This is a genomic window from Cupriavidus alkaliphilus, assembly GCF_014191175.1.
Lineage (GTDB): Bacteria > Pseudomonadota > Gammaproteobacteria > Burkholderiales > Burkholderiaceae > Cupriavidus > Cupriavidus alkaliphilus.
Genome location: NZ_JACHWE010000001.1, coordinates 673,357 through 729,452, shown reverse-complemented (window position 1 = coordinate 729,452; position 56,096 = coordinate 673,357). Strand labels below are relative to the sequence as shown.

Sequence of the window (56,096 nt, the reverse complement as noted above, 5' to 3'; positions counted from 1 at the left end):
ACCTGGCGCTGCGCCGGCTGTGCGCGCGCCATCCGCGCGCCGAGCTGCTGCGCCAGGGGCTGGCCTGGCTGGGTGCCGACCACCTGCTCGCGGTGGAGCAGGACGACGGCCCGCCCGGCCTGATGGCCGAGATCGAAACGGCGCAGGGCATCCGCACCCTGCGCTAGCCATCCCCATAACAAGTCCAAGGAGCCCCCCGATGTCCGCCACCCGCAAGCGTTTCGACGAAGAACCGTATCTCGACCACTGCACCGCCACCGTAGTGGCCGCCAGCGCCGAAGGGATCGAACTCGACGAGACCGTGTGTTATGCGCGCAGCGGCGGGCAGGCGGGCGACACCGCCACGCTGGCGCTGGCCGACGGGCGCACCGTGGCCATCGTCGACACGGTCTACGCCGACGACCGCCGCCGCATCCTGCACGTGCCGGCGGCCGGGGCGCCGCTGCCGCGCGTCGGCGAGCGCGTCACCGTGGCGATCGACTGGGAGCGCCGCCACCGGCTGATGCGCCTGCACACCTGCCTGCACCTGCTGGGCTCGCTGATCCCGGTGCCGGTGACCGGCTGCGGCATCTCGCCGGATGCCGCGCGCATCGACTTCGACCTGCCCGAATCCACGCTCGACAAGGCCGACCTGACCGAGCGCCTGAACGCGCTGATCCGCGCCAACACCGCGGTGCGCACCACCCTGATCACGCCGCAGGAACTGGCCGCGCAACCCGACCTGGTGCGCACCATTGGCGCCGCGCCGCCGGCGGGCACGGCCAGCATCCGCATCATCGAGATCCCCGGCGTCGACCGCCAGCCGTGCGGCGGCACGCACGTGGCCAACACCGGCGAGATCGGCGCGGTGGTGGTGACCAGGATCGAAAAGAAAAGCCGCACCAACCGGCGCGTGGCGGTGGCGTTCGCATGACCGCTTCCGCACTGCTCACCGGCCTGAGCGCGGCACAGTTCGCGGCGCTGCTGACGCTGCTGACGGTCGGCCTGTTCACCCCGGGACCCAACACCACCATCGCCGCGGTGACCGGGGCCAACTTCGGCCTGCGCGCGACGCTGCCGCACTGCGTCGGCGTCGCCTTCGGCTTTGCCAGCATCCTGGCGCTGTGCGCGCTGGGCGTGGGCGCGCTGGTGCTGGGCCAGCCCGCGCTGGCCGCCGCGGTGCACGCGGCCGGCGTCGCCTACCTGCTGTGGCTGGCGTGGAAGATCGCGCGCAGCACGGCGCTGGCCGAAAAGCAGGTGCTGCGCCCGCTCAGCGTGTGGCAGTCGGCGGCGCTGCAGTACGCCAATATCAAGGCGTGGATGCTGGCGCTGGCGGTGGCGGCGTCATACATGGCGGACGCGTCGTCGCCGGTGCAGCGCGTGCTGCTGGTGTGCGGCGTGTTCGGCGTGCTGGGCTTCGTCAGCAACGGCGTCTATGGCGCGGTGGGCGCGTCGCTGCGGCAGTGGCTGCAGCACGGCCAGCGCGTGCGCTGGTTCAATCGCGCCATGGGCGCGGCGCTGGCGCTGACGGCGCTGTGGATTGCGCTCGGGGCCCGTCCCGGCGTGCCCGCGGCTGCCTGACCACGCCATCGACACCCCTGACAACACAGAGGCCAACCATGCCCGCCAGCCGCCCCGCTCCGCAAACCCCCTTGTCATCGACGACACCTCCGGCTGCTGCCGTGCCGACCTCCGGCGGCATGCTGCTGGGCCTGACCGGCGTGGCGATCTTCAGCCAGACGCTGCCGTTTACGCGCATGGCGGTGGCCGAACTGGATCCGATCTTCGTCGCGCTGGCGCGGGCCGTGCTGGCCGCGCTGCTGGCGCTGGCGCTGCTGGCCTGGCGCGGCGCGCTGCGCGCGGGCCGGCGCCCGCGCGGCGGGCAATGGGCGCGGCTGGCCGTGACCGCGCTGGGCGTGGTGGCCGGCTTTCCGCTGTTTTCTTCGCTGGCCATGCGCGAGGTGCCGGCCAGCCACGGCGCCATCGTGATCGGCCTGCTGCCGCTGGCGACCGCGGTGTTCGCCGCGTGGTTCGGACGCGAGCGGCCGTCGCCGGCGTTCTGGCTGTCGGCGGTGGCCGGCAGCGCGCTGGTGGTCGGCTTTGCCGTATGGCAGGGCGCCGGCGGCCTGCAGCATGCCGACTGGTTCCTGTTCGGCGCGGTGCTGCTGGGCGCGCTCGGCTATGCCGAGGGCGGCAAGCTGTCGCGCGAGCTGGGCGGGCTGGAAACCATCAGCTGGGCGCTGGTGGTATCGCTGCCGGTGCTGGTGCCGGTGGTGGCCTGGCTGACGCTGCGCGACCTGCCGGCGATTGCCGCGGCGTCGCCGCGGGCCTGGGGCGGCATGGCCTATGTTTCGGTGTTCTCGATGTTCGTGGGCTTTCTTTTCTGGTACGCCGGCCTGGCAAAAGGCGGCGTGGCCCGCGTCGGCCAGATACAATTGCTGCAGCCGTTCCTGACGCTGGCGGGCGGCGCGCTGATCCTGTCCGAGCCGCTCGACGCTGCCACCATCGCCTTCGCGGTGGCTGTGATTGCCGTCGTAGCCCTGGGCCGCCGCGCCGCCGTGCAGCAATCCGCACCTGCCCCGGAACCCTCACCGATCCTTCCCGGACGCATTCACTGACTGGAGCCTACATGTCCCAAACCTCGGTCTACGATACCCTTGCCCGCCTCGGCATCGAACTGCCGGCCGTCAGCACCCCCGCCGCCGCCTATGTGATGGCCGCGCAGACCGGCAATACCGTGTTCCTGTCCGGCCATATCGCGCGCAAGGACGGCAAGGTATGGACCGGCAAGCTGGGCCAGGACATCGACACCGACACCGGCAAGGCCGCCGCCCGCGCCGTCGCCATCGACCTGCTGGCGACGCTGCATGCGCACGTCGGCGACCTGAACCGCGTTACCCGCATCGTCAAGGTGATGAGCCTGGTCAATTCGACCACCGACTTCACCGAGCAGCACCTGGTCACCAACGGCGCCTCCGAGCTGCTGGCCGAAGTCTTCGGCGACAAGGGCAAGCACGCGCGCAGCGCGTTCGGCGTGGCGCAGGTGCCGCTGGGTTCCTGCGTCGAGATCGAGCTGATCGCCGAAGTGCAGGGCTGAAGACTGCATGCGGATCGACAACCTGCCCTTCGGCACCACCGACTGGGCGGCGATCGCGCCGACGCGCCATCCCGGCGAGCACGGCGAGGCCATCTGGCGCACGCGCCAGTTCGGCGACATCCGCGTGCGCATGGTCGAATATTCGCCCGGCTACCTGGCCGACCACTGGTGCAGCAAGGGCCATATCCTGTTCGTGCTGGAGGGCGAGCTGCATACCGAGCTGGAAGACGGCCGGCAGTTCGTGCTCGGCGCGGGCACCAGCTACCAGGTCGCCGACCAGGCGGAAGCGCACCGTTCGTCTTCGCCCAAGGGTGCCAGACTGTTTATCGTTGACTGAGCGGCCGGCCGTTGCCATGGCCGCTCTCCCCAGTATTACCGCAGACCACTAGAGACACATCATGAAATGGGCCATTTCCCGCCGGGCGCAGCAACTCACCAGCTCGGCCATCCGCGAAATCCTGAAGGTGACCGAGCGTCCGGAAGTCATTTCGTTCGCCGGCGGCCTGCCGTCGCCGGCCTCGTTCCCGGTAGCGGCGATGGAAGCCGCGACGGCCCGCGTCTTCGCCGACAACCCGCAGGCGGCCCTGCAATACGCCGCGACCGAAGGCTACCTGCCGCTGCGCGAGTTCGTCGCCAAGCGCCATGACGTGGCGGTCGAGCGCGTGCTGATCACCACCGGCTCGCAGCAGGCGCTGGACCTGATCGCCAAGGTGATGATCGACCCGGGCAGCAAGGTGATGGTGGAAACCCCCAGCTACCTCGGCGCGCTGCAGGCGTTCTCGCTGTTCGAGCCGGAATTCGTCTCGATCCCCAGCGACGACAAGGGCCTGCTGCCCGAGGCGCTGACGCCCGAGCTGACCGCCGGCGCGCGCTTCCTGTACGCCCTGCCCAACTTCCAGAACCCGACCGGGCGCCGCCTGCCGCTCGAGCGCCGCCAGGCGCTGGTGGCGCGCGCGCAGCAACTGGGCGTGCTGCTGGTCGAGGACGACCCGTACGGCGCGCTCAGCTACACCGGCGACCAGCTGCCGAGCCTGCTGTCGATGAACCCCGACGGCGTGATCTACATGGGCTCGTTCTCGAAGATCCTGGCCCCCGGCATGCGCCTGGGCTATGTGATCGCCCCACCCGAGCTGCATTTCAAGCTGTGCCAGGCCAAGCAGGCCTCGGACCTGCACACGCCCACCTTCACCCAGCGCGTGGCCTACGAGACCGTGCGCGACGGCCTGCTCGACACCCACATCCCGACCATCCGCGAGCTCTACGGCAAGCAGTGCCAGACCATGCTGGATGCGCTGAAGCGCCACATGCCCGAGGGCGTCAGCTGGAATGCGCCCGAAGGCGGCATGTTCATCTGGATGGAGCTGCCCGAGGGCCTGGACAGCATGGTGATCCTGGAAGAAGCGGTGAAGCGCAACGTCGCCTACGTGCCGGGCGCGCCGTTCTACGCCAACAACCCGAAGCGCAACGCGCTGCGCCTGGCCTTTGTCACGGTGCCGGCGGAGCGCATCGAGCAAGGCGTGGCGATCCTCGGCGAGCTGTTCCGCGAAGCCATTGCCGCGGCGCGGCAGCCGCGCGCGGCCTGACGCCACGGCAAGGGGCGCACTTCACTTGGGAGACGACATGTTGCGTATCTGGGGCCGGCTTTCCTCCATCAACGTGCAGAAGGTAGTCTGGTGCGCGCGCGAGCTGCACCTGGACCACGAGCGCGTCGATATCGGCGTGACCAAGGGCGACCTCGACACCGAGGCCTACGTGCGCCTGAACCCTAACCGCCAGATCCCCGTGATCGAGGATTTCCGCGGCACGGATGTCGGCGGCGAGCCCTTCGTGCTGTGGGAATCCAACGCGATCGTGCGCTACCTGTGCGCGCGCTACGGCGAGGGCACGCTGTGGCCCGAGGACGTGAAGGCGCGCGCCTCGGCCGACCGCTGGATGGACTGGCAGACCACCGCCTTCAGCCCGGCGATGGTGACGGCGTTCCTGAACCTGGTGCGCAAGCCCGAAGCCGAGCGCGATGCGGCCGCCATCGAGGCCTCGTGCGAGCGCACCGAGCCGCTCGCCGCGCTGCTGGACCAGGCGCTGGTCGGGCGCGAATTCATCGGCGGCGACCGCTTCACCATGGCCGACATCTCGCTGGCCTGCGCCGCGCACCGCTGGATGGGGCTGCCGCGCCGGCACCAGCCGCGCCCCGAGCTCCAGCGCTGGCTCAACGCCCTGCGCGCCCGCCCCGCCGCGGGCGGCATCCTGGAACTGCCGCTGCGCTGAGCCGCGGCAGTTTTTTCACCCGCCCTGCTACTTCGGCGCGCGCGAGCCCGACGCCGCCGTGAAGATCCCCAGCCCGATAAAGGCCGCGCCGGTCAGGTAGCGGCCCATTGCGCGCGCCCGGCCGGCGCGGCGCAGCGCCGGCATGACCGCGGCGGCGGCCATCACGTAGCAGGCGTCGGTGGTCGCGGCGATCAGCACGAAGGCAACGCCCAGCGCCAGGCTCTGCGCCAGTGCCGAACCCTCCGGGTTCATGAACTGCGGCAGGAAGGCCGCGAAGAAGATCGCGGTCTTGGGGTTGAGCAGCGCCACCACGAAGCCATCGCGCACCACCTGGCGCAGGCTGCGCGGCGACTCTTCCGGGGCGCCGCCGGCGGCGCTGGTGCCCGCGCCACGCAGCGCGCGCAGGCCCAGCCAGATCAGGTAGGCCGCGCCGGCGTACTTGACCACCGTGAACGCCAGCGCCGAGACCGAGAACAGCACCGCCAGCCCCAGCGAGGCGCCGATAGCATTGCCCAGGTTGCCCAGCGCCACCGCGCCGATCGAGGCCAGCCCGGCCTGCCGGCCCTGCGCCAGCGTGCGCGTGACGATATAGACCACGGCCGGGCCCGGCGTGATCGCCAGCGCCAGGCTGGCCACCACGAAGGCTGTCAGCAACGGCCACGGCGGAAGGAATTCAGTCATGGGGAAACCTCGCCTGAAGAGTGATGGCGCCCGCGGCGTGCCGGCGCGCTGCCCGCCAGTATGGCGCCATGGCCGCGCCCGCGCCAGCCGGCCGGAAACGTCGCCAGGGCGGGTCATGCGGCGCGCGGCTGGCTTGCATACTTTTGCAACGGGCGCCGTTTAGAGTACTCTGGCCGGGTGTGCCGCAAGGGCCCCATGTGCACCGCCATGCTCTCCGGACAAACCCTGATCCCTGAATGTGGCTCATCGCGTTCATGACGCGATGTACGGCGGGCGCCGGCAAGGCCGTTTTTAAAATCCTTGTTCTTTGCCGGCGCGGCGGATAACGCACGCCGGTGCAAAGCGCATGCGGGAGTTCCAGGGCACGCAGATCGCCCGGGCGCCCGAGCCAAACCAGAGGAGGATTTCGATCGTGTGGAGTCAAGTCTATGACCCGCTAGGCAATATGGCGCTGTCGACCATTGCCGCGGGCATTCCCGTCGCCGTGCTGCTGGCAGCGCTGGCTTTCTTTCATATGCAGGCGCACCTGGCGGCGGGCCTGGCGCTGGTGATCGGCATCGTGGTTGCCTCGACCGTGTTCGGCATGCCGGCGGCAATGGCGGGCAAGGCGGCGGGGCTGGGCATTGTGTCAGGACTGTTCCCGATCGGCTGGATCGTGCTGAACATCATCTTCCTGCACCGGCTCACCACGCTGAACGGATCGTTCAAGGTCTTGCAGAACTCGATCTCCGGCATCACCGAAGACCGCCGCCTGCAGCTGCTGCTGGTGGCGTTCAGCTTCGGCGCGTTCTTCGAGGGCGCGGCCGGCTTCGGCACGCCGGTGGCCGTGACCGGCGCCATCCTGATCGGGCTGGGCTTCTCGCCACTGGCGGCCTCGGGCCTGGCGCTGATCGCCAACACCGCGCCGGTGGCGTACGGCGCGCTGGGCGCGCCGATCATCGGGCTGGCGTCCGTGACCGGGCTGGACCTGCTCGACCTGTCGGCCATGATCGGCCGGCAGCTGCCGTTCTTCTCGGTGCTCGTGCCGTTCTGGCTGATCTGGGCCTTTGCCGGCTTCCGCGGCATGCTCGCGATCTGGCCGGCGATCCTGGTGGCGGGCGTGAGCTTCGCCATCCCGCAATACCTGGTGTCGAACTTCCACGGCCCGTGGCTGGTGGACGTGATCGCCGCGCTGGTGTCGATGGGCGCGCTGACGCTGTTCCTGAAGATCTGGCATCCGAAGGAAATCTGGACTTCGACCAAGATCCTGGGCCGCCACGACGACTCCAAGGTCGACCACCCCGAAGCGCTGGCAGCCGACGCCCGCGCCAGCGCCGCCTCGGCCGGGATCTCGGTGGCCAAGGCCTGGATGCCGTGGGTGATCCTGACGGTGTTTGTGTTCGTCTGGGGCATCCCCGAATTCAAAAAGCTGATGGATAGCCTGTGGGCCTGGAAATTCCCGGTGCCGGGCCTGGACAAGGCCATCGTCAAGGTGCCGCCGGTGGTGCCGAAGGAAGTCATCGAAGGCGCGGTGTTCAACTTCAACGTGCTGTCGATGGCCGGCACCGGCATCTTCGTCTCGGCCATCGCCGGCGGCCTGCTGATGGGCTACTCGGTGCCGCGGTTGTTCAGGGAGTACTGGGAAACCATCAAGCTGGTGCGCTACTCGCTGCTGACCATCTGCGCGATGTTCGGCGTCGGCTACCTGACCCGCTACTCGGGCCTCGATGCCACGCTGGGCCTGGCCTTTGCCCACACCGGTGTGTTCTACCCGCTGTTCGGCACCATGCTGGGCTGGCTGGGCGTGGCGCTGACCGGCTCGGACACGGCCTCGAACGTGCTGTTCGGCGGCCTGCAGAAGACCACCGCCGAGCAGCTGGGCCTGTCGCCGGTGCTGATGGCGTCGGCCAACAGCTCGGGCGGCGTGATGGGCAAGATGATCGACGCGCAGTCGATCGTGGTGGCGTCGACCGCGACCAAGTGGTACGGCCACGAGGGCGACATCCTGCGCTACGTGTTCTTCCATTCGATCGTGCTGGCGATCCTGGTGGGCCTGTTCGTGACGCTGCAGGCCTACGTGCCGCCGTTCACGCATATGGTGATCCACCACCCCTGACGCAGCTGACGCCGCTGCCCGCGGCAGCGGTATCCCCATGGCGTTCCGGAAAAGGCCCCGCCCCAGGCGGGGCTTTTCCGTTGGGCAAGGCGCGTATCATGTTGCGTCTGATCCGCCGCAAGCGCCCGGCATCCCACCAGGACGAGCGGGCGTGCCGTGGCACACAACGGGAACCCCGCCATGTTGCGTCGCCTGGAAAGACTGATCGACCCCTTCCGCCATATGCCCGACCGCGAGCCGCCGGGCCAGGTGCTGCGCTTCTACACGTGGTACCTGCGCGAGGTCTGGGGCGTGTTCGTGCTGCTGTTGCTGGTGGGCCTGGTCGGCGCGCTGATCGAGGTGGCGCTGTTCAGCTTCCTCGGCCGGCTGGTCGACATGGCGCAGACCACGCCCGGCGCCGAGTTCTTCAGCCGGCACCGCAACGAACTGGTGTGGATGGCGGTGGTGGCGGTGCTGCTGCGCCCCATCTTCTTCGGCCTGCACGACGTGCTGGTGCACCAGGTGATCAGCCCCAGCCTGTCCAACCTGATCCGCTGGCAGAACCACCGCTACGTGCTCAAGCAGAGCCTGTCGTTCTTCCAGAACGACTTTGCCGGGCGCATCGCCCAGCGCATCATGCAGACCGGCTTTTCGCTGCGCGACTCCGCGGTGCAGGCGGTGGACGCGCTGTGGCACGTGGCGATCTACGCGGTCAGTTCGCTGGTGCTGTTCGCGCAGGCCGACTGGCGCCTGATGATCCCGCTGCTGCTGTGGATCGTCTGCTACGTGGCCGCGCTGCTGTACTTCGTGCCGCGCGTAAAGCAGCGCTCGGTGGTTGCCACCGAATCGCGCTCGCGGCTGATGGGGCGCATCGTCGACGGCTATACCAATATCACCACGCTCAAGCTGTTCGCCCATACCCGGCAGGAAGAGGACTACGCGCGCGACGCCATGGCCGAGCAGACCGAGAAGACGCGGCAGGCCGGGCGCATGGTCAGCGGCATGGACGTCACCATCACCGCGATGAACGGCGCGCTGATCGCCGGCACCACCGGGCTGGCGGTATGGCTGTGGAGCACCGGCCATGTCACCACCGGCGCGATCGCGCTCACCACCGGGCTGGTGATCCGCATCAACAATATGTCGGGCTGGATCATGTGGGTGGTCAACGGCATCTTCGAGAACGTCGGGCAGGTGCAGGACGGCATGAAGACCATCGCGGTGCCGCGCCAGGTCACCGACCGCGCCAACGCGCAGCCGCTGCGCGTCACGCGCGGCGAAGTCCGCTTCGAGCAGGTGGGGTTCCACTACGGCAAGGGCTCGGGCGTGATCGAGGGCGTCAACCTGACGGTGCGGCCGGGCGAGAAGATCGGCCTGGTCGGCCCTTCGGGCGCGGGCAAGTCGACGCTGGTCAACCTGCTGCTGCGACTCTATGACGTGGAGAGCGGCCGCATCCTGATCGATGGCCAGGACATCGCCACGGTCACGCAGGAAAGCCTGCGCGCGCAGATCGGCATGGTCACGCAGGACACCTCGCTGCTGCACCGCTCGATCCGCGAGAACCTGCTGTACGGCAAACCCTCCAGCACCGAGGCCGAGCTGGCCGAAGCGCTGCACCGCGCCCGCGCCGACGAGTTCATTCCCAACCTGGTCGATGCCCACGGCAATACCGGGCTGGAGGCCCAGGTGGGCGAGCGCGGCGTGAAGCTGTCAGGCGGACAGCGACAGCGCATCGCAATCGCGCGGGTGCTGCTGAAGAACGCGCCGATCCTGATCCTGGACGAAGCGACCTCGGCGCTGGATTCGGAAGTGGAAGCGGCGATCCAGGACAGCCTGGAAACGCTGATGCAAGGCAAGACAGTGATTGCCATCGCGCACCGGCTGTCGACGATCGCGCGCATGGACCGGCTGGTGGTGCTGGACAACGGGCATATCGTGGAGAGCGGAACGCACGCGGAGTTGCTCGCGCATGGGGGGCTGTATGCGCGATTGTGGGCGCATCAGACGGGGGGATTTGTGGGGGTGGATTGATCCCGCTGTTTGTTCCCCTCTCCCGCTTGCGGGAGAGGGGAGCAAACACTGGCTCCGGCGAACTCAGTTGCCGTTGCCCGGCGGCTCCACCCGTACCGGATCGATCCTCGGATCCTTCAGCTTCGCCTCGAGCTGCTTGCCCTTGCGCGCGCGCTTGCCCACGTACGGCAGCAGCGACTGCCCGGCCAGCTTCTGCGACGACGGCTTGCCGCCGCGGCCCGCGCCGGACAGCACCAGTCCCGGCGCGCCCACGGCGACCGCCTGCAGCAGCTTCTCCCTGGGTTCCAGCTCCATCAGGATCACGCCGCGGCCGCCGGCGGACAGCACCTTGACTTCATCCAGCGCCACCAGCAGCAGGCGGCCGTTGCCGGACAGGCAGGCAGCGTGCGTGGCCTCGGCGCCGATCGGCGCCGGCGGCAGCGGGGCATCGCCGTCGTCCAGCGTCAGGAACGACTTGCCGCCCTTCTGCCGGCCGGTCATGTCGCCCACCGTGGTCTGGAAGCCGTTGCCGCTCGCGGTGGCGATCAGCACGCGCTGGCTGGCGCTGCCGGCAAAGGTGTGCGCCACCTGGCTGCCGGACTGCAGCTCGATCAGCGTGGTGATGGGCACCCCGTCGCCGCGCCCGCCCGGCAGGCTGGAGACCGGCACGGAATAGACCCGGCCGTTGGTGCCGAACACCAGCAGCACGTCGACGGTACGGCAGTCGAAGGTGTTGTACAGTGCATCGCCCGCCTTGAAGGTGAACTGCTGCGGGTCGTGGCCATGGCCCTGGCGCGTGCGCACCCAGCCCTTCTGCGACATGATCACCGTCACCGGCTCGTCGATCACGCGCACCTCGGCCGCGGCGCGGCGCTCTTCCTGGATCAGCGTGCGGCGCGGGTCCTTGTCTTCCGGGCTGTACTGCTTGGCGTCGGTCTCGATCTCCTTGATGATGCGACGGCGCATCATGGTCTCGGACTTGAGCAGCACGTCCAGGTCGGCCTGCTCTTCGCGCAGGTCCTTCAGTTCCTTTTCGATCCGGATCGCTTCCAGGCGCGCCAGCTGGCGCAGCCGGATTTCCAGGATATCCTCGGCCTGGCGGTCGCTCAGGCCGAAGGCCTCGATCAGTGCGGGCTTGGGCTCGTCGCTCTCGCGGATGATGCGGATCACCTCGTCGATATTGAGCAGCACCAGCATCCGGCCTTCGAGGATGTGGATGCGGTCCTCGACCTTGCCCAGGCGATGGCGCGTGCGGCGCGTGACGGTGTCGAAGCGGAACGCGATCCACTCGGCCAGGATCTCGCGCAGGCCCTTCTGGCGCGGACGGCCGTCGGTGCCGATCATCACCAGGTTGATCGGCGCGCCGGATTCCAGGCTGGTATGCGCCAGCAGGGTCTGGATAAACTCCTGCTGGTCGATGTTCTTGCTCTTGGGCTCGAACACCAGCCGCACCGGCGCGTCCTTGCCGGACTCGTCGCGCACCGCATCCAGCACCGCCAGCACGGTGGCCTTGAGCTGCTGCTGGTCCGGCGTCAGCGCCTTCTTGCCGGTCTTGATCTTGGGATTGGTGATTTCCTCGATCTCTTCCAGCACTTTCTGCGCCGAGGTGTTCGGCGGCAGCTCGGTCACCACCAGCTGCCACTGGCCGCGCGCCATTTCCTCGATGGTCCAGCGCGCGCGCACCTTCAGGCTGCCGCGGCCGTTCTCGTAGATCTGGGCAATGTCCGCCGCCGGCGAGATGATCTGGCCGCCGCCGGGATAGTCCGGCCCCGGCATCAGCGCCAGCAGCTCGGCCAGCGAGATATTCGGGTTGCGGATCATCGCCACGGTGGCGCCGGCGACCTCGCGCAGGTTGTGCGGCGGGATCTCGGTGGCCATGCCCACCGCGATGCCCGAGGCGCCGTTGAGCAGCACGAACGGCAGCCGCGCCGGCAGCAGCCTGGGCTCCTGCATCGAGCCGTCGTAGTTGGGGATGAAATCGACCGTGCCTTCGTCGATCTCGTCGAGCAGCAGCCGCGAGATCGGCGTCAGGCGCGCTTCGGTGTAGCGCATCGCCGCGGCGCCGTCGCCGTCGCGCGAGCCGAAGTTGCCCTGGCCGTCGATCAGCGGATAGCGCAGCGAGAAATCCTGCGCCAGCCGCACCAGCGCGTCATAGGCGGACTGGTCGCCGTGCGGGTGGAACTTGCCCAGCACGTCGCCGACCACGCGCGCGGACTTGACCGGCTTGGCGTCGGCGCGCAGTCCCATCTCGTGCATCGCGAACAGGATGCGCCGCTGCACCGGCTTCTGGCCGTCGGCCACCTCGGGCAGCGCGCGGCCCTTGACCACGCTGACGGCGTAGTCCAGGTAGGCGCGCTCGGCGTAGCGGGCCAGCGTCAGCGAATCGGCAGGCTCTTCAGGTTGAAACGTGATGTCTTGTTGTTCCATGGATAGGCAAGGATTCGGCGCGCCACGCGTCGGACCTCAACGGCCGGCGCACCGGTTGCTTGTGATTCTTGGGTGCCGGTCAGGGCATGGGCCGGCGCGCGCCGATCACCATCTTCACGCGCGGGCCGCTGCCATCGCCCGGGCCGGCGCCGGCGCTGGCGTGCTTGAGCACCACGCCCTGCTGCGGCTGGTACAGCCGGTAGAACTGCAGCACGGTGCTGACATACTGCCGCGTCTCCGGATACGGCGGGATGCGGTTGTTGTAGCGCTGCACCGCGCCCTCGCCGGCGTTGTACGCCGCCAGCACCAGCTCGAGGTTGTTGGGGAACTGCTGCATCAGCCAGCTCAGGTAGCGCACCCCGGCGGTGATGTTGGTGCGCGGATCGGCCAGCTTCTGCTCGATGGTGCGGCGCGCATCGGCGCTGACGCCAAAGCGCGCGCCGGTGTCGGGAATCACCTGCATCAGGCCGATCGCGCCCTTGGGCGACACCGCCGCCGGGTTGAAGCCGGACTCCACCGCCATCACCGCCTTGACCAGCGCGGGATCGACATCCTGCTTGCCGGCGATCTGGTGGATCAGCGGCTCGACGGTCTTGATATTGGGATGGTTGAGGACGTAGCGGTACAGCTTGTGCTGCTCGAGGTCGATGTCGCCGCGCGCCGCCTGCGCCTGCCGCGCGGCCAGGCGCCCGGTGTCGAGCCTGCCGCCGTCCTTCATGAACAGCTTGTAGCGCGCATCCAGCTTCTGGTCGGCGAAGTGCGCCACGCCGTCGGCATCGATAAAGCCCCACAGCTCGGCATGCGCAGCCGGCACGCAGGCGAGACCGGCCAGCGCCAGCAGGACTGCGGTTGCCTTGCGCCAGGGATTGCCGTGGGTTCTCGTCTTCATCGTGCGTTCCAGAGGAGGCGGACCGGAGCGGGCATTATGCGCCAATCGGGCCTGGCTGGCACCGGCGCGCCCGCGCCGGCGGCGCCCCGCCTCAGATATCGGCCTCGACCTCGTTGCCCTTCTCTTCCAGCCAGCTGCGGCGCTGGGCGGCCTCGCCCTTGCCCATCAGCATGTTCATCATCTCGACGGTCTGCGGCAGGTCGTATTCGCCCAGCATCACGGGCAGCAAGCGCCGCGTGTCGGGGTTCATGGTGGTTTCCCACAGCTGCTCGGCGCTCATCTCGCCCAGGCCCTTGAAGCGCGAGATCTGCCACGAGTTTTCCTTGACGCCGTCCTTGAGCAGCTTGTCCTGGATCGCTTCGAGCTCGCCCTCGTCCAGCGCGTACAGCTTCTGCGCCGGCTTCTTGCCGCGCGCGGGAGCATCGACGCGGAACAGCGGCGGACGCGCCACATAGACGTTGCCGGTCTCGATCAGCTTGGGGAAATGCCGGAAGAACAGCGTCAGCAGCAGCACCTGGATATGCGCGCCGTCGACGTCGGCATCGGACAGGATGCAGATCTTGCCGTAGCGCAGGTTCGACAGGTCGGGCTCGTCGGTGGCGCCGTGCGGGTCCACGCCGATCGCCACGGCGATGTCGTGCACCTCGTTGTTGGCGAAAAGGCGGTCGCGCTCGGTCTCCCAGGTGTTCAGCACCTTGCCGCGCAGCGGCAGGATGGCCTGGAATTCCTTGTCGCGGCCCATCTTGGCCGAGCCGCCGGCGGAGTCGCCCTCGACCAGGAACAGCTCGTTGCGGGTCACGTCGGTGGACTCGCAGTCGGTCAGCTTGCCGGGCAGCACGGCCACGCCCGAGCCCTTCTTCTTCTCGACCTTCTGCGCCGCGCGCGTGCGCGCCTGGGCCTGGCGGATCACCAGTTCGGCCAGCTTCTTGCCGTACTCGACATGGTGGTTCAGCCACAGCTCCAGCGCCGGGCGGCTGAAGGTGGAGACCAGCCGCACCGCGTCGCGGCTGTTCAGGCGCTCCTTGATCTGGCCCTGGAACTGCGGGTCCAGCACCTTGGCCGACAGCACGAACGAGGCGCGCGCGAACACGTCCTCGCTCATCAGCTTGACGCCCTTGGGCTGCAGCGCGTGCATCTCGATAAAGCTCTTGACCGCCTGGAACAGGCCTTCGCGCAGGCCGGACTCGTGCGTGCCGCCGGCCGGCGTGGGGATCAGGTTGACGTAGGACTCGCGCACCGGCGCGCCGTCCTCGGTCCAGGCCACCACCCACGAGGCGCCCTCGCCGTCGGCAAAGCCTTCCTCGCCGGGATTGGCGTCGGGGTCGGCAAAGTGCTCGCCCTCGAACATCGGGATCACCAGTTCGGCGCCGCTGCCCTGGGCCAGCGCCTCGACCAGGTAGCCCTTCAGGCCCTGGTCGTACTGCCAGGTCTGGCGCTCGCCGGTCTTTTCGGTCACCAGCGTGACCTTGACGCCCGGCAGCAGCACGGCCTTGCTGCGCAGCAGGCGCTGCAGCTCGGCCAGCGGGATCGCGGCCGAATCGAAATATTTCGCGTCCGGCCACACCTGCACGCGCGTGCCATTCTTTTTCTCGCCGCGCTCGAGCTTGCGCGAGGCCAGCGGCACGGTCACGTCGCCGCCGGAGAAGGTCAGCGTCGAGCACATGCCGTCGCGCCACACGGTCACGTCCAGCTGCGTCGACAAGGCATTGGTCACCGACACGCCCACGCCGTGCAGGCCACCCGAAAAGGCATAGGCGCCGCCCTTGCCCTTGTCGAACTTGCCGCCGGCATGCAGCCGGGTAAAGACGATCTCGACCACGGGCACGCCCTCTTCCGGGTGAATGCCCACCGGGATGCCGCGGCCGTCGTCCTCCACGCTCAGGCTGCCGTCGCGATGCAGGGTCACCAGGATCTCGGAGCCATGGCCGCCGAGGGCCTCGTCGGAGGCATTGTCGATCACCTCCTGCACGATATGCAGGGGGTTGTCGGTCCGGGTGTACATGCCGGGGCGCTGCTTGACCGGCTCCAGGCCCTTCAGGACCCGGATGGAAGATTCGCTGTACTGACTGGTTTTGCTCGCCATGGAGTCGCTACGAAAGTGATGGTCCGGCTGCCGCGAGGCGCACAACTGTGCACGCGCCGTGGCACCGGGCACTGCATTGTAATGGAAGCGCGCGACGCCAATCCCGCAGAAAAAACGCGCGTGCCCCACGACCTGCGCCGGTCCGGCTTGCCGGGCCACCGGCACTTTTTGCCGGGGCGCCGCGGGTGCGGGCGGCGCCGTACGCGTTTTCCCGAGGCGGAGTAAACTCCCCACCACCCGGCCCCGGCAAGCCTGATTGCCGTTCCGGCGCGGTAAAACAACAAGCACAGACAATCCCTGTCGGCGCCGCCTCACCCGGCGCGGCCGCCGCACACCGAGCCAAGACATGCAGAACCGACAACTCTCCCTGACCACCGTGCTTGTGTGCGGTGGCTTGCTGGTCACGCTTTCGATGGGCATCCGGCACGGCTTCGGCCTGTTCAACCTGCCGATCACGCAGTCGCACGGCTGGAACCGCGAGACCTTTGCCTTTGCGCTGGCGCTGCAGAACCTGATGTGGGGCGCCAGCCAGCCGTTCGCCGGGGCCCTGGCCGACAAGTTCGGTGCGCTGCGCATCATGCTGGTGGGCGTGGCGCTGTATGTGGCCGGGCTGGTGGTGATGGCGCTGGCGACCAGCGGCACCGCCTTCGCCACCGGCGCCGGGGTGATGATCGGCATCGCCCAGTCCGGCACCACCTACAGCATCGTCTACGGTGTGATCGGCCGCGTGGCCAGCCCGGAAAAGCGGGTCTGGGCCATGGGCATTGCCGCCGCGGCGGGCTCGTTCGGCCAGTTCCTGATGATCCCGGTTGAGCAGGGGCTGATCTCCGGCCTGGGCTGGCAGAACGCGCTGTACGTGATGGCGCTGATGGCCTGCGTGATGCTGCCGCTGGCGCTGACCCTGCGCGAGCCGCGCGAAGCCGCCCACACCGGAGGCCACCACCAGACCATCGGCCAGGCCATCCATGAAGCCTTCGGCAACCGCAACTTCCAGCTGCTGACGCTGGGCTACTTCGTGTGCGGCTTCCAGGTGGTCTTTATCGGCGTGCACCTGGCGCCGTACCTGAAGGACCAAGGGCTGACCGATCCGAAGGTGGCAGTGGTGGCGCTGGCGCTGATCGGGCTGTTCAATGTCTTCGGCACCTATACCGCCGGCGCGATGGGCCAGCGCCTGCCCAAGCGCTACCTGCTGGCGTCTATCTACCTGGCGCGCTCGGTGGTGATCGCCGCCTACCTGCTGCTGCCCCTGACGGTGGCCAGCACCTGGGTGTTCGCGGCGGTGATGGGCTTCCTGTGGCTGTCGACGGTGCCGCTGACCAACGGCATCATCGCGCAGGTGTTCGGTGTGAAATACCTGTCGATGCTGTCGGGCGTGGTGTTCTTCTCGCACCAGATCGGCAGTTTCCTCGGCGCGTGGCTGGGCGGCTACCTCTATGACCGCACCGGCGGATACAACACGGTGTGGCTGATCGCGATCGCACTGGGCCTGGTGGCCGCGCTGGTCAACCTGCCGATCCGCGAGCAAGCGCTGGTGCGGGCGCAGCCGGCGGCGGCATGACGAGCACGACCCAGGCGCGCATGGCGAAGGCAGCCGGGCTGGCGTTGCTGGCCGGGGTGCTGGCGCTTGGGTTCGTGGGGTATCTGCGGCCGGGGTTTGTGGTGGATCTGACGAATATGGTGTTGGCTTGGTGTGGGTGAGGGGTAGTGTCGGCGGTTTTGTCGCTGTTGGTGACATGCTGTCGGCGCTTGAACCGCGTGGTTCCGCCCTCCTGGGCGGGTCACTTTTTGGCCGAGCGCCAAAAAGTGACCAAAAAACGCGTCGCCTAAGCGGCTGGCTATCAATTTGGCGGCGTTGCTGGTTCGCGCGGCGGTGATTTCCGTTCGATGTGGCTGGTGGTTCGAACCTGCTACGCCAGGTGAGTCTGGGATAGTGCCTACGTCGACCCACTATTGAACGATCCCCATGCAGGGCGTAGGCCGCCTGCTGCAGGCGTCAACGCCGGGACGCCTTCGGCTGCGCTGCGCGCGGACAGTATCGCAGCGCGTGGGCTCTGGCACGGGATGCATCCCTGCGCTCGCTTGGCGATTGCGGCGCGCGACCAGTGAGGCAGTCTTGCCGTTTTGGGCCAGCGCGCAGCGCAGCCGTAGGCGTTCCTACGACAAGGCCAGCAGCAGGGGCCACTCCGCGCTCTGGGCTCGTTCAACCCACACTTCAACGCCCCTGTCACCATCGCGCACCACCGCGGCAGGCAGTCTAGCTATGTGAGGAAGCAAAGCCCCGTACGAAAACCCCAACGCACACTACGATAAGACATGCCGCCCGCAGGGCAGTAAACGCGCTTTTTGGTTACTTTTTGGCGCTCGGCCAAAAAGTGACCCGCCCAGCAGGGCGGAACCAGGCGGTTCAAAAGCCAACAGCATGTCACCATTTGGCACCACAGCGGCTCAACGACCGCGAGCATGTCACCAAAACCGACATCGCTGCTTCAAATAAGCCCTTATACCCCCTCCCCCTTCGACTTCCCCTCCAGCACTTCCCAGCGCTCCAGCGCCTCCAGCAGTTCCATCTCGATCTCATCATGCCGTGTCGCCAGCAAAGCCGCCTTGCCGGCATCGCTGACATACAGCGACCCATCCTCCAGCTGCGCCGAGATCGTCTTCTGCTCGGTCTCAAGCGCGGCGATGCGCTCGGGCAGGCCATCCAGCTCGCGCTGCTCCTTGTACGACAGCTTGACCGTCCGGTTGGCCCCGCGCGCCTCGCGCGTGTCCTTGCCCCTGGCCGGCTCCGCCACCTTCTGCTCCGCCGGCTTGCGCGCCGCCTGCAGCGCGGCGCTGCGCGCTGATTGCTCGACCCAGTCGGAATACCCGCCCACCGATTCGCGCCAGACCCCATCGCCTTCCGCGGCCAGCGTCGAGGTCACCACGTTGTCGAGGAAGGCGCGGTCGTGCGAAACCAGGAACACGGTGCCGCCGTAGTCCTGCAGCAACTCCTCCAGCAGCTCCAGCGTGTCGATGTCGAGATCGTTGGTGGGCTCGTCCAGCACCAGCACATTGGCCGGGCGCGCGAACAGCCGCGCCAGCAGCAGCCGGTTGCGCTCCCCGCCCGACAGCGACTTGACCGGCGAGCGCGCGCGCTCAGGCGCGAACAGGAAGTCGCCCAGGTAGCTCATCACGTGCTTGCGCTGGCCGTTGACCTCGACCCAGTCGCTGCCCGGGCTGATGGTGTCGGCCAGCGACTTCTCCAGGTCGAGCGCGGTGCGCATCTGGTCGAAGTACGCCACCTGCAAATTGCTGCCGTTGCGCACCGTGCCGCTGTCCGGCGCCAGCTCGCCCAGGATCAGCCGCAGCAGCGTGGTCTTGCCCGCGCCATTGGGGCCGATCAGGCCGACCTTGTCGCCGCGCATGATGGTGGCGGTGAAATCCCGCACCACCACCTTGTCGCCATACGCCTTGCTCACGTCCGTCAGCTCGGCCACGATCTTGCCGGAGCGGTCGGCCTGCGACACCTCCAGCCTGACATTGCCCTGCACCTCGCGGCGCGCGGCGCGCTCGTTGCGCATCGCCACCAGCCGCTGGATGCGCGACACGCTGCGCGTGCGGCGCGCTTCCACGCCCTTGCGGATCCACACCTCTTCCTGCGCCAGCAGCTTGTCGAACTTGGCCTGCTCGACCTGCTCGGCGGCCAGCATCTCCGCCTTGCGCGCCTGGTAGGCGGCGAAGTTGCCAGGGAAGGACACCAGCCGCCCGCGGTCCAGCTCGACGATGCGCGTGGCCACGCGATCAAGGAAGGCGCGGTCGTGGGTGATCAGCAGCACGCTGCCGCGGAACTGCAGCAGCAGGTCTTCCAGCCAGCGGATCGCCTCCACGTCGAGGTGGTTGGTAGGCTCGTCCAGCAGCAGGATGTCGGGCTCGGCCACCAGCGCCTGCGCCAGCGCGACGCGCTTCTGCAGCCCGCCCGAGAGCGCGTCGACGCGCGTGTGCGAATCCAGCCCCAGCCGGGCCAGCGTGGTTTCCACGCGGGTGCGCAGCTGCCATGCGCCGGCGGCGTCGAGCTCGGACTGCAGCCGGTGCAGTTCGGCCAGCGCCGCTTCGTCGTCGTGGTGCTCGGCGACGCGGTCGGCGGCGGCCTCGTAGCGCACCAGCAAGTCGTGCGCGTCGCCCATGCCTTGGGAGACGGCGTCGAACACGGTGATGCCCGGCTCGAACTGCGGCTCCTGCGGCACGTAGGCGCTGGTCACGCCGCTCTGGCGGGCGATCAGTCCGTCATCCGGCGCCGACAGCCCGGCCACGATCTTCAGCAGCGAGGATTTACCCGAACCGTTGCGCCCGATCAGCCCCACGCGCTCGCCGGCCTCCAGCGCAAAGTCGGTGTGATCGAGCAGGGCCACGTGCCCGAAGGCAAGCTGGGCGTCGGTGATGGAAAACAGGGCCATGGGAAGGAAGGCGAGACAGCGAGGAAAGAAGGGACGGGCCGGCGGCACGGGCGCGCCCGGCGGCAGCCCGCATTGTAGACGACCGGCAGCGGGAGCCGGCCGGGCAAAAAAGAAGGGCCCGCGCACTGCGGGCCCAAGAGTCTCTCCTCGGTGCCCTGCTCGCAAGGCACGGAACCAGCATAACAATCGCCCACGCCCCGCTCCAGTCGGACAAGTCCGTAAGGGAAAGCCCCGTCAACGGCAGCTGCCGCGCCGCGGCCGCGGCGAACCGGGCCAAATTGGTACGGCCAAGGCACTCGTGCGAAGATGGCGGCCGTACCCAAGTGCCAGCTGCCCGTCCCATGACCACCGCCTCCCTCAAACTTTCCGACCTGTCCGTGTCGGCGCTTGTCGCCGGGCTGGTCGCGACGCTCACCGGCTACACCAGTTCGCTGGTGCTGATGATCCAGTCGGGACACGCGGCCCACCTGACCGACGCGCAGATCTCGTCGTGGATCTGGGCGCTGTCGATCGGCATGGGGATCACCACCATCGGCCTGTCGCTGGCGTTGCGCGTGCCCATCGTGGTGGCGTGGTCCACGCCCGGCGCGGCGCTGCTCATCGCCAGCCTGCCCGGCGTGCCGTATGCCGAGGCGATCGGCGCCTTCCTGCTGGCCGCGCTGCTGATGGCCGCGGCCGGCATGACCGGCTGGTTCGACAGGCTGATGCGCGCCCTGCCGGCCAGCATTGCCTCGGCGCTGCTGGCCGGCATCCTGTTCCGCATCAGCGTGGACGTGTTCGTGCAGGCGCAGCACCAGACCGTGCTGCTGCTGGCGATGTTCGCCGCCTTCCTGCTGGGGCGGCGGCTGTGGCCGGCCTATGCGGTGCCGGGGGTGCTGCTGGCCGGCGTGGTGGTGGCAGGGGTGCTCGGGCAGCTCGATTTCTCCGGCGTGCGGCTGGAACTTGCCGTGCCGGTGTGGACCACGCCGGCGTTCTCGATGCCGGCCTTCGTCAGCCTGGCGATACCCCTGTTCATCGTCGCGCTGGCGTCGCAGAACATCCCCGGGCTGGCGGTGCTGCAGGCCGATGGCTACCACGTGCCGGCCTCGCGCCTGATCACCGTCACCGGGCTGGCCTCGGCCGCGCTGGCGCCGTTCGGCTCGCACGGCATCAACCTGGCGGCCATCACCGCCGCAATCTGCACCGGCCCGCAGGCCGATCCCGACCGCCACCGCCGCTATACCGCGGCCGTGGTCTGCGGCGTCGGCTACCTGGTCGCGGGCACGCTGGCCGCCAGCATTGCCGCGCTGTTCGCCGCCTTCCCGCAGGCGCTGGTGGTCGGCGTGACCGCGTTCGCGCTGATGGGCTCGATCGCCAACGGGCTGACCGTCGCCATGCAAACCCCGGCCGAGCGCGAAGCCGCCCTGCTGACCTTCATGATCACCGCCTCGGGCATGACCCTGGCCGGCATCGGCTCGGCGTTCTGGGGCGTGGTGGGCGGCATGCTCGCCTACCACGTGCTGCGCCCCCGGGCAGCCTGAAGGCAGGTCCGGCGCGGAAACTACAGCAGCAGGAAAGCCAGGTCGGACAGGCCGATCTCTTCGGGCGGCACACCCTTGCGGCGCTGGAACAGGATGTGCTGCAACACGCGGTCGCGGTCATCGGCAAAGGTCTGCGGATCCAGCCGCAGCGCCACGCGCGCGTAGTGCTCGCCCAGCAGCCGGTAAACCCGGTGCCGCACCCGCAGCATCTCGTTGTCGGCATGCAGCCGGCTTATCGCGCTGGCGTGCTCTTCCTCGAGCTGGCGCATGCCCACCAGCACCCGCGCATGCATGCCGCGGTAGCGGTCGATCTCCGCATGGGCCTTGCGCAGCTCTTCACGCAGCGCCCGCACGTCATGCATCAGCTTCAGGTTGTGCTGCACGCCGCGCTGGATGCGCGCGGCCTCTTCCAGCGCGTGGTCCGCCGCCGCAATGGTGTCCTGCCATGGATTGGCGTCCGGCGCGATGGCCGTGTCCCCCGACCCCGATGTTGCCGACGATGCCGGCATGGCCGCGCCGTCGATGCCAGTGTGCTGCATACCGCTCCCCTATCCCGTGGCCGCCGCCGGCATCGCGTCTCGTGCCGGCCTGGTCTGGCAAAACTACCGCGACTGTCTGGGCGACCCTGTTGCCGCAGGCCAGCGTGGACGCGCTTGTTGTAGTTCTGAGCGTCACATTCAACCCCGCCCTTGCCGCCGCGCACAACCACCGCATGGGAGGGACGCGGCTTTGGCGCAACATGCGCGGGACGCTAAGATGCCGGCTCAGGCCCATTGCCGGCCAGCCTCTTCTGCATTGCCATGAACGGATATCTGCTTCTCGCCCTCGCCATCGTCGCCGAGGTCATCGCCACCAGCAGCCTGAAAGCCTCGCAGGGCTTTACCCGATTGCTGCCCAGCGTGCTGGTGGTCACCGGCTACGTCGCCGCCTTCTATCTGCTGATGCTGGTGATGCGCACCGTCCCGGTCGGCATCGCCTATGCCATCTGGAGCGGCGCGGGAATCGTGCTGGTATCGCTGATCGCGGTGGTGTTGTACCGGCAGGTGCCGGACCTGGCAGCCTGTGTCGGGATCGGGCTGATCATTGCCGGGGTGGCGGTGATCCAGCTGTTTTCCAAGACCAGCGCGCACTGAAACGCGGGAAGGCCGCGCCTGGCGCGAGCAACGCGAATCATTCGCGCGGACGAGCGCATGATGGGTGCATTCGGACCTTGTCCTTGCCAAAGGAGATGCGCCGGCCGACGCGGCCATCGCGCGTGTGGACGATCAGGTCAACGCGGTCTTCCTCAGCCTTCGCCGTGCCGGCCGCGATGGCCGCTTCCCGGTTGGGGAAGAGCAGACGGCCCTCGCTGCCGCACGCGCGTTCCACCACCCACTGAAGTCCCTCGATCCGCAAAACGTGAACGTCCGACATGGCTGCTCCAAAGCTGACGCAGTGAGTATCTGCAGTCGGCCCCCTGGTCGGTATCGGATTTTGTCCGACAAGGCGGATTTGCAACAGCGGAGCATGAGATACGGCAGGCGATAATGCCGCTGAAAACCCTGGAATGATGCGGGAGGAAGGATCTTGGCAGACCGATGCCAAATGGATCGGTGGTCCCGCCGACAGGAATCGAACCTGTATCTAGCGCTTAGGAGGCGCTCGTTCTATCCATTGAACTACGGCGAGGGGATAGATTCTTCCCATTGACCAGGAACCCTTACCGGAAGCGGCTTTGCCTTATCCGGCGCGGGTTTCCGGGTATGAGACCGACGTCACAACTGTCATTCCATGTCACCTCATAGCATCCTGGCTCACGCACCGCGTGCTACAGATTTGCTACAGGGAGACAGGCCTTATGGCGTCGATCCTCAAGATCGTGGAACGCTGGCGCGCCCAGATCCGGAAGCAGGGCCGGAGTATATCAAAAACCTTTCGCACCAAGGCAGCGGCACAAGCCTGGGCGCGCGAAGCGGAACTCGGACTGGAAACGCCCGCCACCGCGGCAGCGGGTCGATCGCCGACTGGATTACCGACTACCGCAACGTGCGCTAAGAGTCAGGCCGGCCGGTGGTACCTCAGTCGAATGAAGAGTACATGCTTACCAAGCTGGCCGGCGCCGGCGTTATACCATCTGCATGGATGAATCGAAGCACCGAGCACACGCGGATATGCCGGAGTGTATTCGATTTACTTTGCCGACAAGGTGGCAATGTCATCGCGAGCCTTTGCCTCGCCATAGTCAAGCGCCGCATTGACGCTGTGAAAGTAGTCGGTGCCGTCAATGAGATCGTAGGAATGTACGCTGTGCAGATCGCTTCTGATGGGCCGGCAATCCGCCCGAGTGATCGAGTAGCGTACTACGTAGTCAAGCGCGCCTGCCAACCGGGTGGGACCTAAGTGTTGCTCGGCTTCGATCAACACATGATACTCGCCAATCGTGACGCGTCTTTGCATATCCGACCTCCACCTGGGCCGCCTCTCATTCATCCGGCCCAAGAACAACGTCCACGGCAGCCCGCCCAGCCAGTTCCGCCACGAGGTAAGCCCAACGTTTGGTGTAAGGCCCGCCAAAGACCTTGATTCGCTTGCCAATCGCTGCGACGCCCGGGGGACGCATAGGTCCTTCAATCTGGAACCAGACGTCAAACATGTCCGTAGATGTCATATGGAGATCGACATGGATATCGAACCCACGATACTCTGTCACGCGATCCATAGCCGTCTTCAATCTTCCAAGAATGTGTTTGTCAGCCGCATACTCGACTCAGTAAGGATTGAAGGTGATGTGACCGGCGCGAATTGCGCATTCTGCCGCCACAGTGCAAGGCGACCGTTTGTGCCGCCGACCAGTTACGGCATTTTCCTCACGTCGGTCCGCGGAGAAGGTTTTCTCGCCAGGCATCGAATACATGGGTTTCCGGAGTCCCGATGAGTAACTTCCGGACTCACCAGCCCTAAGACGTCATCGAGTGGATGTCCCGGCAAGGAGTGACAGGCGACCAGCAGCGCGTAGCTTCTGCAACGCTTAGCTCAATAGTATAGGTGGGGCATGCACACCGCCCGGGACCCACTTACAAAGTGTTCAGGCAGGCGCCGCCTCGCGTATCTGCGGTGCCCCGCAGACGCGGACCGCTCGTCCCCTTGTGGGGCTAGACTGAACTGGATGACCAGCGCCGTTCTCGCGGCAGACAGCGTCTCCGCTTCCATGTCGACACGAGGTCAGAAATGAATCGCCTTCGGTACTCGGTGAACCTGTCCTACGAGATCCTGGACTCCACGGCAGACTTTCTGTTGATTATCGAAGCTGCGAAGACTGCAAGACAGTCCGTTGTCTCCGAGCGTCTGGCGCTCACGCCTCCGGTTTACGCCGCTCGCCACACGGATCCACTCTGCAACCGCCTGCTGAGGATACGTGCGACCAAGGGCCCGCTGGCCATCCGCTATGAAGCCGTGGTGGACATCGACCATCGCCTGGACAACGGCATGTCACTCACGGAGGTACCCGTTGCCGATCTCCCCTTCGATGTACTTTCATACCTGGCGCCGAGCCGGTATTGCGAATCCGACCGCATGATGGAATTCGCCATGCGCGAGTTTGGCGGCATGCGCCCCGGCTATTCGCGCGTGTATGCAATCCGGGAGTGGGTGCGCAACCATGTGCGCTTTCTTTCGCGATCCACCAATGAGTGCACCTCGGCAATCGATACGATTGTCGAGCGCACTGGCGTATGCCGGGATTTTTCCCACCTGATGATCGCGATCTGCCGCGCCCTGAGTATTCCCGCCCGTATGTCCAGCAGCGTGGACTATGGCGCGGATCCGACCTTGGGCGCGCCGGACTTTCACGCGGTTGTCGAGGTGTTCCTGTCAGGCGGTTGGTACCTGCTCGATCCGTCGGGGGTGTCCATTCCGACCGGTCTGCTGCGCATCGGCACCGGCCGGGATGCCGCCGACATTCCATTTGCCGCCATCTTCGGTAAGGTTGAGTCGAAACGGCCTTTTATCGAGATCCAGCCAATGGCCGACCCGACTGCCGGGATTGACCTGCCACTTGCAACTACAAGCGCCATTTCTACCTGGTAACCGATATTAGCGCGCTTGGCCTTTCATCCCTTCGATTTCCATGGCGGCATACCCATCTTCGTAGGCTGCAATCGGTTCCATGGCCTCGTCGACGAACGATGCCGCACCGTTAACTACGGCGAGGGACAGGACTGCCAGGAGCGGAAGCCGCGGGCGCGGTGATCCTGGAGACGGGCGGAGCATATCGAAATCCGCACGCCCGCGGCCCGGCGCCGCCGCGGTGGTGGGTGTTGACCGACACCGGCATGCCAGGGTGTCGGCGCGCAGCCAACGCGGCGGCGCCGGCTGCAAGTGGCGGCTGGTCCCCGCCCTGCCCGGAACCCGCGCCAGGCCCCGGATCAGGGCCTGAGCCGTTCCGCTACCCGTCAGTGGCACGCCGCTTGCTCAACCACCCGTACCGCCCCCGGCGCATCGGCGCCTTCCACCGGAGACCGCATATGGCCACCCTCTCGATCAATGACCTTGCCGGCTGCCGCGAACTGGCTCCCGCCGCCATGGCGCGCGTACGCGGCGCGGGTGGACAGTGGGTGTTCGGCTGGATCCGCCCGTTCGTGGCGTCGTCGCCGGCGCCGCTCGGCACGGTGATCAACTTTTACGAGATCAACTACAGCTTCTATGCTGATCAGATAAACAACCAGTTCCAGAACATCGATATCCGCAACAACGCGCCAAACGCCAACATCAATGTCCGGGGCGACCAGGGTGCCAGGAACGACGGCAGGCTGGTCTGATCCGGCCGGACCCGGGCGCCGGCAGGCGCTGGCGTGGAGCGTTGCGGATCGCAGCGGAGGCCAGATTGGGTTTCGACTCGCATTTCCGGTGGACCTCGGCGGCGTGCACGGACGTCGGGCGCGTGCGTGAGCGCAATGAGGACGCTTGCCTGGACCTGCCCGGGCAGGAACTGTGGGCCGTGGCCGACGGCATGGGCGGCCATGCCGTGGGGGATTTCGCCAGCCAGGCGGTGGTACGGGCGCTGACAGCGCTGCCGCCGCAAGCGCGGCTGGAAGACCGCATCGACGCCGCGCGCGCGGCCTTGCAGGGCGTGAATCTGGCGCTGGTCGACGAAGCCGCGCGCCTGGGCGTGCGCTGCATCGGCAGCACGGTGGTGGTCCTGCTGGCCGGCGACAGCCGCTGTGCCTGCCTGTGGGCTGGGGACAGCCGCCTGTACCGGCTGCGCGGCGGCCAGCTGGCGCGCCTGACGCGCGACCACAACCAGGTCGAGCGCCTGCTCGCGCGCGGCCTGATCACGCCGGAGCAGGCGCGCCACCATCCCGCGCAGAACACCATCACGCGCGCCGTCGGCGCGGCGCCGACGCTGGCGCCGGAGCAGCTGCTGACCGACGTGGCCGACGGCGATGTCTACCTGTTGTGCAGCGACGGCCTGAGCAACGAGGTCGACGACGACGAGATTGCCGCGGTGCTGGCGCAGCAGGACGTGGCGCAGGCCGCGCTGACGCTGGTGCACAAGGCGCTCGACGCGGGCGGGCGCGACAATATCTCGGTGGTGGTGCTGCGCGCCGCCGACCCTTGCGGATCGGACCGCACCCTGGTCAACCCCGAGCTCGACGCCTGAAGCCCGCCGCGCCCTAGCCCTTGCCGGCTTCGGCCTGCCGGCTGGCGCGGAAGTCCTTCGAGTGGATGCCGTGCTTCTTCAGCAGCATCTGCAGGTGCGAGCGGTTCATGTCGAAGCGCCGCGCCAGTTCGGCAACCGTGCCTCCCACCTCCTGCAGTCCGCGCTCGAGGAAGGCGCGCTCGGCCTCGTCGCTGGCCGCGCGCTTGGCTTCGCTCAGCGAGGTCGCCATGGCGATGTCCGCGCCGGATGCGCCGGCGCCGACCACCGCCAGCGCGGCGGGCTTCGGGCGGATGTCCTGCGGCAGGTGCGGCAGGTCGGCGGTATCGCCGGCCAGGCAGCTCAGCCGGTACAGCAGGTTGCGCAGTTCGCGGATATTGCCGGGGTAGTCGTAGTGCAGCAGGAAGTCGCGCAGCCGCGGCGTCAGCCTGACCGGCGCGCGCCGGAGCATGCCGGCGGCCTCGTCGCTGAAGTACGACACCAGCAGCGGGATCTCGTCGCGCCGCTCGCGCAGCGCCGGCAGGCTGACGTGGATCACGCTCAGGCGATAGAACAGATCCTCGCGGAAGGTGCCGGCCTGGCTCATCCGGCGCAGGTCCTTGTTGGTCGCGGCGACGATGCGCGCATCGACCGAGATGATCTCGTCCGAGCCGACCCGCTGGATCTCGTGCGCCTCGAGCACGCGCAGCAGCTTGACCTGCCCGGTCAGCGGCAGTTCGCCGATCTCGTCCAGGAAGATGGTGCCCGTATGCGCGCTCTCGAACTTGCCGCGCCGGTCGTTGCTGGCGCCGGTGAAGGCGCCCTTCTTGTGCCCGAACAACTCGGATTCGAGCAGGCTATCCGGAATGGCACCGCAGTTGACCGAGATAAACGGCTTGTCGGTGCGCGCGCCGTTGGCGTGGATCACCTTGGCCATCAGCTCCTTGCCGGTGCCGCTTTCGCCGTCGATCAGCACCGGCAGGTCGGTCGGCGCGGCCTTCTCGGCGATTTCCAGCGCCTCGAGCAGCCGGGGGTTGTCGCCGAAGGTCCCCTCGAAGATAAAGCTGCGCTCCATCAGCGCCTGGCGGCGCTCGCGCGGCAGGCGTTCGACCTCCGGCGGCGGCGGCGCATCCCCCGCCGTGGCTCCGGCCGCGGTTTCGGCCGACGATGCCGCCTGCACGAAGCGCTCCTTGTGCGACAGGCCCATCACCTCGTCGCGCAGCGTGGTGGCCTGCTTGAGCAGCTTCTCGATCTCGGGCCGGTCAAGCTTCGACGCCCAGCGCAGTGTCGAGCGCAGGATCTCGATCTTCTCGATCAGCCCGGCGAACGACACCGGCGAAGTCACCGAGACGGGGGTGGCACCCTGGTTGTATAGCTTCATGCGGCACTCAGTTGCTTCTGCACCAGTTGGAAATACATGCCCTTGCGCGCCAGCAGTTCCTCGTGCCGGCCCTGCTCGACGATGGCGCCCTCATACAGCACCAGGATCTTGTCGGCCTGCATGATGGTGCTGAGCCGGTGCGCGATGATGACCGCGGTGCGCCCGCGCAGGATTTCCTGCATATTGGCCAGGATGTTGCTCTCGGACTGCGTATCCAGCGCCGAGGTGGCTTCGTCGAACACCAGCAGGCGCGGGTCGTGGTACAGCGCGCGCGCAATGCACAGCCGCTGGATCTGCCCGCCCGACAGGCCGATGCCGCGTTCGCCGACGACCTGCTCGTAGCCCAGCGGCAGCTTGCTGATAAAGGCATGCGCGTCGGCCATGCGCGCGACTTCCTCGATGCGGCGCCGCTCGGGGCTGTCGTCGCCGCAGGCGATGTTCTCGGCGATGGTGCCGGAGAACAGCAGGTTGGACTGCATCACGTAGCCCACCTGGGCGCGGTAGAACGCCGCGTCGATCACGTTCAGGTCGTAGCCGTCGACCGTCATCGAACCCTCGGTGGGCTTGTAGAAACCCACCAGCAGCTTTGCCAGCGTGGTCTTGCCCGAGCCGCTGCGCCCGACGATGGCCACCATCTCCCCGGGCCGGATGGTGAAGCTGATGTTCTCCAGCACATAAGGCGTGTCTTCGCCGCCGTAGCGGAAGTACAGGTCCTTCATCACGATCTCGCCCTGCAGGTCGGGCAGCATCACGCGCGACAGCACGTCCTGCGGCTTCTGCTCCGGCTCCAGGTCGAGCACGTCGCCCAGCCGCTCCATCGCCACGCCGGCATCGTTGAGCTGGCCCCACAGCGCCACCAGTCCCATCAGCGGCGCCAGCACGCTGCCCATGAAGGCGTTGAAGGCCATCAGCTGGCCGATGGTCAGCTCGCGCTCCAGCACCAGCGTCGCGCCCACCCACAGCACCGCGATGGTGGTGGCGGCATTGAGCAGCTGGCTCGCCAGCCCCACCAGGATATGGAACTGCTGCGCCTTGTACTGCGACTCCAGCGCCTTGGTGTACTTGCGCTCCCAGCGCAGCCGCACCGGGCGCTCGATGCCCATGCCCTTGACGGTCTCGGCGCCGCCCAGCGTCTCCATCAGGTAGGCCTTGGCATCGGTCGAGGTCGCGAAGACGTCGCGCGCATAGGTCTTGACGCGCGGCGTCACCACCACCGTCAGCGCGGCGATCGGGATCACGAAGGCGATCAGCAGCAGCGTCAGCTTGACGTTGTAGAGAAACATGATGGTGAAGTAGATAAACACCATCAGCAGGTTCAGCGCCGTGGTCACCGTCGATTCGGTCAGGAAGGCGCGGATGGTCTGGTTCTCCTGGAAGCGCGCGAAGATATCGCCGGTCTTGCGCTTGGCGAAGAACGACAGCGGCAGCGACAGCGTGTGCCGGAAGAAGTGCGACATCATGGCGAAATCCATGTTGCGCACCATGAAGTTGGCCAGGTACGCGCGGATCGTCGACATCAGCTGCGAGAACACGCTAGAGATGATCAGCCCCGCGATCAGCAGGTGCAGCAGCCCGACGTTCTGGTGCACCACCACGCCGTCCAGGATGTTCTGGATGATCAGCGGCGGCACCACCCCCAGCATCTGGATCACGAAGGTCGCCAGGAACAGGTGCGCCAGGATCTTCTTGTAGGGCGCCAGGTAGCCGATGAAGCGCAGCCACGGCGAGCGCTGCACCGACAGCTGCGTCATGCTCTCGCCCGGCGCGAACAGCAGGCAGGTGCCGCTCCAGCCGCGCTCGAACTCCTCCGCGCTCATCTTGCGGAAGCCGATGGCCGGGTCGGCCACCCAGACCCAGCGCGCGGAGATGCCGTACACCACCACGTAGTGGTAGCCCTCCCAATGGACGATGAACGGCAGCTCGAAGCCCATCAGCGAATCGCGCGTGCATTGCACCCCGCGCGTGGTGAAGCCCAGCGATTCCCCCGCCCGCGCCAGGCTGTCGAGGGTGGCGCCCTGCGTGGTGACGTTGGCCAGTTCGCGCAGCTTGCCCAGCGTCATCGGGATGCCGTAGTGCCGGCAGATCATCGCCAGGCAGGCCGCGCCGCAATCCATTTCCTCGGCCTGCTCCACCAGCGCGAAGCGGCGGATCAGCTTCTCGCCCAGCTCGGGCCGGGAGGCCAGGTCGAGCAGTACCGGGCGCTTGCGCCGCTCGGCCAGCTTCTTTTGCCGATGCAGCTCGCGGTCCAGCACCCGGATGCGCTCCTCGAGCACCTCGCGCAGGCGCGGATTGCGCTCGAGGATCAGCTGTACGGTTTTCTCGGGAATCACCAGCAGGCGCACGTCGGTCTCGGCAATGGCCGACGCGAGCTGCTCCTGCCGCATCACGCAGGCGCGCTCGCCGAAGATATCGCCCTGGCCCAGCGTCGCCAGCGGAAACTCGCTGTCCTCTTCGCTGCGCACGATGCGCACCGTGCCCTGGCGCACCACGTACAGGCGCCGGTCCTCGCGTCCGTCCTGCTTCAGGATTTCCCGGCCGGCCGCCACGCGCTTCACGCCGACGCTGCGCACCGCGTCTTCCAGTTCCTGCTTGTCGAGCTTGCCGCGCAGGTCGAACAGCCGCGCGACAAAGCCGCCGGCCGAACTGATCGCGACATAGCTGGTGATGAAGGCCAGCGCCGCGGGGTTGCCCGCCACCACAGGCTCGCTGACGGTGCGCGGAATCATCAGCAACTCGGTCTTGCCCGAGGCACGCACCGACGACTCGTGCCGGTACTCGCGCAGCAGCGCGAGATCGGCAAAGACCTCGCCTGCCTTGCGCACCCCCATGCTGATTTCCTTGCCGTGCTCCTCGTTGAACACGCGCACCGAGCCGGACTTGACGATAAACAGGCCCGGCGCGGTTTCGCCGGCATTGCAGACGGTGTCGCCAAAGCCAAAGCTCAGCACCTGCGCGGCGTCGGCCAGGCGCGCCAGTTCTTCCGGGGTCAGGACCGACAGGATTTCGACCGACGCCAGGAAAGCGGCCAGCGCCGGGCCCGCTCCCGGCGGCTGCGGCGCGGCGGTGGCGGCGCCGGCCGGTCCGGCCTCGCTAGCGGGCTTCGATGACATGTTCCTGCGCCCTGGCCATCAGCCAGTCCTCGCGCAGCAGGCGGCGCACTTCGACCGCCACCTCGCTGTCGAGCGCGGCCGGGTGCTTGGCGCGCACCAGGAAGACCTCGAAGAACGAGCGGTCGGCGGCCGGGAACGGCCCCAGCAGGTCGCCCGGCTCGGCGTTGAAGACCTTGGCCTCGATCTCGGTCTTGAGCGAGCCGCGCAGCACCTTGCCGATCTCGCCGCCGCGCTCGCGCGTGTCGGCAATGGAGTGCTCGCGCGCCATCTCGGCAAAGGCGTCGGGGTCGTCCTGCAGGTACGAGATCAACTCCCTGGCCTTGCCCTCGCTGTCGACCACGATATGGCTGACCTCGATGCTGTCGAAGCGCGGCGAGTTCAGCGCGAAGTATTCCTGCACCGCCGCGTCGCTGCACACCTGCGCCATCATCCGCTCCTGATAGAGGCTGTCGGTAATGAAGGCCTCGAACTCGTCCAGGCTGACATTGAGCGCATCCAGGTAGTGGTTCATGTCGGCGGCGCGATGCAGGCCCTGCACGCGGCGGAACTGGTCGGCGCGTTCCTGGATCTCTTCGGGCGTGACCACCAGCCCCTGCCGCCTGGCGGCGTGCACGGTCAGCTTGTCGCGCACGATCTGCTCGACCAGTCCTTCGAACTGCCCGGTCAGCTTGAGCAGGCGCACGAATTCCTCGACCCCGAGCACCTCGTCGTCGATACGCACGATGCCAGTCATTTTTACGACTCCTTTGGCGGCCTGGCGCGGCGGCGCGCCAAGGCTGTCCAGATGCTGTTCCAGTGTGCGACCGCGGCGCTAGCCCGCCACCTCGCGGAAGGGATCGAGCCCGAGGTCGATCAGGCGCCGTTCGCGCACCACGATCTCCGCCGTGGCGGTCATGCCGTAGCGCAGCGGGTACTTGTTGTCGGCCACGGTGTAATAGTCGCGCGCCAGGCGCACGCGGCCCTCGTAGACCGGCTGCTTGTCAGGCCCGCCCGGCTTGGTCGCGGGCGAGATGAACTCGAGCGTGCCATCGATGATCCCGTAGCGCTGGTACGGGAACGCATTGAACTTGAGCTTGACCGGCAGCCCTTCGCGCAGGAAGGCGCGGTCGCGCTCGGCAATCACGATCTTCACCACCGGGCGCGCATCCTTCGGCGCGATGCCGCCCAGCGGCGTATTGGCCTGCACCTTGTCGCCGCGCTGGGTCGAGGTGACGTCGGTGATCACGCCGGACACCGGCGCCAGGATCAGCAGGAAGTTGTCCTTGTCGATATTCTCGAAGCGGATGCGCGCGGCGGCGTCCGCCACCAGGCGGGCGGTCTGCACCTGCAGGCGCAGCTTGTCCTCGGTATTGGCGATCTCGCGCAGCGCCGCGTCATATTGCACGCGCAGCCCCGCGAGGTCCTGGCCGCTGCTTTCCAGCTCGGAGCTGGCCTGGGTCAGCTCGCGGCCCAGGCGCGCCTCCAGTTCGCCCAGGCGCGACTGCGCCACGCGCAGGCTGTTCTCCGCGTCCTGCGCCGCGGCACGCTTGGCGTCGACCTGCGATTGCGAAACCCCGCCGCCGCCGGGCAGCGCCAGCAGGCGCGCATAGCGGTCCTGCTCCTGGCGCGCGAACTCGCGCGCGCGCCGCGCGTTGTCGAGGTTGCTGCGCGCTTCCTGCAACTGGGCGCGCTGCTGCTCGGCCAGCCGCGTGGTGCCTTCGGCGATGCGGGTCTCGTGCTGGCGCGTGGCCACGTCGATCTGCTGCTTGAGCGCCGCCGCGCGGCGTTCCATCAGCGCCTTCTTGTCAGGGAACTGCTTCCACTCGCGTTCGGAGTCTTCCAGCTTGAGCTGCGCCTCCAGCGCGTTGGCGGCGGCCTCGATCGCGCCGCGCGCATTCAGGCGCGCCAGCACATCGTCCTTGGACACGGGCTGCCCTTCCGCCACGTAAAGGTCGGCCAGCTCGCCGTCCACCGGGGCATAGAAGCGCCGCACCTCCGACTCCGGCGCCAGCGTGCCCTGCGCGGTGACGATGACATCGGCATGGCCGACGAACGACCAGACCAGCCCGCACAACACCAGCGCGAAGGTGGTGACGATGGTCAGCAGCCCCAGCCGCGACGGCTCGGCGCTGAGCAGGCCGATGCCTTCGGCGCTGTGGTCTTCCAGCGCCTCGGACAGTGGCTTGAGGCCGGCGTGGCGGGCATCGTCCTTCATGGCTTCCCCACTGCCGCCGGTGGCGGGACCGCGGCCGCGGCCGCGGATTCCGGCGCCTTGCCGGTGTCTTCACCGCCGATCAGCTCGAGCTTGGCCTTGAGCACCGCTGGATCGAGCACCGTGCCCAGCTCGCGCAGCGCGTGCCGCTGCTGCTCCGCCTCGGCGCGGATCTCCAGCTCGACCTTGGCCAGTTGCGCCAGGTCGGCGCTTTCGCCGGCACGCAGTTGTGTGAAGATGCGCATGCCCTGGCGCGCGTCGTCCTGCGCCTGCGACAGCAGCCGCGCCTGCGCGCGGAACTTCGGCGAGATACCGGGCTCGAGCCGCTGCTCGCCGCCGATCACGCCGTTGGCGCGATACTGCTTCCACGCCGCGAGCGCGCTCGCCATCAGCTCGCGCGCGCGCCGCAGGGCACTGTCGCGCACGCCGTTGACATCCGCCTCGACCGCCTTGGCGAAGTAGCCGTCCTCCTCCGCCTCGAGCATGGCGTAGAAGTCCAGCAGGCGGTCCTCGTAGCCACGGCCGCCGCGCGCGGACTGCAACGCGGCGTACTGCGCCGCGACCTTCTGCTTGTGCGCCAGGTCGCGCGCGAGGTCGTCGGCCCACGGCCCGCCACGGATCTGCCCGAGCGCGGCCAGCGCGGCGCCGCTGTCGCCGCGTTGCCACGCCCGGGCTGCGTTCGCGTACGCGCGCGCCACCTCGGGCGGCGGCAGCCGCGCGCCCAGGCTGGCCAGCTGCGCCTGGAACGGCGGCGTGGCGAAACGGCTGTCGGCGAGCCGGGCCACCAATTGCCCCGGCCGGCGCGCGCGCAACGCCTGCAGCAGGCCGGTGTAGCGATCCAGGTCCGACTGCAGCCGCTCCAGGCCGGCCAGGCGCGGATACTTGTCGCGGTATTCTGCAAGCACCGGCTGCAACGCCTCCGGGCGATCGCGGCCCAGTTCGGCAGCGATGGTGGCATTGAGCCGGTCGATCGCCGCCAGATAGACCGAGGCGTCGTTCTGCAGCCGGCGCACATCGCTGAGCGCATCGGCATACAGGTCGCGGAACGCCGGCACGTCGGCCGCGATGCGCCCGAGCGCGCGCTGGTGCGTGGCGGTGTCCTGGTTCCAGTACGCCAGCAGCTGGCGCATCGGCGTTTCGTCGGCGTAGAGCCGGATTGGCGCATCGGCGCCGCGCGGCGCGGTGAAGCGCTCGAGCCTGCCGATCCAGTCGAGCTCGGCCACCAGCGGCCGCGCCTCGGCGTTGTGCGTGCTGAGCTGGCGCAGGCGCGCCAGCACCGCATCGGCGCCGGCCATGTCGCCGGCCTTCAGCCTGGCGGCAAAGTCGGGCACGTAGGCACGCAACAGGGCTTCGGTGCCGATGGCCTGGACCTCGATGTCGTCGGGATGTCGCGCCAAGTAGCTGTCGGCCGCTTGCGCCGCGCCGGCGTGGTCGCCGGCGACAAAGCGCGACTGCACCGCGCGCTCCGGCGCGCCACGCCAGTAGACCGCGGCGCCCGTCACCAGCACGAGCAGCAGCAAGGCCCCGCCCCAGCGCGCCGCGCGCCGCGTGCGCGCCGGCTGGTCCAGTCCGAACCGCCGGGCCCCTTCCGCCAGCAGCAGCGCGGCACGGCCGCGCGGGCGCCGCGTGCCGTCGCCGGCGGCGGTCGCTGCCGCGGCCTGGGCTTCGGCTTCGCTGTTGACCTCGTCCTCCTGGTGGGCGGCGTAGTCGACGCAGAAAATGTCGAGGAAGGAATCGGGCGCGCCGACAAAGGTGGTGCGGTCGCCGTCGTCGCGGGCGGGCGGCGTGGCAATGGTGGCAGCCACGGCGGCAGACGATGCGGGCGTGCCGGGCGTGTCAGGCGTCTCAGGCGTGTCTGGAGGCTGCAGCAGCGAACGCGTCGCCGTGGCATCGCCGGCGCCGTCGTACCGCACCTGCGCCTGGTAGACAAAGTGGTTGCCGCCAAACGCGATCAGGTCGCCATCGTCGAGCGGCACGCCGTGGTCGGCCAGGCGCTTGCCGTTGACGAAGGTGCCATTGGTGCTGCCAAGGTCCTCGACGAAGGGAATGCCGCCCTTGAGGTAGATATGCGCATGGCGCCGCGACAGGTAGTTGACCTGGTGCGGATAGCTGTCGCGAAAGCGCGCGAAGGCCTCGTCGCCCTTGCTGATCAGGTACGGGAACTGCTCCACGTGCAGCGGCTGCAGCCCGACGTCATGGCGTTCCGGCACCAGCGTCAGCGCCACGCGCGGCGGCTCGGGCTGCGGCGCGCGCGGCGACAGCCGCACCCGGAACGACAGCATCGGCCCGAACGCGACTTCATCGCCATCGCCGAGCCGCGCCGGCTGGCGCGCCACGGCCACGCCGTTCACGCGCGTGCCGTTCTTGCTGCCGAGGTCCGCCACATAGACCGCGCCATGCTCGGCAAAGATGCGCGCATGGCGCCGCGACAGCGGTGCGGCCAGTGCTTCCGGGTAGGTGGCGAACGGCAGCTCGCTGCGGCCGACCGCGAACAGCGCTTCGTCGATGCGGATTTCGCCGAGCTCGGGGCGCGCCACGGGCGTGAGGAATACGTCGAATTCCTGCGCCACATCCTGCGCCATATCCTGCGCCGCGTGCTGCGCGAGGTCCCGTGCGGATCCCTGGGCCATTTTCACCGGCATTTCCATGATCAGTGCTTCGTCAGGAGCCATGTTTCCAGCGAGCCAACAGCGCGGCTGCCGCGGCGGCAGGCCAGGGGGGATGAAGCGACTAAGAACATAGTAGGCGACGGCCTAGGCTAGTCAATCGGCCGCGGCACGCGTGGTTGGCGTGGCTGCGGCATCGGGACAAGGCCGGCGGCCGGCGCGCGCGCCGGGGTTGCGCAACGCGTTGCTTGCGCCGGCATCACCTTCGCGCGGGGGCGGCATCGCGGGCACCACTTACTGCGGCGGATTCAGGGCGGTGTTGCGCACATCGGCCTCGGGCCAGCCGCCGCCCAGCGCCTTGTAGAGCGTGATGGTGTCGCCCAGGATTTGTTGGTGGACCGCCAACAACTGCAGCTGCGCGGCCAGCAGCGAGCGCTCGGTCTCGAACACTTCGAGCTGCGAGACCACGCCTTCCTTCAGCTGCGCCTCGATCTGCGCGGATACCACGCGCAGCTGTTCCACCTGCTGCTGCAGTTCGATGCGCTGCTTCTTGTGGGCGTCGACGTTGACCAGCGCGGTCTCGACTTCCTCGAACGCGGTCATCACGGTGCGGCCATATTCGTTTTCCGCCACGCCCACCTGCGCCTCGGTGGTCTTCACCCGCGCACGCACGCCCGGGTCGAGCATCGGCAGGTTGATGCTCGGCATGAAGCCGAAGGTGAAAGACTTGAGCAGGTCGCTCAACGCGAAGCTGGCAGTGCCGCCGCGCGCGGTCAGGCTGATGCTGGGCAGCTGCGCCAGGCGCGCCTGGCCGACGATGTTGTAGGCGGCCAGCACGCGATATTCCGCCGCCACCACGTCCGGGCGCCGCGCCAGCAGCTGCGACGGCAGCCCCGCCGGCACCGGGGGCGGCTGCACGCGCTCCTGCAGCCGCCCTGCCGGCACCTTGAGACTGCCGGCGGGCACGCCCACCAGCGTCGCCAGCGCGTTCTCCGCCACATCGCGCGAACGGCGCAGCTCGAGCAGGTCCTTGTTCAACCGGTTGATTTCGGCTTGCTGCTGCATCACGCGGATCTTCGGCACCAGCCCGTTCTGGTACATGGCCTGGTAGGTCGACAGGATCTGCCCGTTCCTGGCCACGGTGCGCGACTGCTGCTCGATCTGCTCGTCGAACTGCAGGATCTGGAAGTAAGTGGTCGAGACATTGGCCACCAGCGTCAGGTAGCCGGCGCGCCAGTCGGCCTCGGTGGCGCGGAACTCGGCGGCCTGCGCCTGCACGCCCTTCTCGACCTTGCCCCAGATATCGATGTCCCAGTTCAGCTGGGCCCCGGCGTTATAGGTCCAGGTGGACTTCTGCCCGGTGCTCTTGTCGAAGCTTGCGCCGGCGCCGACGTCGATCACCGGCAGCCCGCCGGCGCGGGCCTCGCCGATCTGCGCGCTGGCCACGCGGATGCGCGCCGCCAGCACCTTGATATCGAAGTTGCCGGCCAGCGCGCGCTCGATCAGCTGGTTCAGGTACGGGTCCTTGAAGCCCAGCCACCAGTTGGGCTGCACCGCTTCGGACGGCGATACCGTGATCGAGTCCTGGCGCGACCATTCGGCCTTGGCCGGCGTTTCCGGGCGCTGGTACACCGGCGGTCGGAAATCGGCGCAACCCGCCAGCAGCGCCAGGCCCGCGAGCGCGGCAAGCCAGGCTGCACGGCGCGGCGCGCGAATCACCGCCAGCAGGGACGGAGCAAGGGAGAATGCGGGCACGATGTGTTCCTGCGTGCGACGGCGGCGGTCGGCAAGGGCTGTACCGGTTCGCCGGTACAGCGGGGCCGCCGCGTCTGTCTGTATTGTGGTGCGCGCGGGCGCGCGCTCCAACCCCGATCGGCACGGGGTCGGCAAAAGCGCCGCGGGGACGCCCCCGCGGCGCTGCGCCATCTCAACCATCCTCTCAACGATAGATATTGTTGCTGGCGTTCTGGTTGGTATCCACATGCGAACGGACATGGTCGAGGAAGGCCGAGCCGTTGCCGTTCAGGTTGGTCACCGACTGCATCTGCGCGATTTCCTGCACGGCGGTGATGCTCTTGTCGATCGACAGGTTCAGCGGCTGGAACACGGCCACGAACGGCATCAGCGCGCGGCCGCCGCGCACGGCGTGCATGCCCTTGCGGTCCAGGGTTTCGGCGGTGGTCAGGTCGGTGAGGGTCAGCTTGGTCATGATGGTCTCCGGTAGAGGAAGGTGTTGCCTTGGGCTTGGGGTTCGAGCATCGGGTTGGTGTCGCGCTCGGGAGGGACAAACGCAGGGACCGTGCCAGCGCGCCCGCGATGCCGGGCCAGATGGCTGAAGTGCCTGTAAACACGGGGGTTTTTCGTTCTCGGCCCATGGCCCGGCAGGACTGCGTCGCGATTGACGCGCGGGCCTGGTGGCGGGAGGCCGCCAACAGATGGGAGGATGCGTGTTGGGAGCGGGCCAACAACCTGGCCTGATTCCGCGCCAGGTCGCCAGCCTGCCTGCTGCGACCTACTTCACGTAGATCGTGATGCGCTTGGAATACACCGGCGGGTTGGTCGGTATGTGCTTGTCATCGCCCATCAGCAGCTGCAGCGTGTGCTTGCCCGGCGCCAGCTCGATCATGGTCTCGGTCTCGCCCGCGCCGAAATGCAGGTGATTGCGGTCGTTGGGAATCTCCTTGTCCATCGGCGGCAGCTCCACGTCGATCAGCAGGTGATGGTGCCCGGTATTGGGAAACTTGACGTCCTTGGGCGCCACCCCCATGTTGCGCAGCCCGAACCACACCTTGAACGGCTTGCCGGCGGGCAGGGTCTGCCCGTCATTGGGCCAGCCGATATACAGATAGGCATTGGGCGGCGCAGCCGTGGGGCCGCCCTGCACCCACGCGGACAGCAACAGGCTGACGGCGAAGACAGCCGCGGCAAGTAGTCGGGACATGGCGCTCTCCCCTGTTTGTTGATCGGCCTGCGCCGGCGCGCGCTGCGTCGCTATTTCACCGTGATGGTGATCTTCTTCGAATAGATCGGCGGCTCGAACGGAACGTGCCTGGCGTCGCCCATCAGCAATTGCAGCGTGTGCTTGCCCGGCGGCAGTTCGATGCGCGCGTCGGTCTCGCCCGCGCCGAAGTGCAGGTGGTTCTTGTCCGAAGGGATTTCTTTGTCGAGCGGTGGCAGCTCGGTATCGATCAGCAGGTGATGGTGTCCGCAGCGTGGCGATTCGACGCCCTTGGGGCATACGCCCATATTGCGCAGACCCATGCGCACCCAGAACTTGCCGCCGCCGATGACAGCGCCGTCGTATGGCCAGATGATATAAACCTCGGCGTTGGGCGGGGCTGCCGTCGGCAACGACAGCGAAGGCGCCACGGCCAGCGTGGCGGCCGCCAGCAGGCGGAGCAGGAATCGTCTGGACATGCGCGTCGCCTCCCCGAGATCTATCCCGAAACCCGATCACGTTGTCCCGAAAGCCCCTTGTTGTTGCTTGTTGGTCAGCGCTCGGCGATTCGTCATTCAGGTTAGAACGCAAGCGCGGAAAAGGCGACCCCGGCGTGCGGCGGGGACCCGGCAATGCTCCGCCGCATCCACACGTGCTGTGCTATCTTGAAGCAAGCCGGTCGACGTCCTGGCCACACCCCAAGGTGCCCAGCGCATGCCGGCGACTACGGCATGCAATGGAATCGCGGCGGCTCCAGCGAGGTGTGAAGATGTGGCGCAACCTACCAGTGGTACGCGTGGCTGCGATGATCCCGATGGCCGTCACGGCGGCGCTGCTCGCCACGGCAATGCCCGCGGCCGGCGAACCGGCGCAAGCCCAGACACTGCTCGCCGGCATCATGCCGAAGAACACCGACGAGCAGTATGAGCTGAGCTTCTGGGAATCGATCAAGAACAGCAACTACGCCGCCGACTACGAGGCCTACCTGAAGCAGTACCCCAACGGCCGATTCGCGGGACTGGCCAGGGCGCGGCTCGAGCGCCTGGCGGGCAGCGCCCCCGCGCCCAAGGCGCAGGCGCCCGCGCCGCAGCCACGCGCCGGCGCCACGGCCGGCGGACAGGCCTCGCGATCCCCGGCGCCAGCCACGGCTTCGGCACCCCCGGCCAAGGCTGCGCCGGCCGCGCCCGCGGCCGCGCGTCCTTCAGCGCCCGCACCGGCGCCACCGGCCGCGGCGCCGCGCGCCGGCACGGCGGGCGACGGCGTGGTCAGTACCACGCTGCGCACTGCGGAGATCCGCGATTGCCCGGCCTGCCCGGCGCTGGTCACGGTGCCGGCGGGCAGCTTCACCATGGGCAGCAACGCCAGCGACCCGGCCGAAAAGCCGCCGCATCAGGTCGCCATCGGCCAGCCCTTTGCCATCGGCCGCTATGAAGTCACGGTCGAGCAATGGAACGCCTGTGCCGACGCCGGCGGCTGCCAGCGCATTCCCACCCTCGCCGACAGCGCGAAGAACGCACCGGTCCGCGACGTCAGCTGGGACGACGCGCAGCAGTACGTGGCGTGGCTCAGCAAGACCACCGGCAAGACCTACCGGCTGCCCACCGAGGCGGAATGGGAATACGCGGCGCGCGGCGGCAGTGCCAGCACTTACTGGTGGGGCGACCAGATGCGCAAGGGCAATGCCAACTGCAAGGACTGCGGCGATCCGTGGAGCCAGGATGCGCCGGCCCCGGTGGGCTCGTTCGCGGCCAACCCCTACGGCCTGCATGACGTCAATGGCAGCGTGTGGGAATGGGTCGCCGATTGCTGGCACAGCTCGTACAAGGGCGCGCCCACCGACGGGCGCGCATGGAACGAGAACGCCTGCGGGGCGCGTGTCATCCGCGGCGGCTCGTGGCGCGAAGGCGCCAGCTACATGGTGTCGTCGACGCGCTTCAAGTACAGCCCGAGCGTGCGGCAATCGCAGAACGGCTTTCGCGTGGCACGCGACATGAAGTAGGAAGCCGCTGCGGCGTGAAGCGCAAGTGCGCGGAGCGTGGTCAGCGCCGTCAGCGTGCGCGCGTGGAAATCTGCACCAGGTCCGCGCTGATGCGGTCGCGGCCATAGGTGCGCGCCATCTGCGCCAGCGGCTTTTCCAGCGCCCGCAGATACTCCTGGCGCGACTCCACCTCGGCACGGCGCGACGCGAACAGCGGCGCCGGCGTGGTCAGCATCACCACCAGTTCGTTGCCGAAGGGTGCTGACACGATCCAGTCGCCGCTGTCGCCGATGGTGGCGTGATGCGCCGGCGGCGCCTGGTGGGCCGGAATGCGCTGGCTTGGCACCATATGCGCCACCTTGCCGTCCGCGGCAAAGTAGTCGACATAGACATAGGAATCCTGCGCCGGCGTGCGCAGGTCGAGCACCATGGGCGCGCCCTCGGTCAATTGCGTGCCCTTGCCGCGCAACTGCAGCGACGACGCGGTGTCGCCCTGCCGGTTGCCCGACCAGTACGGCGCGATCATCCTGGCCACCTCGCATTTGTCGGCGGCCAGCGGCTGGGCGTCGACCACCACCTCGCGCAGCGCCTTGGCCCCCGGCAAACCGCTGAGCTGTTCGCGCAGGCGCGCGGCACCCACGCTTTCCGCCAGGTAGCCGCGCACGTGCAGGGTCTGGTCCTGCCGCGCGCCGGCAAGCAGCGAGCACGGCACCGCGGCCAGCAGCTTGCCGACCTCGGCCATCGACAACTCCGCCGCCGCGGCTGGCGCGGGCGCTGGCGGCGCCGGCACGGGCGCGGCGGGCGGCTCCGCGGCCGGCGCGGCAGCGCTGAGCGGCGCGGTCGCGCCCGCATCCGCGGCCGGGACTTCGGCTGGCCGCTGCGACTGCCAGGCGTAGTAGCCGAGTGCCGCCACGCCGGCCAGCGCGGTCAGCACGCCTGCGCCCACCAACGGCGCGGAGCGGCGCGCCGGCCCGCTGCTGGCGGCCGGCGCCGCGCTCATGCCCTGCAGGAAGCGCGCGACCGTCGGCGTGCGCGTCTCGCGGTCGAGCGAAAGTGCTTCGCGCAGGGTCTTCCATTGCGTGCGGCCCAATTGCGGCAGCTGCGCCGGCTTGAGCCCGGCTTCGCGCGCCTGGTTGGCCGAGAGCCGCTGGTAGGGATGCTTGCCGCTCAGCAGCTCGTAGGTCACGCAGGCCAGCGCGTAGATATCGTCGCGGGGATCGGGCTCGCGATGCTCGAACATCTCCGGGCTGGCATAGGCCGGCGTCATGCCGCCCAGCGAACCGGGATCGAAGACGGTGCGGTCGGATTCGTCGGCCGGCGGCAGGAAGCCGCGCGCGATGCCGAAGTCGATCACCTTGACCTCGCCGTTGCCGGTCAGGAAGACGTTGGCGGGCTTGAAGTCGCAGTGCACGAAGCCGCGCTCGTGCGCATACGCCAGCGCATTGCACATGCCCTGGATGATGGGCATGGCGCGCGCCATCGGCATGCCGGCAAAGCCCGGGGCCTTGAGCACATGGTTGAGCGACGATCCCGACAAGTACTCCATGGTAAGGAAGACCACCGGCCCGTCGCGGTCGAAGTCATAGACGGTGACGATGTTCCGGTGCGCCAGCGTCTGCGCCTTGCGCGCCTCGCGCTGCAGCGCCATCAGCGACTTGGGATGGCCGCTGAATTGCAGGTTCAGCACCTTGATGGCGATGTACGGCCGGCGGTCCGAGGCTTCCAGCTTGCGCAGGTCGAGCGCCTTGTAGACCGTGCCCATGCCGCCCACGCCCAGGCATTCCTCCAGCACGAAGCGACCGTTGAGCGTATCGCCCACGCCCTTGGTGGCCGGCGTCTGCGGCAGCGTGCCGGGTTCGGGCGAGGCTGCATACATCGAGCCGGTCTCCGTGCCGGCCAGGCGCGTGGCGTCTCCCGCGCCCTCGTATTGGGTGGCGCCGCGGCGCTCGATGCGCCGCATGACTTCGGCATAGACCGCGGGCGGAAACGGAAAGCGCGTGTTTTCCTCGATCACCACCCGTGCCGCCTGGCTCGGCGTGGTGGGGTCTTGCGCCAGGGCCGTTTCGAATGACGCGACGAACTCGTCGTCGGAGAGACCACCGTTCTGGAACTTGCGGATCAGGTCTTTGAGACTGGCCACGGGATGCCCCGACATGGTTGCTGGCAGGGCCTGTCCCGCCCTGCGGAGATGCCCCCTCCTCGCTGGATACTAGTGCGCACCCAAGGCATGCGCAAACCATGCGAGGACGGCAGGCGACCGCACCCCGGCGCGCTTTGCATGCGCCATGGCCGCCCGCGCGCGGCACTGTCGCGGCGGCACCAACACCGGTGCCGCCAGTGTTGGCCGCGGCCCGTCACACCGGGCCGCCGGCAGCACCGCGCGGGCACTGCCTGCGACTCGACATGGGCAACAAATTCCCCTTGTTTTCAGGCACTTGCGTGCGCGCAGCGCAAGTTCCCATGGCCCTGGCACAGTCCCTGCGATTGTCCCTCCCGAGCGCGACACCAACCCGATGCTCGAACCCCAAACCCAAGGCAACACCTTCCTCTACTGGAGACCATCATGACCACGCTGACCATCAAGGACCTGTCCTCCGCCGCAACCCTCGACAGCAAGCGCATGCACGCCGTGCGCGGCGGCATCGCCTACATGCCCTTCGCCGCCGTCTACAGCCCGGTAAAGCTGTCGCTCGACAAGAGCATCACCGCCGTGCAGGAGATCGCGCAGATGCAGTCCGTCACCAACCTGAACGGCAACGGCTCGGCTTTCCTGGACCACGTCAAGTCCGACGTGCGCACCAACCAGAACGCCACCAACAACATCTTCGGCTGAGCCTCGCGCCCGGCCTACCAAACCCAGACACTGACTACCGATACCGGAGACCATCATGACCACGCTGACCATCCAGGACCTGTCCGCCGCCGCAACCCTCGACAGCAAGCGCATGCACGCCGTACGCGGCGGCACGTCTTACCTGCCCTTCGCCGCCGTCTACATGCCGATCAAGGCGTCGGTAGACAAGAGCATCAGCGCCGTGCAGAGCATCGCGCAGATGCAGTCCGTCACCAACCTGAACGGCAACGGCTCGGCCTTCCTGGACCACGTCAAGTCCGACGTGCACACCAACCAGAACGCCACCAACAACATCTTCGGCTGAAAGCCGATGCGCAGCGCGCGCGGAGCCTGCCTGAGGGCAGCAATCTCCGCGCCTGCCGCCCCACACCGACTCAAAGGAGCACCATCATGTCAACCATCCTCGTCCGCGACCTTGCCCTGAGCAAGGACCTCGATCGTGCCTCGCTGGGCGCCGTACGCGGCGGCAGCTCGTGGCTCAGCCGCGGTGTCGGCGATGTCGGCCCGCTCGCGAATGTCACCGTCAACGTCAACCAGAACATCGCGCAGCTGCAAAGCATCAACGTCAACACGCTCAACAACAGCTTTGTCGGCCCCGGCGTTGGCCCGGTGCGCGTCAACGTCAACCCGTCGCAATGGGCCGGCAACTTTGCCGCCGTCTGAGCGCAGGGTGCGGCCCCGCGGGCAGGAGCGCGGGACCGCCTCGCCTATACTGAAGCGGTCCCGCGGCCGCAGGGCCGGGGTCCCGCTTGACCGGAGACAGCCATGGCAGTGATCGTCATCAAGGATTTGCCCGACAGCATGGATCTCGACCGGCAGGCCATGATCACCATCCTCGGCGGCGGGCGCACGGCCAGCGGCCAGGCGTGGCATGGCTTGCGGCGCCCGGGCGCCGTGCGCATCGTCGACTACCCCGGTGGCTTGCCCGGCAATCGCCATGCGATGCCGCGCGAGGCACCGCTCGGCCGGCTCCCGCGCAAGTCCGCGGGCAAGGATGCCGAGGACTGAAGCGACCCGCCGGCCCAAATGAAAAGCCCGCCATCTCTGGCGGGCTTTGGATGCGGACGGGCCCGGACCGCCCGGGTCACGCGGTCAGCAGTTCGGTCATTCTGTATCCATGCAGGCTTCCCATGATTCCGCCCATGACGCGGACGCCCATCCGGACCACCCGGAGAGTCGCAGGAAGACTGGCGCGTGGAGTCAATGACCGCAGTGCTTGCCGCGAACAGCGGCGCAATGCCGCTGAAGGAGGTCAAGCGGGAGCGTTTTCGTCCGCCCCGTGCGGGCATCCTGTGTGCTCGCGCCTCAAGTATAGGCGGGGCATTTCCGCTTGCAACCAGCGGGCCGGCCGCTGCCGCGCAGGTGACGCCCGCCTGACATATCCGGTTACGTTTTCGCAGTGCAACAAAATTCTGGCACTCTGCTATAATCCGCGCCGTGAGTTTCGCAACTGTGAGATCCGCCAAGCGCCCGGCTTCCTGCCCGGCGAATCCGCTGCCCTCCCTGCTCTGTTTCCTCGCTGCCGGACGCCTAGTCATCACAATATGGCCCCAGCCGCCCAGCAGAACGCACCGCTCACCTGACGTCGCCTCGTCTCCGATCCTGTTGAACAGCCTGAACTGAGCTGTTTGCCTGCCAGGGACATGGCCGGACCGCCCCGCGGTAACCAGCCACCACCCTGCCTGCCGCCGTACTGCCAGCTGTGTCTGTCGTAACGGCCTCACCGATTGGCGCCGAAGCCTTTTTAAGACTTTGCACTGCGCCCACCCCATTCTGCATTTCGGGGTGCCATGCATTTATTTGACCATTCCGACATGACCCAGCACGACATTCGTGCGGAGCAAGCTATTGCCTCCGCGACCGACGCTTCGATCACTTCCGACGCTGCCCAGATTATCGAGAGCCCGCTCGACAAGCTCGACGCCATGCTCAACGGCAGCCCGGCAGCCGAAGCCCAGGCCGCCACTGAAACAGCAGCGACCGAAAGCGGCTTTGCCAAGCTTGGCCTCGACGCGGCCATCCTGCGCGCGCTTTCCGAACTGAACTACAACACGCCGACCCCGGTGCAGGCCCAGGCCATCCCCGCCTTCCTGGCCGGCCGCGACCTGCTGGTCTCGAGCCAGACCGGCTCGGGCAAGACCGCGGCCTTCATGCTGCCGGCAATCCAGCGCATCAGCGAAATGCCGGCGCCGCAGCGCTCGACCGAGCCCGCCAAGCGCATGAAGGGCAAGCGCCCCCGTCCGGCCCCGGCCCAGCCGGCGCTGCTGGTGCTGACGCCGACGCGCGAACTGGCCCTGCAAGTGACCGAAGCCGCCGCCAAGTACGGCCGCAACCTGCGTCGCATCGTCTGCGCCAGCATCCTGGGCGGCATGCCCTACCCCAAGCAGCTGGCCGCGCTGGGCAAGATGCCTGACATCCTGGTGGCGACGCCGGGCCGCCTGCTCGACCATATCGATGCCGGCCGTATCGACCTGTCGGCGCTGCAGATGCTGGTGTTCGACGAGGCCGACCGCATGCTCGACATGGGCTTTGCCGACGACATCGACGCCATCGTCAACGCCACCCCGGCTTCACGCCAGACGCTGATGTTCTCGGCCACGCTGGATGCGCGCATCGCCCAACTGGCCTCGCGCCAGCTGAAGGACCCGCAGCGAATCGAGATCGCCGCGGCGCGCGCCGACCAGAGCCATATCGAGCAGCGCCTGCACTTCACCGACGACATGTCGCACAAGGAGCGCCTGCTGGACCACCTGCTGCGCGACGCGTCGCTCAAGCAGGCGATCGTCTTCACCGCGACCAAGCGCGATGCCGATTCGCTGGCCGAGCGCCTGTCCGACACCGGCTTCTCGGCCGGCGCGCTGCACGGCGACATGACCCAGGGCGCGCGCAACCGCACCCTGACCGCGCTGCGCCGCGGCAACCTGCGCGTGCTGGTGGCCACCGACGTGGCCGCGCGCGGCATCGACGTGCCCGATATCACCCACGTGGTCAACTTCGACCTGCCCAAGCAGGCCGAGGACTACGTGCACCGCATCGGCCGTACCGGCCGCGCGGGCCGCTCGGGCATCGCCATCAACCTGGTCAACCACAACGACATGTTCCAGTGGCGCCGGATCGAGCGCTTCACCAACCAGCGCGTCGACGCGTCGGTGATCGAAGGCCTGGAGCCGCGCCGCGCGCCCAAGCCGCGCTCGAACTTCGGCGGCAAGCCGGGTGGCGGCCGCGGTGACTTCCGTGGCAACGGCGGCGGCAATGGCGGCGGCTACCGTGGCGGCGAACGCAGCTTCGGCGACCGCAAGTTCGGCGGCGACAACCGTGCCGGCTTCGGCGAGCGCAAGTTCGGCGGCGAAAGCCGCGGCTTCGGCAATCGCACGGAAGGCGCGCGCCCGTTCGGCGACGACAACCGTGGCGGCTTCGGCAACCGCGAAGGCGGCTACCGTGGCCAGGGCGGCGGCTTCCGCGGCGCCAGCGACGGTGCCCGCGGCTTCGGCAATCGCGAAGGCGGTCGTCCGTTCGGCGACGATCCGCGCGGCGGCTTCGGCAACCGTGACGGCAACCGCGGCTTCGGCGAAGGCCGTGGCAACGGCGGCGGCTACCGTGGCAATGGCGGCAACGGCGAAGGCCGCAGCTTCGGCAACCGCGACGGCAATCGCGGCTTTGGCGGCGGCTTCGGCGGCAACGGCGGCAACGGCAACCGCAACAGCCGCTCGCGCTACGAGCGCTGATCGCGCGGTGCGCTGCGCGCACCTGCCGGATAGCAAACAGGGCACCCTCGGGTGCCCTGTTTTTTTTTGCTGGCGCGGTGCTTACATCGCGCAGGTGCGGAAGCCGATGAAGGACAGGTCGTCCTCGGGCAGCCGCGCCCAGCGCGCGCGCACATGGCGCAGCCGCGCCGGGCTGGCGAACGACACGCCCCGCACCGCCTGGTGCGTGCCGAAGCGCCCCACCATGTCGCCATCGGACGGGGCGGCGACAAAGCCGGCATACGGCTCGTACGGCGTGGCGGTCCACTCGCGCAATGCGCCCCACTGCAGGCCGCGGTTCTGGGTCGCGGCGAGCTCCCATTCCGATTCCGCCGGCAGGCGCCGCCCGGCCCAGACGCACCACGCCTGCGCCTCGTACAGCGTGACATGGCGCACCGCCTCGTCCGGGTTGAGCGTGCGCAGCGTGCCGAAGCGCTCCAGCATCCATGTGCGCGACTCCGGATGGCGCGACCAGTAGCGCGGCGCGGAACGCTCCTGCGTCATCAGCCATTGCCGTCCCGCCGACGACCACCAGGCCGGATGCTCGTAGCCGCCGTCCTCGACAAATTCCAGGAACTGCGCGTTGCTGACCAGCGCCATGTCGATTTCAAACGCGGGCACGTAGGTCGGCTGCGGCGGCAGTTCGTCGGGCCAGGCAAAGCCGTCGGCATCGCTCCAGCCGAGCGTGAAGCGCCCGCCGGGGAAATGCAGCGTGCCGCCATGTCCGGCGGCCGCCGCCGGCGCCGCCCCGGCGCCCTCGGCGGGGGCCATGCCAAGCGCCTGCAGCAGCGCGGCCACGCCCTCGCCCTGCGCGTCTTCATGCAGCAGCGCGCGGCGGAACGGGTACAGGGTCAGGTCGGTGTCGTCGGGCAGCAGCGCGATCCGGCGCAGCACGCCGTCGAGCACCTCGGCGGCATAGCGCTTGACCACCGCGACGTCGGGCAGCGCGATCTCCCAGCGCTCTTCGGGCCCGATGCGATCGGGATCGAACCATTCATCGGCGCCGTCCAGCAGCGACGGCTCCGACGCCACCGGCACCGGCACGCCGCCGCGATCGACCTGGCGCACGCCGCGCAGGCACCACCACTCCGCATGCCAGGCGACGTGGCCGAGGGTCCACAGCGGCGGATCGGCATCGTGCTGGCGCGGCACGTCCCAGGCGCGGCGGGTCTGCCCGAACGGCGCCAGCCACGCCAGCGTGCGGCTGCGCGTGTCGACCAGGGCCTGCGCCAGCCCTTCGCGCGGCAGCCGGCGCGGATCCGACCACGTCGCCTTGCCGCCGGTGAAGTAGAGATCGGGAAGCATGGGAAAGCCGCTCATCGGGGGAAGTCTGCGCAGGGAATGGAGGGTGGACAGGCAGCGGTCCGTACAGCCGCGGGCAACCGGGGCAGCCACGGCCCCCAGGCGGCGCGCCGTGGCACGCCGCGCCGGACTGCGGCCATTATGACACTACCCGACCGGCGGGCCGGTCAGCCGCGCGCGTGGAACACCGCGAACCAGCCGCGCGGATCGGACCAGTACACCGGGTCGTCGAAGCCGGCCGCTTCGAGCAGCAGCGCGAAGTCCTCCGGGCGGTACTTGTACGAATCCTCGGTATGGATGCGCTCGCCGGCGGCGAACTCGCGCGCGCCGCCGTCCCATTGCACGCGCACGTCGCGGCATGCCTGCAGGTGCATCTGGATGCGCGAGGCCGCGCGGTCGAAGCTGGCCTGGTGGCGCCAGTCGTCCAGCGCGAAATCGGTGCCGACGATACGGTTCACGTTGCGCAGCACATTGCGGTTGAAGGCCGCGGTGACGCCCAGCGCATCGTCATAGGCCGATACCAGCGTGGCTTCGTCCTTGTGCAGGTCCACGCCGATCAGCACGCCGTCGCCGCGTCCGGCCGCGCCGCGCAGGCGCTGCAGCAGCGCCAGCGCCTCCACCGGGGCGAAATTGCCGATGCTCGAGCCCGGATAGAAGAACAGGCGCCTGCCGCTCCTGACCTGGGCCGGCAGGTCGAACGGCGCGCACAGGTCGGCGCCCAGCCCGAGCATCGGGATCTCGGGATGCTGTTGCTGCAGCGACGACAGCGTCGCGCGCAGGAACTCGACCGAGATATCCACCGCAACGTACTGCGCCGGGCGCAGGCTGCCGAACAGCCGCGCCGCCTTCTCGCAGTTGCCCGCGCCCAGGTCCACCAGCACGCAGCCGCTGCCGGCGCGCGCCGCGATGGCGGGCGCCGCGCTGGCAAAGATCGCGGCCTCGGTGCGGGTCGGGTAGTACTCGGGCAGGTCGGTGATGGCTTCGAACAGGCGCGAACCCAGCACGTCGTAAAAGAACTTGGGACTGATCGCCGCCTGCGCGGCGCGCAGCCCGGACAGCACCTGCTCGCGCAGCGCGCCGCTGTCTTCGCGGTACTGCTGCACCAACTCCGGCTGCGGCGGGCGCTGCGCGCGGCCATTGGCCAGCGCCACCAGCGCCGGCGGCGCCACGGCATGGCCGTTATGGTGGTTCAGGGGCGGGAGGGGGGTCTGCGGGGCTTTGTGGCGTGCGGGGGGGTTGGGCGGGTTCGGGACAACCGGCATGTCGTTTCCTTGTGTGGTCGCAAATGGGCACTGCTTCACTGCGTATTCCCCAAGGCCGCGCTGTGCATGTCGTGCGCGCCGGTCTCCGCAATGCGCGCCTGTGCTGTCCGGGACGCATCGGTCGGAGCCGAACCTCAAGGATAGGCCGATCCGGCGGATCGCGCAGCCCCATGGCGGGCCCGATACAAAATCGCCGCAAGCGCGGCGCAAACGCACCGCTCACGTGCAGTCAACGCGCCGTCGCGCCGTAGCGCCCGCGCGGCGCGCCCGGGCGAGACGATTACGGCACCCCGGCGAACTTGAGTCAGTATCTTTCCTAATTCGGCATGTCCCTTGCAGTTCGTTTATAATCCCGCCCAGCGCGGCCCCTGAACGGGTCGTGTCCCTCAAAGGGGAGTAGCTCCGGGGCTTTGCCCTTAGCACAATCGTCATTCCGGGACCGCAGTCTCCGGTTGTGCTGACAACCGGCGCGCATACCGCGCCAGTGGTCGAGCAAGACCTTTGCAACCTGGACTTCATGGTTTGCAAAGGCGCCCCCACGCTCCCGTGCACGTGAATCCAGGCGAACCCAATGCGCGCGCTTGCGCTGATTCGTACCTGAGGAGAGTTCATGGAGTGGTTTACCGATCTGTTCACGATGCAGTTCCTGACAGCGCTGCTGTCCATCGTCGTCATTGACCTGGTGCTGGCCGGGGACAATGCCATCGTGATCGCGCTGGCGGCACGCAACCTGCCGCCCCACCTGCAGAAGAAGGCCATTATCTGGGGTACCGTGGGTGCCGTGGTGGTCCGCTCGGCCATGACGATCGGCGTGGTCTGGCTGCTGAAGGTTCCCGGGCTGATGCTGGTGGGCGGCCTGGCGCTGGTGTGGATCGCCTACAAGCTGCTGTCCGACGACAGCGGCGGCGACGAGCATGGCACCGGCGCCTCGACGCTGTGGGGCGCGATGAAGACCATCATCATCGCCGACGCGGTGATGGGCGTGGACAACGTGCTGGCCGTGGCCGGCGCCGCGCACGGCAGCTTCCTGCTGGTGGTGCTGGGCCTGCTGATCAGCATCCCCATCGTGGTGTGGGGCTCGAGCCTGGTGCTCAAGCTGATGGCCCGCTTCCCGGTCATCATCTACGTGGGCGCCGGCGTGCTGGCCTTCACGGCGGTCAAGATGATCGTGCACGAGCCGATGATCAAGGCGTTCTTCGAAGCCAACCCGGTGGTCAACTGGGGCCTGTACGTGCTGATCGTCGGCGGCGTGCTGGGCGCCGGCTACCTGGTGCAGAAGCGCCGCGAGCAGCAGCAGGAGCCGGCCGGCAGCCACTAAGCCTGCCCCGGCGCCAGGGCCTCGCGCCCTGGCCCTGCCGCAAAGGACGGGCCGCCCGCAAGGGGCGGCCCGTCTTGCTTTAAAATGCCGGTTTCGCGGGCCCAGGCGCCCGCGCCACCTTCCATCCCGCCCCGCGCCGATGAAACAGTACCTCGACTTCATGCGCCATGTTTACGAGCATGGCACCGACAAGGCCGACCGCACCGGCACCGGCACGCGCTCGGTGTTCGGCTACCAGATGCGCTTCGACCTGCGCGAAGGCTTCCCGGTGGTGACCACCAAGAAGCTGCACCTGAAGTCGATCATCTATGAACTGCTGTGGTTCCTGCAGGGCTCGACCAATGTGCGCTGGCTGCAGGAGCACGGCGTCACCATCTGGGACGAGTGGGCCGACGAGCACGGCGAACTGGGCCCGGTCTACGGCTCGCAATGGCGTTCGTGGCCGGCCCCGGACGGCCGCCATATCGACCAGATCTCCGAGCTGGTGGCGCAGATCCGCGCCAACCCGGATTCGCGCCGGCTGATCGTGTCGGCCTGGAACGTCGCCGATATCCCGCGCATGAAGCTGCCGCCCTGCCATGCGTTCTTCCAGTTCTACGTGGCCGACGGCCGGCTCTCGTGCCAGCTGTACCAGCGCAGTGCCGACATCTTCCTGGGGGTGCCGTTCAATATCGCCAGCTATGCGCTGCTGACCCATATGATGGCGCAGCAGACCGGGCTGGAAGTGGGCGACTTCATCTGGACCGGCGGCGACTGCCACCTGTACAACAACCATTTCGAACAGGTGCAGACCCAGCTGGCGCGCGAGCCGCTGGCGCTGCCGCGACTGAATATCCTGCGCCGGCCCGACAGCCTCTTCGACTACCGCTACGAAGACTTCGAACTGGCGGGCTACCAGTCGCACCCCGCGATCAAGGCACCGGTGGCCGTATGACACTGCTGACATTGGTTGTTGCACGCGCCCGCAACGGCACCATCGGCCGCGACAACAGGCTGCCGTGGCGCCTGCCGGAAGACCTGGCGCACTTCAAGCGCACCACCATGGGCGCGCCCGTGATCATGGGGCGCAAGACCTGGGATTCCATCGGCCGCCCGCTGCCGGGCCGGCGCAATATCGTGGTCAGCCGCAACCCCGAGCTGCGCCTCGAGGGGGCCGAAGTGGCGCCTTCGCTGGAAGAAGCCCAGCGCCTGTGCGTGGGCGCCGAGCAGATCTTCCTGATCGGCGGCGCGCAGCTGTATGCCGAGGCCATGCCGAGCGCGGACCGGCTGGTGGTGACCGAGATCGACGCCGATGTGGAAGGCGATGCCTTTTTCCCCGCGATCGACCGCACCCAATGGATCGAAACCGCGCGCGAGACCCATCATTCGGCAGCGAACGGCTTCGACTACGCCTTCGTCACGTACGAGCGGCCGCCGTCGGAAGAATCGTGACCGGCGCATGAAATAAAAAAGCGGGCCTTGGCCCGCTTTTTTTTTGGGGTCGATGCCGCTCAGTTGCCGGCGATGGTCATCTGCTCGAGCAGGATCGAGCCGGTTTCCTTGGTGCCGCGCACCAGCGCGTCCGCGCCGATCGCGACGATCTGGCGGAACATCTCGGCCATATTGCCGGCGATGGTGATTTCCTCGACCGGATACTGGATCACGCCATTCTCGACCCAGTAGCCCGACGCGCCGCGCGAATAGTCGCCGGTCACGTAGTTGACGCCCTGCCCCATCAGCTCGGTCACCAGCAGGCCGGTGCCAAGCTTGCGCAGCATGGCGGGGAAGTCGTCGCCGGGCTGGGTCAGGCTGCTCGACAGCGTCAGGTTGTGCGAGCCGCCGGCATTGCCGGTGGTCTGCATGCCGAGCTTGCGCGCCGAATAGGTCGACAGGAAGTAGCCCTGCACCACGCCGTCCTTGACCACATCGCGCTCGCGCGTGCGCACGCCCTCTTCGTCGAACGGGGCGCTGCCCATGGCGCCCGGGACATGCGGCTGCTCATGGATCTGAATATGCGGAGCGAACACGGCCTGGCCCAGCGAATCGCACAGGAAGGTGGACTTGCGGTACAGCGCGCCGCCCGACACCGCCTGCACGAAGGCGCCCAGCAGCCCCGCGGCCAGCGGCGCCTCGAACAGCACCGGGCAGCGGCGCGTCGACAGCTTGCGCGCCTGCAGCCGCGCCAGCGCGCGCTCGGCGGCGTAGCGGCCGATGTCCTCGGGCGCGGCCAGCGCCAGCGGCGAGCGCTTGGACGAATACCAGTCGTCGCGCTGCATGCCGCTGCCGCTGCCGGCGATCGGCGCGCACGAGATGAAATGGCGCGAATACGGATAGCCGCCGGTGAAGCCGCGCGTGGTCGCCAGCACGAACTGCGAATGCTGGGCCGAGACGCTGGCGCCGTCGCTGTTGCGGATGCGCGGCGATACCGCGAAGGCGGCGGCCTCGGCGCGGGTGGCGATGTCGATCGCGGCTTCGGCGTCGAGCGCCCACGGGTGGAACAGGTCCAGGTCCTGCGGCGCGCGCTCCAGCAGTTCCTCTTCGGCGAGGCCGGCGCAGTCATCCTCCGCGGTGAAGCGGGCGATGTTGTAGGCCGCCTCGGCGGTGGCGCGCAGCGCGGCCGGCGAGAAGTCCGAGGTGCTGGCGTTGCCGCGGCGCTTGCCGATCATCACCGTGACCCCGACCACCTTGTCGCGGTTCTGCTCGATGGTCTCGACCTGCCCCTTGCGCACCGATACCGACAGGCCGCTGCCTTCGGAGATCTCGGTGGCGGCGTCGGTCGCCCCCAGTTCGCGTGCCACCCGCAGCACATCGGCGGCCATCTCGCTGAGCTGGGCCTGGGTGTAGGTGAAATGCGCGGTCTGTTCGGCGATCTGGTCCATGCTGGGGCGGGTGTCATCAAAAGTCCAAGCGGCAATCATAGCAAGATAAAATGCCGGGCATGACGCGAAATTCCCGTAACCACCAAGGCTCGCGCTTTCCCGGAGGCTTTGCCCCCGAGCCGGAAGACGACGAACCGAAAAGCAAGTCGCAGCGCAAGCGCGACATGACCGCCCTGCAGGACCTCGGCGCCGAGCTCGAGGCGCTGGCCAAGGACCGCCTGGCGCGCGTGCCGATGCCCGAAGCGCTCGCCGACGCCATCCGCGAGGCGCGCCGGATCAACAGCCACGAAGGCAAGCGCCGCCAGATGCAGTACGTGGGCAAGATCATGCGCGGCCTCGAGGACGAAGAGGTCGAGGTGATCCGGCAAGCGCTGGAAGGCTTCAAGGGCACCAGCAAGGCCGAAACCGCCCGCATGCATCTGATCGAGCGCTGGCGCGAGCTGCTGCTGGCCGACGACGCGGCGCTGACGCGCTTCCTCGGCGAGCATCCCGGCATCGACGTGCAGGCACTGCGCAACACCATCCGCAACGCGCGCAAGGAAAAAGAGCTGGGCAAGCCGCCGCGCTATTTCCGCGAGCTGTTCCAGGCGATCAAGACGGCGCTCGACGTGAAGGATGGCAAGGCCGGCGCCGCCGAGGACCAACCCCCTACCCCGGAGCCCGAGGCATGACCCAGACCACGCAGCCGGTAGTCCGCAACCATCCCGACGAACTCGTCGTCGGCTTCGTTTCGATCTCGGACCGTGCCTCGGCCGGCACCTACCAGGACGAGGGCATCCCGGCGCTGCGCGACTGGTTCGGGCGCACGCTGACCTCGCCCTGGCAGGCGGTGGAGCGGCTGATCCCGGACGAGCAGGCGCAGATCTCGCGCACGCTGATCGAGCTGGTCGACGTGGCCGGCTGCGACCTGGTGCTGACCACCGGCGGCACCGGCCCGGCGCGCCGCGACGTGACCCCCGAGGCCACGCTGGCGGTAGCGACCAAGGAAATGCCGGGATTCGGCGAGCAGATGCGCCAGGTCAGCCTGCATTTCGTGCCGACCGCGATCCTGTCGCGCCAGGTCGCGGTCATCCGCGAGACCGCCAGCCGCGCGGCGCTGATCATCAACCTGCCCGGCCAGCCGCGCGCGATCCGCGAAACCCTGGAAGGCCTGCGCGACGCCGACGGCAAGCCGGTGGTGCAAGGCATCTTTGCCGCGGTGCCGTATTGCATCGACCTGATCGGCGGGCCCTACATGGAAACCGACGAGGCCATCGTCAAGGCCTGGCGTCCCAAGAACGCCGTGCGGACCAGGCCCGCGGCCTGATCCGGACTGGCTGTCCCGCCCGCCGGCAGGCGCCGCGCGGGCGTGCCGCCCTCAGCGCAGGCCCAGGTACAGCCCCACCGGCACGAACACCACCGCGGCGATATTGCCGAGCAGCACGATCGACGCCACCTGGTCCGGCTCCTGCCGGAAGTGGTCCGCCACCAGGAAATTCAGCAC

At 68.2% G+C, this 56,096-nt stretch carries 51 protein-coding genes and 1 tRNA gene (2 of these 52 only partly in view); 28 read left to right on the top strand and 24 right to left on the bottom strand.

Annotated features, from left to right (window positions below):
- The 8 genes from FHX60_RS03485 to FHX60_RS03450 all read left to right on the top strand — a co-directional run.
- Positions 1–167: the 3' portion of a VOC family protein gene (locus tag FHX60_RS03485; protein ID WP_183282558.1), read on the top strand. Its footprint begins 511 nt before the window's first position; the window shows 167 of its 678 coding nt (coding positions 512–678); its start codon lies beyond the left edge, outside the window; it ends in the stop codon at positions 165–167.
- A gap of 32 nt (positions 168–199) precedes the next feature.
- A complete protein-coding gene (locus tag FHX60_RS03480; RefSeq protein WP_183282557.1) occupies positions 200–913 on the top strand; it encodes an alanyl-tRNA editing protein in 714 nt (237 codons plus the stop codon).
- A complete protein-coding gene (locus FHX60_RS03475) occupies positions 910–1,560 on the top strand; it encodes a LysE family translocator (RefSeq protein ID WP_112774589.1) in 651 nt (216 codons plus the stop codon). The genes FHX60_RS03480 and FHX60_RS03475 overlap by 4 nt, the downstream gene beginning before the upstream one ends.
- A gap of 38 nt (positions 1,561–1,598) precedes the next feature.
- Entirely contained in the window at positions 1,599–2,597 is a 999-nt protein-coding gene (locus FHX60_RS03470) for a DMT family transporter (RefSeq protein ID WP_183282556.1), read from the top strand.
- Positions 2,598–2,608: 11 nt separating this feature from the next.
- The gene (locus FHX60_RS03465) at positions 2,609–3,076 is read left to right on the top strand and encodes a RidA family protein (RefSeq protein ID WP_112774588.1); all 468 of its coding nucleotides are present in this window, start codon (positions 2,609–2,611) and stop codon (positions 3,074–3,076) included.
- A 7-nt stretch (positions 3,077–3,083) separates the two neighbouring features.
- Positions 3,084–3,413, top strand: a complete 330-nt coding sequence (locus tag FHX60_RS03460) for a DHCW motif cupin fold protein (protein ID WP_183282555.1) — start codon at positions 3,084–3,086, stop codon at positions 3,411–3,413.
- A 61-nt stretch (positions 3,414–3,474) separates the two neighbouring features.
- Entirely contained in the window at positions 3,475–4,659 is a 1,185-nt protein-coding gene (locus FHX60_RS03455; RefSeq protein WP_092307286.1) for an aminotransferase-like domain-containing protein, read from the top strand.
- Positions 4,660–4,696: 37 nt separating this feature from the next.
- Positions 4,697–5,341, top strand: coding sequence for a glutathione S-transferase family protein (locus FHX60_RS03450; protein WP_183282554.1), 645 nt, complete (start codon positions 4,697–4,699; stop codon positions 5,339–5,341).
- 27 nt (positions 5,342–5,368) lie between these two features.
- Here FHX60_RS03450 and FHX60_RS03445 read toward each other — a convergent pair whose 3' ends face one another.
- The gene (locus FHX60_RS03445) at positions 5,369–6,022 is read right to left on the bottom strand and encodes a LysE family translocator (protein WP_112774585.1); all 654 of its coding nucleotides are present in this window, start codon (positions 6,020–6,022) and stop codon (positions 5,369–5,371) included.
- A 412-nt stretch (positions 6,023–6,434) separates the two neighbouring features.
- Here FHX60_RS03445 and FHX60_RS03440 point away from each other — a divergent pair, with 412 nt between their 5' ends.
- Positions 6,435–8,117: an L-lactate permease gene (locus FHX60_RS03440; protein WP_092307371.1), complete on the top strand. Its 1,683-nt coding sequence runs from the start codon at positions 6,435–6,437 to the stop codon at positions 8,115–8,117.
- Between the two features lie 180 nt (positions 8,118–8,297).
- Positions 8,298–10,127, top strand: a complete 1,830-nt coding sequence (locus tag FHX60_RS03435; RefSeq protein ID WP_092307280.1) for an ABC transporter ATP-binding protein — start codon at positions 8,298–8,300, stop codon at positions 10,125–10,127.
- Positions 10,128–10,190: 63 nt separating this feature from the next.
- Here the strand turns inward: FHX60_RS03435 and parC are convergent, their stop codons facing one another.
- The 3 genes from parC to FHX60_RS03420 all read right to left on the bottom strand — a co-directional run bounded on the left by parC (position 10,191) and on the right by FHX60_RS03420 (position 15,505).
- The gene (parC, locus tag FHX60_RS03430; protein WP_183282553.1) at positions 10,191–12,533 is read right to left on the bottom strand and encodes a DNA topoisomerase IV subunit A; all 2,343 of its coding nucleotides are present in this window, start codon (positions 12,531–12,533) and stop codon (positions 10,191–10,193) included.
- A 79-nt stretch (positions 12,534–12,612) separates the two neighbouring features.
- Positions 12,613–13,422, bottom strand: a complete 810-nt coding sequence (locus tag FHX60_RS03425) for a lytic transglycosylase domain-containing protein (RefSeq protein WP_183282552.1) — start codon at positions 13,420–13,422, stop codon at positions 12,613–12,615.
- 91 nt (positions 13,423–13,513) lie between these two features.
- The gene (locus FHX60_RS03420; RefSeq protein ID WP_183282551.1) at positions 13,514–15,505 is read right to left on the bottom strand and encodes a DNA topoisomerase IV subunit B; all 1,992 of its coding nucleotides are present in this window, start codon (positions 15,503–15,505) and stop codon (positions 13,514–13,516) included.
- Between the two features lie 346 nt (positions 15,506–15,851).
- Between FHX60_RS03420 and FHX60_RS03415 the strand changes: the two genes are divergently transcribed.
- Positions 15,852–17,063: an MFS transporter gene (locus FHX60_RS03415; protein ID WP_112774581.1), complete on the top strand. Its 1,212-nt coding sequence runs from the start codon at positions 15,852–15,854 to the stop codon at positions 17,061–17,063.
- Complete coding sequence (locus FHX60_RS03410) at positions 17,060–17,203, top strand: hypothetical protein (RefSeq protein ID WP_165835100.1); 144 nt, start codon at positions 17,060–17,062, stop codon at positions 17,201–17,203. The genes FHX60_RS03415 and FHX60_RS03410 overlap by 4 nt, the downstream gene beginning before the upstream one ends.
- Before the next feature lie 800 nt (positions 17,204–18,003).
- Here FHX60_RS03410 and FHX60_RS03405 read toward each other — a convergent pair.
- Positions 18,004–19,938: an ATP-binding cassette domain-containing protein gene (locus FHX60_RS03405; protein ID WP_112774580.1), complete on the bottom strand. Its 1,935-nt coding sequence runs from the start codon at positions 19,936–19,938 to the stop codon at positions 18,004–18,006.
- A 341-nt stretch (positions 19,939–20,279) separates the two neighbouring features.
- Here FHX60_RS03405 and FHX60_RS03400 point away from each other — a divergent pair, with 341 nt between their 5' ends.
- Positions 20,280–21,458 carry a benzoate/H(+) symporter BenE family transporter gene (locus tag FHX60_RS03400; protein ID WP_183282550.1) on the top strand — a complete coding sequence of 393 codons (1,179 nt, stop codon included), beginning with the start codon at positions 20,280–20,282 and terminating at the stop codon, positions 21,456–21,458.
- Positions 21,459–21,478: 20 nt separating this feature from the next.
- Here the strand turns inward: FHX60_RS03400 and FHX60_RS03395 are convergent, their stop codons facing one another.
- Positions 21,479–21,997: a hypothetical protein gene (locus FHX60_RS03395; protein WP_183282549.1), complete on the bottom strand. Its 519-nt coding sequence runs from the start codon at positions 21,995–21,997 to the stop codon at positions 21,479–21,481.
- A 261-nt stretch (positions 21,998–22,258) separates the two neighbouring features.
- Between FHX60_RS03395 and FHX60_RS03390 the strand changes: the two genes are divergently transcribed.
- Entirely contained in the window at positions 22,259–22,591 is a 333-nt protein-coding gene (locus tag FHX60_RS03390) for a DMT family transporter (protein WP_012353408.1), read from the top strand.
- A 37-nt stretch (positions 22,592–22,628) separates the two neighbouring features.
- Here FHX60_RS03390 and FHX60_RS03385 read toward each other — a convergent pair whose 3' ends face one another.
- The 4 genes from FHX60_RS03385 to FHX60_RS03370 all read right to left on the bottom strand — a co-directional run bounded on the left by FHX60_RS03385 (position 22,629) and on the right by FHX60_RS03370 (position 24,156).
- The gene (locus FHX60_RS03385; RefSeq protein ID WP_112774577.1) at positions 22,629–22,871 is read right to left on the bottom strand and encodes a DUF2188 domain-containing protein; all 243 of its coding nucleotides are present in this window, start codon (positions 22,869–22,871) and stop codon (positions 22,629–22,631) included.
- A 180-nt stretch (positions 22,872–23,051) separates the two neighbouring features.
- A tRNA-Arg gene (locus FHX60_RS03380) sits at positions 23,052–23,126 on the bottom strand.
- 501 nt (positions 23,127–23,627) lie between these two features.
- Positions 23,628–23,894 carry a hypothetical protein gene (locus FHX60_RS03375; protein WP_183282548.1) on the bottom strand — a complete coding sequence of 89 codons (267 nt, stop codon included), beginning with the start codon at positions 23,892–23,894 and terminating at the stop codon, positions 23,628–23,630.
- Positions 23,895–23,919: 25 nt separating this feature from the next.
- Positions 23,920–24,156, bottom strand: a complete 237-nt coding sequence (locus tag FHX60_RS03370) for a hypothetical protein (protein WP_112774575.1) — start codon at positions 24,154–24,156, stop codon at positions 23,920–23,922.
- 509 nt (positions 24,157–24,665) lie between these two features.
- On the opposite strand from FHX60_RS03370, the gene FHX60_RS03365 reads away from it, so the two are divergent.
- From FHX60_RS03365 to FHX60_RS03355, 3 genes are all read left to right on the top strand, one after another.
- Positions 24,666–25,523: a transglutaminase-like domain-containing protein gene (locus tag FHX60_RS03365; RefSeq protein ID WP_183282547.1), complete on the top strand. Its 858-nt coding sequence runs from the start codon at positions 24,666–24,668 to the stop codon at positions 25,521–25,523.
- A 437-nt stretch (positions 25,524–25,960) separates the two neighbouring features.
- Entirely contained in the window at positions 25,961–26,254 is a 294-nt protein-coding gene (locus FHX60_RS03360; protein WP_092307158.1) for a hypothetical protein, read from the top strand.
- Positions 26,255–26,319: 65 nt separating this feature from the next.
- Positions 26,320–27,096 (top strand): PP2C family protein-serine/threonine phosphatase, encoded by a 777-nt coding sequence (locus FHX60_RS03355; protein WP_092307156.1) that lies wholly within the window; start codon positions 26,320–26,322, stop codon positions 27,094–27,096.
- A 13-nt stretch (positions 27,097–27,109) separates the two neighbouring features.
- On the opposite strand, the gene FHX60_RS03350 is transcribed toward FHX60_RS03355, so the two are convergent.
- From FHX60_RS03350 to FHX60_RS03310, 9 genes are all read right to left on the bottom strand, one after another.
- Complete coding sequence (locus tag FHX60_RS03350; RefSeq protein WP_183282546.1) at positions 27,110–28,453, bottom strand: sigma-54 interaction domain-containing protein; 1,344 nt, start codon at positions 28,451–28,453, stop codon at positions 27,110–27,112.
- Positions 28,450–31,563 (bottom strand): peptidase domain-containing ABC transporter, encoded by a 3,114-nt coding sequence (locus FHX60_RS03345; RefSeq protein ID WP_183282545.1) that lies wholly within the window; start codon positions 31,561–31,563, stop codon positions 28,450–28,452. The genes FHX60_RS03350 and FHX60_RS03345 overlap by 4 nt, the downstream gene beginning before the upstream one ends.
- The gene (locus FHX60_RS03340) at positions 31,544–32,296 is read right to left on the bottom strand and encodes a peptidylprolyl isomerase (RefSeq protein WP_183282544.1); all 753 of its coding nucleotides are present in this window, start codon (positions 32,294–32,296) and stop codon (positions 31,544–31,546) included. Before FHX60_RS03340 ends, FHX60_RS03345 begins: the two co-directional genes overlap by 20 nt.
- 78 nt (positions 32,297–32,374) lie before the next feature.
- Positions 32,375–33,757 (bottom strand): beta-barrel domain-containing protein, encoded by a 1,383-nt coding sequence (locus FHX60_RS03335; RefSeq protein ID WP_112774571.1) that lies wholly within the window; start codon positions 33,755–33,757, stop codon positions 32,375–32,377.
- The gene (locus tag FHX60_RS03330; protein WP_183282543.1) at positions 33,754–36,426 is read right to left on the bottom strand and encodes an FHA domain-containing protein; all 2,673 of its coding nucleotides are present in this window, start codon (positions 36,424–36,426) and stop codon (positions 33,754–33,756) included. Before FHX60_RS03330 ends, FHX60_RS03335 begins: the two co-directional genes overlap by 4 nt.
- A gap of 228 nt (positions 36,427–36,654) precedes the next feature.
- Positions 36,655–38,115 (bottom strand): efflux transporter outer membrane subunit, encoded by a 1,461-nt coding sequence (locus FHX60_RS03325; protein WP_183282542.1) that lies wholly within the window; start codon positions 38,113–38,115, stop codon positions 36,655–36,657.
- A gap of 184 nt (positions 38,116–38,299) precedes the next feature.
- Positions 38,300–38,569, bottom strand: coding sequence for a hypothetical protein (locus FHX60_RS03320; RefSeq protein ID WP_092307144.1), 270 nt, complete (start codon positions 38,567–38,569; stop codon positions 38,300–38,302).
- Positions 38,570–38,872: 303 nt separating this feature from the next.
- Positions 38,873–39,301, bottom strand: a complete 429-nt coding sequence (locus FHX60_RS03315) for a DUF4399 domain-containing protein (protein ID WP_092307142.1) — start codon at positions 39,299–39,301, stop codon at positions 38,873–38,875.
- A gap of 50 nt (positions 39,302–39,351) precedes the next feature.
- Positions 39,352–39,777 carry a DUF4399 domain-containing protein gene (locus FHX60_RS03310; protein WP_115687549.1) on the bottom strand — a complete coding sequence of 142 codons (426 nt, stop codon included), beginning with the start codon at positions 39,775–39,777 and terminating at the stop codon, positions 39,352–39,354.
- Between the two features lie 257 nt (positions 39,778–40,034).
- On the opposite strand from FHX60_RS03310, the gene FHX60_RS03305 reads away from it, so the two are divergent.
- The gene (locus tag FHX60_RS03305) at positions 40,035–41,297 is read left to right on the top strand and encodes a formylglycine-generating enzyme family protein (protein WP_375790522.1); all 1,263 of its coding nucleotides are present in this window, start codon (positions 40,035–40,037) and stop codon (positions 41,295–41,297) included.
- 49 nt (positions 41,298–41,346) lie between these two features.
- On the opposite strand, the gene FHX60_RS03300 is transcribed toward FHX60_RS03305, so the two are convergent.
- Positions 41,347–43,431: a serine/threonine protein kinase gene (locus tag FHX60_RS03300; RefSeq protein ID WP_183282540.1), complete on the bottom strand. Its 2,085-nt coding sequence runs from the start codon at positions 43,429–43,431 to the stop codon at positions 41,347–41,349.
- A gap of 408 nt (positions 43,432–43,839) precedes the next feature.
- Here FHX60_RS03300 and FHX60_RS03295 point away from each other — a divergent pair, with 408 nt between their 5' ends.
- From FHX60_RS03295 to FHX60_RS03275, 5 genes are all read left to right on the top strand, one after another.
- On the top strand, positions 43,840–44,109 hold the full coding sequence (locus tag FHX60_RS03295) for a hypothetical protein (RefSeq protein ID WP_092307135.1): 270 nt from the start codon (positions 43,840–43,842) through the stop codon (positions 44,107–44,109).
- Positions 44,110–44,164: 55 nt separating this feature from the next.
- Positions 44,165–44,434 carry a hypothetical protein gene (locus FHX60_RS03290; protein ID WP_092307134.1) on the top strand — a complete coding sequence of 90 codons (270 nt, stop codon included), beginning with the start codon at positions 44,165–44,167 and terminating at the stop codon, positions 44,432–44,434.
- Between the two features lie 86 nt (positions 44,435–44,520).
- Positions 44,521–44,793: a hypothetical protein gene (locus FHX60_RS03285; protein ID WP_183282539.1), complete on the top strand. Its 273-nt coding sequence runs from the start codon at positions 44,521–44,523 to the stop codon at positions 44,791–44,793.
- A 102-nt stretch (positions 44,794–44,895) separates the two neighbouring features.
- Complete coding sequence (locus FHX60_RS03280; RefSeq protein ID WP_183282538.1) at positions 44,896–45,138, top strand: hypothetical protein; 243 nt, start codon at positions 44,896–44,898, stop codon at positions 45,136–45,138.
- Between the two features lie 806 nt (positions 45,139–45,944).
- On the top strand, positions 45,945–47,855 hold the full coding sequence (locus FHX60_RS03275) for a DEAD/DEAH box helicase (protein ID WP_183282537.1): 1,911 nt from the start codon (positions 45,945–45,947) through the stop codon (positions 47,853–47,855).
- 81 nt (positions 47,856–47,936) lie between these two features.
- On the opposite strand, the gene FHX60_RS03270 is transcribed toward FHX60_RS03275, so the two are convergent.
- Positions 47,937–49,193 (bottom strand): SUMF1/EgtB/PvdO family nonheme iron enzyme, encoded by a 1,257-nt coding sequence (locus tag FHX60_RS03270; protein WP_183282536.1) that lies wholly within the window; start codon positions 49,191–49,193, stop codon positions 47,937–47,939.
- Between the two features lie 149 nt (positions 49,194–49,342).
- Entirely contained in the window at positions 49,343–50,437 is a 1,095-nt protein-coding gene (egtD, locus tag FHX60_RS03265; protein WP_112774562.1) for an L-histidine N(alpha)-methyltransferase, read from the bottom strand.
- 610 nt (positions 50,438–51,047) lie between these two features.
- On the opposite strand from egtD, the gene FHX60_RS03260 reads away from it, so the two are divergent.
- From FHX60_RS03260 to FHX60_RS03250, 3 genes are all read left to right on the top strand, one after another.
- A complete protein-coding gene (locus tag FHX60_RS03260; protein ID WP_092307126.1) occupies positions 51,048–51,755 on the top strand; it encodes a TerC family protein in 708 nt (235 codons plus the stop codon).
- Between the two features lie 139 nt (positions 51,756–51,894).
- Entirely contained in the window at positions 51,895–52,689 is a 795-nt protein-coding gene (locus FHX60_RS03255) for a thymidylate synthase (RefSeq protein WP_112774561.1), read from the top strand.
- Positions 52,686–53,186, top strand: a complete 501-nt coding sequence (locus FHX60_RS03250) for a dihydrofolate reductase (RefSeq protein ID WP_183282535.1) — start codon at positions 52,686–52,688, stop codon at positions 53,184–53,186. The genes FHX60_RS03255 and FHX60_RS03250 overlap by 4 nt, the downstream gene beginning before the upstream one ends.
- Before the next feature lie 59 nt (positions 53,187–53,245).
- Here FHX60_RS03250 and pmbA read toward each other — a convergent pair whose 3' ends face one another.
- A complete protein-coding gene (pmbA, locus tag FHX60_RS03245) occupies positions 53,246–54,613 on the bottom strand; it encodes a metalloprotease PmbA (protein WP_092307120.1) in 1,368 nt (455 codons plus the stop codon).
- Positions 54,614–54,672: 59 nt separating this feature from the next.
- On the opposite strand from pmbA, the gene yjgA reads away from it, so the two are divergent.
- Both yjgA and mog read left to right on the top strand, forming a co-directional pair.
- Positions 54,673–55,284, top strand: coding sequence for a ribosome biogenesis factor YjgA (yjgA, locus tag FHX60_RS03240; protein ID WP_279327330.1), 612 nt, complete (start codon positions 54,673–54,675; stop codon positions 55,282–55,284).
- The gene (mog, locus tag FHX60_RS03235; protein WP_092307116.1) at positions 55,281–55,919 is read left to right on the top strand and encodes a molybdopterin adenylyltransferase; all 639 of its coding nucleotides are present in this window, start codon (positions 55,281–55,283) and stop codon (positions 55,917–55,919) included. The genes yjgA and mog overlap by 4 nt, the downstream gene beginning before the upstream one ends.
- A gap of 51 nt (positions 55,920–55,970) precedes the next feature.
- Here the strand turns inward: mog and FHX60_RS03230 are convergent, their stop codons facing one another.
- Positions 55,971–56,096 carry the 3' end of an AEC family transporter gene (locus FHX60_RS03230; protein WP_183282534.1) on the bottom strand. Its footprint extends 756 nt past the window's final position, so the window shows 126 of its 882 coding nt (coding positions 757–882); its start codon lies beyond the right edge, outside the window; it ends in the stop codon at positions 55,971–55,973.

Bases quoted from the DNA above. Each gene is read 5' to 3' on its own strand.
- FHX60_RS03295 (WP_092307135.1), top strand. From the start codon at position 43,840: ATGACCACGCTGACCATCAAGGACCTGTCCTCCGCCGCAACCCTCGAC.
- FHX60_RS03305 (WP_375790522.1), top strand. From the start codon at position 40,035: ATGGAATCGCGGCGGCTCCAGCGAGGTGTGAAGATGTGGCGCAACCTA.
- FHX60_RS03395 (WP_183282549.1), bottom strand. From the start codon at position 21,997: ATGCAGCACACTGGCATCGACGGCGCGGCCATGCCGGCATCGTCGGCA.
- FHX60_RS03480 (WP_183282557.1), top strand. From the start codon at position 200: ATGTCCGCCACCCGCAAGCGTTTCGACGAAGAACCGTATCTCGACCAC.
- FHX60_RS03250 (WP_183282535.1), top strand. From the start codon at position 52,686: ATGACACTGCTGACATTGGTTGTTGCACGCGCCCGCAACGGCACCATC.
- FHX60_RS03415 (WP_112774581.1), top strand. From the start codon at position 15,852: ATGCAGAACCGACAACTCTCCCTGACCACCGTGCTTGTGTGCGGTGGC.
- FHX60_RS03385 (WP_112774577.1), bottom strand. From the start codon at position 22,871: ATGTCGGACGTTCACGTTTTGCGGATCGAGGGACTTCAGTGGGTGGTG.
- FHX60_RS03420 (WP_183282551.1), bottom strand. From the start codon at position 15,505: ATGGCGAGCAAAACCAGTCAGTACAGCGAATCTTCCATCCGGGTCCTG.
- FHX60_RS03470 (WP_183282556.1), top strand. From the start codon at position 1,599: ATGCCCGCCAGCCGCCCCGCTCCGCAAACCCCCTTGTCATCGACGACA.
- FHX60_RS03310 (WP_115687549.1), bottom strand. From the start codon at position 39,777: ATGTCCAGACGATTCCTGCTCCGCCTGCTGGCGGCCGCCACGCTGGCC.
- FHX60_RS03260 (WP_092307126.1), top strand. From the start codon at position 51,048: ATGGAGTGGTTTACCGATCTGTTCACGATGCAGTTCCTGACAGCGCTG.
- FHX60_RS03335 (WP_112774571.1), bottom strand. From the start codon at position 33,757: ATGAAGGACGATGCCCGCCACGCCGGCCTCAAGCCACTGTCCGAGGCG.
- FHX60_RS03475 (WP_112774589.1), top strand. From the start codon at position 910: ATGACCGCTTCCGCACTGCTCACCGGCCTGAGCGCGGCACAGTTCGCG.
- FHX60_RS03320 (WP_092307144.1), bottom strand. From the start codon at position 38,569: ATGACCAAGCTGACCCTCACCGACCTGACCACCGCCGAAACCCTGGAC.
- FHX60_RS03270 (WP_183282536.1), bottom strand. From the start codon at position 49,193: ATGAGCGGCTTTCCCATGCTTCCCGATCTCTACTTCACCGGCGGCAAG.
- FHX60_RS03460 (WP_183282555.1), top strand. From the start codon at position 3,084: ATGCGGATCGACAACCTGCCCTTCGGCACCACCGACTGGGCGGCGATC.
- FHX60_RS03465 (WP_112774588.1), top strand. From the start codon at position 2,609: ATGTCCCAAACCTCGGTCTACGATACCCTTGCCCGCCTCGGCATCGAA.
- FHX60_RS03400 (WP_183282550.1), top strand. From the start codon at position 20,280: ATGACCACCGCCTCCCTCAAACTTTCCGACCTGTCCGTGTCGGCGCTT.
- FHX60_RS03390 (WP_012353408.1), top strand. From the start codon at position 22,259: ATGAACGGATATCTGCTTCTCGCCCTCGCCATCGTCGCCGAGGTCATC.
- parC (WP_183282553.1), bottom strand. From the start codon at position 12,533: ATGGAACAACAAGACATCACGTTTCAACCTGAAGAGCCTGCCGATTCG.
- FHX60_RS03450 (WP_183282554.1), top strand. From the start codon at position 4,697: ATGTTGCGTATCTGGGGCCGGCTTTCCTCCATCAACGTGCAGAAGGTA.
- FHX60_RS03275 (WP_183282537.1), top strand. From the start codon at position 45,945: ATGACCCAGCACGACATTCGTGCGGAGCAAGCTATTGCCTCCGCGACC.
- FHX60_RS03410 (WP_165835100.1), top strand. From the start codon at position 17,060: ATGACGAGCACGACCCAGGCGCGCATGGCGAAGGCAGCCGGGCTGGCG.
- FHX60_RS03445 (WP_112774585.1), bottom strand. From the start codon at position 6,022: ATGACTGAATTCCTTCCGCCGTGGCCGTTGCTGACAGCCTTCGTGGTG.
- FHX60_RS03330 (WP_183282543.1), bottom strand. From the start codon at position 36,426: ATGGCTCCTGACGAAGCACTGATCATGGAAATGCCGGTGAAAATGGCC.
- FHX60_RS03285 (WP_183282539.1), top strand. From the start codon at position 44,521: ATGTCAACCATCCTCGTCCGCGACCTTGCCCTGAGCAAGGACCTCGAT.
- FHX60_RS03375 (WP_183282548.1), bottom strand. From the start codon at position 23,894: ATGCAAAGACGCGTCACGATTGGCGAGTATCATGTGTTGATCGAAGCC.
- egtD (WP_112774562.1), bottom strand. From the start codon at position 50,437: ATGCCGGTTGTCCCGAACCCGCCCAACCCCCCCGCACGCCACAAAGCC.
- FHX60_RS03425 (WP_183282552.1), bottom strand. From the start codon at position 13,422: ATGAAGACGAGAACCCACGGCAATCCCTGGCGCAAGGCAACCGCAGTC.
- FHX60_RS03315 (WP_092307142.1), bottom strand. From the start codon at position 39,301: ATGTCCCGACTACTTGCCGCGGCTGTCTTCGCCGTCAGCCTGTTGCTG.
- FHX60_RS03370 (WP_112774575.1), bottom strand. From the start codon at position 24,156: ATGGATCGCGTGACAGAGTATCGTGGGTTCGATATCCATGTCGATCTC.
- FHX60_RS03435 (WP_092307280.1), top strand. From the start codon at position 8,298: ATGTTGCGTCGCCTGGAAAGACTGATCGACCCCTTCCGCCATATGCCC.
- FHX60_RS03405 (WP_112774580.1), bottom strand. From the start codon at position 19,938: ATGGCCCTGTTTTCCATCACCGACGCCCAGCTTGCCTTCGGGCACGTG.
- yjgA (WP_279327330.1), top strand. From the start codon at position 54,673: ATGACGCGAAATTCCCGTAACCACCAAGGCTCGCGCTTTCCCGGAGGC.
- FHX60_RS03365 (WP_183282547.1), top strand. From the start codon at position 24,666: ATGAATCGCCTTCGGTACTCGGTGAACCTGTCCTACGAGATCCTGGAC.
- FHX60_RS03340 (WP_183282544.1), bottom strand. From the start codon at position 32,296: ATGACTGGCATCGTGCGTATCGACGACGAGGTGCTCGGGGTCGAGGAA.
- FHX60_RS03290 (WP_092307134.1), top strand. From the start codon at position 44,165: ATGACCACGCTGACCATCCAGGACCTGTCCGCCGCCGCAACCCTCGAC.
- FHX60_RS03255 (WP_112774561.1), top strand. From the start codon at position 51,895: ATGAAACAGTACCTCGACTTCATGCGCCATGTTTACGAGCATGGCACC.
- mog (WP_092307116.1), top strand. From the start codon at position 55,281: ATGACCCAGACCACGCAGCCGGTAGTCCGCAACCATCCCGACGAACTC.
- FHX60_RS03300 (WP_183282540.1), bottom strand. From the start codon at position 43,431: ATGTCGGGGCATCCCGTGGCCAGTCTCAAAGACCTGATCCGCAAGTTC.
- FHX60_RS03455 (WP_092307286.1), top strand. From the start codon at position 3,475: ATGAAATGGGCCATTTCCCGCCGGGCGCAGCAACTCACCAGCTCGGCC.
- FHX60_RS03350 (WP_183282546.1), bottom strand. From the start codon at position 28,453: ATGAAGCTATACAACCAGGGTGCCACCCCCGTCTCGGTGACTTCGCCG.
- FHX60_RS03360 (WP_092307158.1), top strand. From the start codon at position 25,961: ATGGCCACCCTCTCGATCAATGACCTTGCCGGCTGCCGCGAACTGGCT.
- pmbA (WP_092307120.1), bottom strand. From the start codon at position 54,613: ATGGACCAGATCGCCGAACAGACCGCGCATTTCACCTACACCCAGGCC.
- FHX60_RS03345 (WP_183282545.1), bottom strand. From the start codon at position 31,563: ATGTCATCGAAGCCCGCTAGCGAGGCCGGACCGGCCGGCGCCGCCACC.
- FHX60_RS03280 (WP_183282538.1), top strand. From the start codon at position 44,896: ATGGCAGTGATCGTCATCAAGGATTTGCCCGACAGCATGGATCTCGAC.